Source organism: Bacillus sp. PK6-16 (genome assembly GCF_056530295.1).
In genome coordinates, this window is sequence record NZ_CP096511.1 from 5,220,001 (window position 1) to 5,270,000 (window position 50,000).

The window sequence follows — 50,000 nt, forward strand, 5'->3', positions numbered from 1 at the left end:
TCTAGATTAATTTCATAATCACCATACTGGATTGTTGTTGTACCCAGTACTTTTTTCGCGATATGAGCAACCATATCTTCTGTTAACTTCATAATATCTTTATAATCAGCGTATGCTTCATATAATTCAATCATCGTAAACTCAGGGTTATGACGAGTTGATACACCCTCATTACGGAATACACGGCCGATCTCATATACTTTTTCCAAACCACCCACAATAAGACGCTTTAAATGTAGCTCAATTGCGATACGCATATATAATTCCATATCTAACGCATTATGATGTGTAGTGAAAGGACGCGCAGAAGCTCCACCTGCAATTGCATGCATCATAGGTGTTTCCACTTCAAGATAACCGTTGTCATCTAGGTATCTTCTCATCTCACGAATGATTTTACTACGAGTAACGAACGTTTCACGACTTTCCATACTTGTAATTAAGTCTAAGTAACGTTGACGGTAGCGTTGTTCAACATCTTTTAATCCATGGTATTTATCTGGTAATGGACGAAGAGATTTTGTTAATAGCGTAAAGCCTGTTGCTTTTACTGAAAGTTCTCCAACGTTTGTTTTGAACACTTTACCTTCAATACCTACTAAATCACCTAAATCTGCTGTTTTAAATAATTCGTACTCGTCATCTCCAACAGCATCTTTACGAACATAAATTTGAACTTGTCCATGTAAATCTTGAACGTGTGCAAATCCAGCTTTCCCTTTTCCGCGTTTTGTCATAATACGACCAGCGATAGAAACAGCGATTTCCTTCTCCTCTAATTCTTCCTTAGAGAACTCTCCATATAGACTCACTAAATCAGTTGTTGAATTTGTGCGTTCAAATCTTTTACCGAACGGGTCAATTCCTTGTTCACGTAAATTATGTAGCTTTTCACGACGAACAATCAATTGGTCGTTTAATTCTTCGTGGTTCATGTTATCCATGATATTGATATCACTCCAGCTCTATTTAATTTTACAATATATACAGTATAGCATTTTCTACTCAACTAGAAAAACTGCCAGCAACTAACTGGCAGCTCTTCTTTCTTTCACGTAATTATAGGAAGTGTATAGAAGAATGTCAATCTCCTATGTCCATTATTAACCAACGTAAATTGTTTGTTGTTTCGCTTCCACTTCTTCTACAAATGTACCTAACACATTCGCAAGGTCTTCCCGTGTGTTACAAGCATTAATACCATTACGCACACTCGCATTACCACGAACACCTTTTAAATACCAAGCTGCATGTTTTCTCATCTCTCTTACAGCGACACTTTCGTTCTTTAAGTCAATAAGACGATCTAGATGTAACATACATACATCAATTTTCTCGCGCACTGTTGGTTCCGGCATTAATTCACCCGTCTCCAAATACTTTACCGTACGATAAATCATCCACGGATCTCCAAGAGCCGCACGACCAATCATAACACCATCTACACCAATTTCATCAAGCATACGCTTTGCATCTTGCGGCGTTGCGACATCACCATTTCCGATAACCGGGATATTTACAGATTGTTTTACTTGTTTAATAATATCCCAATCCGCTTTTCCTTCATACATTTGCACTCGTGTACGTCCGTGAACCGCCACAGCTTGGCCACCAGCACGCTCAACAGCCCTAGCATTTTCTATTGCGAAAATATGTTCTTCATCCCAACCGATACGCATTTTAACTGTAACCGGCTTTTCAACAGCATCTACAACCGCTGCTACCATTTCATATATTTTATTCGGATCTAAAAGCCACCTTGCCCCCGCATCACATTTAACGATTTTCGGCACTGGACAACCCATATTAATATCAATTATGTCTGCTGTCGTATATTTATCTACATATTTCGCAGCATCTACAAGAGTTTCTTTCTCTCCACCAAAAATTTGTAAACTTAATGGCTTTTCTCTCTCGTCGATATATAACATATCTAATGTTCTTTTATTATTAAGTAATATTGCCTTATCACTTACCATTTCAGCACAAACTAAGCCGGCACCAAATTCTTTTACTGTTAAACGGAATGCAGAGTTACACACTCCCGCCATCGGTGCTAGTACAACCGGATTTTTCATCTCGATATTTGCAATCTTTAACAATCAACCTACTCCTTCCTGTACAATCACTTTGGCATTAATTCCTCTATCGAAACATTTAATGCCTTAGCAACTTCTACTACAAAATCTTGAGAAGGCGATCTATTCCCTCTCTCAACCTCACCTAAAACAGATACAGATACCCCTAGTTCTTTAGCAAAACCTTCTTGTGTATAGCCTTTTAGCTTTCGAAAAGCACGAATGCGTCTTCCCCATTTTTCTGCTTCCATACCGTTACTCCCTCTCGCCTTTTCATTTCTTCTACTTGTGAACGTGAAATGTTTTGTTTTATGTCTTGATTAATCTCTAACAACGGAACGATAACAAAAGCTCTTTCAAACATCCGCGGATGCGGAACAATAAGATTCTCTGCTTCAATATTCTCTTGATTATAAAGTAAAATGTCAAGGTCGATAGTCCTCGGCCCCCACCTAATTTCCCTTTTTCTTCCTAGGTCATTTTCTACTTTTTGTGTTACTTTCAATAACTCTTGTGGTGATAAATTGGTAGAAATTTTTATAACTAAATTTAAAAAGCAACTTTGGTCGGTATAGCCAACTGGCTCAGTTTCATATACAGATGAAATATCATCAACCTGAATATAAGGATTTTTATTTAAAAACTGAATCGCTTCAGTAAGATACGTATAACGCTCTCCAATATTTGACCCTAATGCAATGTAAGCTATATTGTTCATGGACGTTCTCTCGTAATTTCTACTGCTACAGCACGATAATGACCCGGTATCGGTGGATCCGGCTTAATTACCTTAATTGTACAGCGTGAAATACTTTCATATTGTTTTAATATATCTGCAGCAATATTTTCAGCGATACTCTCCACAAGCCTATACTTTCTATCCTCAACAACTTTTCTACATAATTCGAAAAGCTCTCCATAATTGACCGAATGCTCTAAGTCATCACTTTCCCCTGCACGCTTTAAATCCAACTCCACCGTTAAGTCAACTTTAAATCTCTGACCTAATTTATTCTCCTCTGGGAACACACCATGATAACCATAAAACTCCATATCATGGATATAAATTTTATCCAATTACCTTACCCCCTTACCAATCATCGCATCCATCATTTTAGCCATACGCGCCATTTCTTTCACATCATGGACACGAACAAACTCACAGCCCTTTTCAATACCAAGACAAACGGTAGCTCCTGTTCCCTCAAGACGTTCCTCCACTGGCAAATCTAATACGTGCCCAATAAAGGACTTTCTCGAAGTACCTAAGAGAACCGGATAACCTAGCACATTTAACTGTTCTAAATTACGCATCGCCTCTAAGTTCTGCTCAGGTGTTTTAGCAAAACCGATACCTGGATCTAAAATAATATTCTCATCTGGCACACCAGCATTTTTAGCAATTTTAATACTGTCATACAAATCAGCAATCATATCCGCCATTAAATTACGATAATTCATATTATCGCGGTTATGCATTAAAATGATGGGTACATCATAATGAGCTGCGACTTCAGCAATTTTTGGCTCCGCCTTCGCTCCCCAAATATCATTAATAATATGAGCACCAGCCTCAATTGCTTGCTTTGCAACTTCAGCTTTATATGTATCGATAGATATAGGCAATTTTACTTCTTTTGAAACTGCTTGAATCATCGGGACAACTCGCTTTATTTCTTCTTCTACTGATACTTTAGCAAAACCTGGGCGAGTAGATTCGCCACCAATATCAATAATATGAGCACCTTGACCTTGCATTTCTTTTGCGTGACGTACCGCAGCATCTACCCCGTTGTAACTCCCACCATCAGAAAACGAATCTGGTGTTACATTTAAAATCCCCATAATTAATGTTTTTTCATTTAAATTCAATGTATATTCGCCGCAGCGCAAATCATAATCCCACTTCAAACTACACATCTCCTCTTCGTAATTCATTTCTGCTCCATAATTTCTCTCTTTGCATTCCATAAAGGTACATTAAACTTTTTGTAACCACTCCTACTTTACCCGGGAAATCCTGCGCTTCTATACGATAAAGCGGAACAATTTCTTGAATGGAGTTTGTTACGAAGACTTCATCCGCTGAAAGTAGCTCATCTTTTGTAAAGAAACCTTCCTTTACTTCTATATTTAATTCTTCAGCACTCTTTATAATAAACGCACGAGTGATACCATTTAAAATCCCTGTCTCTAACGAAGGTGTATATAAAACATCACCTTTCACAAAAAATAGATTCGAAACAATACCCTCTGCAACATAACCTGCTTCAGTGAGGAAAATACCTTCCTTACTCACAACATTTCCAATTTCACGCTTCCCTAAAATATTATTTAAATAGTGATGAGACTTCAGGCGAAATGTCCCTTCCGGTGTATTTCGCACTTGTTTTAGAATAACACCTTCTTTTTCCACTACATCCCCTGGAGCTGTTAAAGGTTTTATAAAAACAATAACAGAAGGCTCTTCATACATTTCCGTTTGTAATCCTATTTCATCTATACCCGCCGATACATTAAAACGTACATATGCATGCTTCAATTCATTCTTAGCGAGTAAATCTTTCAAAATAAGCATCACATCATTTTTTGTCATTGTCCATTTAATTTGCAATGTATCCAGCGCCTCTATTAAACGGTTATAATGATCATCCAATAAGAAAGGATGACCATTATAAATACGAAACGTTTCAAAAACTCCAAGACCATATAAATAACCATGATCATAAGGAGAAATTCTCGCTTCACTTGCTTCTACATACTGACCATTTACGTAAATTAACATAATGTCGCACTTGGACTGTATTTACGAATGAAATTCTGCAACAGCTCTTTCCCATGAGAAGTCATAATAGATTCTGGATGGAATTGCACACCCTCTATCGGCAATGTCTTATGACGAAGTGCCATAATTTCCCCTTCCTCTGTCCAAGACGTTACCTCTAAGCAATCGGGTAACGTCTCTTTCTTAACAATAAGGGAATGATAGCGCGTCGCAGTAAACGGATTAGGAATATCCGAAAAAATCGTCTTTCCATCATGATGCATAAGCGACGTTTTTCCATGCATTAATCGCTCTGCACGGACAACCTCTCCCCCAAACACTTGTGCAATGGATTGATGCCCTAGACAAACACCAAAAATCGGAGTCTTTCCAGCAAAGTATTTAATAGCTTCCATACTAATCCCAGCTTCATTAGGACTACATGGGCCTGGAGAAATCATTAGAAAATCTGGTTTCATATTCTCAATATCTGAAATGGTCACTTCATCGTTACGTTTAACAACGAGCTCTTGTCCAAGTTCTCCAAGAAACTGCACTAAATTAAATGTAAAAGAATCATAATTATCAATCATTAATATCATTTCTCTCACCTAACCGTTTCTTCGCTACGTTCTTTTGCACGCCATAAAGCAATCGCCTTTTTTAACGACTCTTTATATTCATTTTCCGGATTTGAATCAATTACAATTCCCGCCCCTGCTTGTACATGAGCTTTTCCATCTTTAGCAAGAAGTGTTCTAATTACAATATTCAATTCTGTATCTCCAGAATAACCAATCCAACCGATTGAACCTGTATAAATCCCTCTTCGAACAGGTTCTAATTCCTCAATAATTTCCATCGTACGTATTTTTGGGGCACCAGTAATTGTTCCCCCAGGGAATACAGCCTTCACTAAATCAAAAGCATCTTTATCTTCTTCCACCTCACCACGCACATTAGAAACAATATGCATAACATGTGAGTATTTCTCAATTACCATAAATTCATCTACTTCTACAGTGCCATATTTACAAACACGTCCTAAATCATTTCTTTCTAAATCCACAAGCATTACATGCTCTGCTCTTTCTTTTTCGTTCTCAATTAATTCTCTTGCTAATTCTTCATCCTCTTGCTCATCCGCGCCTCTAGATCTCGTTCCAGCAATCGGTCTTGTACTTACTTCAGTTCCTTGTTTCTTAATTAACAACTCTGGCGATCCACTAACAATTTGAAAATCCCCAAGCTCCAGGTAACCCATATATGGAGATGGATTAATCTCACGAAGACTTGTATAAATTTCTAGTGGGTGTGTCTGTAACGTTCTTTCTTGTCTCGTCGACAAGTTTACTTGGAACACATCACCCGCCCCAATATATTCTTGAATACATTCAACTGCCTTCATAAAGCTGGCTTCAGTAAAAGCAACTGCTTCACTTTTCTTTTCAGGACTTTCAAAGGGCACGGTCACTTCAGGCGCTTCTGTCATCCAAAGACTCTTCCACTCATTTAGCCGTTCTTTCGCCTCTTCATATTTATCTACATAATGCGTAATAACCCATAACACTTGTTCTTTTTGATCATAGACAAATACGTCATCAAATAATAAAAAGAAGATGTCAGGTATATTAATATCATCTTCCGCAAGAGAAGGCAGCTTTTCAATATAACGGATACAGTCATAACTGAAATAGCCAATTGCACCACCTTGAAAAGGCGGATACTCTGGGTTATAGTCCGTCTTCCATTGTTCCATATATTCTTGCATTAAATCTAACGGATTCCCTCGTTTTATTGTTTCCTTACCACTTTCACTTATATGTAACGTTTCATCCTTCCCTCGAATTACCGCTACTGGGTTCAGCCCTACAATGTTATAACGACCGCCACGGCCGCTTTCTAACAAAATATGTTGCGATTTACCCTGAGAAAGAAATTTATATTGCTTAAAGAAATCTAACTGATATGGAATAGAAAGCGCTAAAGATTTTCTTCGTTGCATATCAACACCCCGTCTTCTTTTATCCCACCCTCTTAGATAAACCAGCTCAAACTACATAAGTTATTTATATAGAGATTGATTATACTCGAAGGCTAGTGAAAATAATTTAATTATACTACCTCTTATTTTACATGAAGTTTTCTAGTCATTCACTCTTTTCCTATTTCCAATCCCAAAAGAAAAAGCACCCTTTTTCAAGGATGCTTTTTCAATCGCGTTTAATTAGGATTCAAATTGATAAAGTGGTGTACTTAAATAACGTTCACCGTTACTCGGGATAATAACAAGTACCTTTTTCCCTTTACCTAACTTTTTCGCAACTTCTGTTGCTGCATAAATAACTGCACCTGAAGAGATACCAACTAAAATACCTTCCTCTTTAGCCACTCTTCTCGCATATTCAAATGCTTGCTCTGTTTTCACTTGAATAATTTCATCATATACTTCTACATCCAACGTCTCCGGAACAAATCCCGCCCCAATTCCTTGGATTTTATGTGGACCTGGCTTCCCACCAGATAATACTGGTGAATCTGCAGGTTCTACTGCATAAATTTTAATATCTTTATACGCTTCCTTCAGTACTTCACCAGCACCAGTAATCGTTCCACCTGTACCAATACCTGCAATAAACGCATCTAATTGGTCGCCCATTTGTTCAATAATTTCTGGACCTGTTGTTAAACGGTGAATTTCTGGATTCGATTGGTTTTTGAACTGTTGTGGTATAAAGTAGCCATGTTCTTTTGCTAATTCAGTCGCTTTACGAATTGCTCCACCCATTCCTTCAGGCCCTGGAGTCAATACTAATTCCGCACCGTAAGCACGTAATAAATTACGACGCTCAATACTCATTGTTTCTGGCATTACTAAGATTGCATTATATCCTTTAGCAGCCGCTACCATCGCTAAACCAATTCCTGTGTTACCACTTGTCGGTTCAATGATTGTATCGCCCTCTTTTAATAATCCCTTTTTTTCAGCATCTTCAATCATAGCTAATGCGATACGATCTTTAACACTACTCCCCGGATTCATAAATTCTAATTTTAAGTATATATCTGCGCTGTCTGATTCTACGATGCGGTTCAACTTAACGATCGGCGTTTTCCCGATTAATTCTGAAACTGATTGTGCCACTCGCATTCCTGTCACTCCTAACACCGAGTATTTTTATTGGTTTTATCTATATTTAGATTTTGTCAGAAAATTCCCTGTTTGTCAATTCATTTGGAGGATTGCTCCTCTTAATTCCCTTATTACAAATTCTCGATTAAATTTGTAATATCTTCTTTAGAGAACTTGTATCGTTCATTACAGAAATGACAGTGAACTTCTGTCTCTTCCTCTTCTTCACGAACTTGCTCTAACTCTGTTTTACCTAAACTAATTAATACACTCTCAATACGCTCGCGTGAGCATGTGCAATTAAATTGAACATCCATTGTTTCTAATACTTTTACTTTATCTTCTCCAAGAACTGCATATAGTAGCTCTTCCGGAGAAAGACCTTGTTCAATCAACGTTGATACAGGTGGAATCTTTTGTAAACGGTCTTCAATAAATGAAATCGTTTCATCTTGCGCACCCGGCATAATTTGAAGGATGAATCCACCTGCCGCTAATATGCTATCATCTCCATTTACAAGAACACCAACACCTACAGAAGAAGGCGTTTGTTCAGAAACTGCAAAATAATACGTAAAGTCTTCTCCTAATTCTCCTGAAACGATTGGAGATTGACCAATAAACGGCTCACGCATTCCAATATCTTTAATTACAGTTACAAACCCCTCTGTACCTACCGCTTGATATACACGTAACTTCCCTTGTTCTGTTCCTTCAAAATCAACATGCGGATTCGTTACATAACCACGTACATCTCCATTTGCATGAGCATCTACTAAGATAGGGCCAATTGGACCGTTACCTTCTACCTTAATCGTTAACTTTTGCTCGCCCTTTAACATTGCGCCCATCATTGTACCCGCAGTCAAAGAACGCCCTAGTGCCGCTGAAGCTGTTCTCCATGTATCATGACGTCTTTGTGCCTCACTTACTGTATTTGTTGTACGCACACTATACGCACGCACTTCTCCATCAAATGCTAACGCTTTTACTAAATAATCTTTCATACGTATTTATTCACCTTTCTCATGCTGTAAATTTGCATTACGTTCATATAACATATACAAACCTTTTAACGTTAAAAACGGATCTACAATATCAATTACATTCGATTCTTCGGAAATTAATTTTGCCAATCCACCTGTTGCAATAACTTTAGGTTCTTGTCTAGCTTCTTCTTTCATACGCTTAACAATACCTTCCACTTGTCCAACATAACCATAAAGAATACCAGATTGCATCGCACTTACTGTATTTTTCCCAACAACACTGCTTGGTTTTGTAATTTCGATACGAGGAAGTTTTGCTGCTCTGCTATATAAAGCCTCTGCTGAAATCATAATTCCTGGCGTAATAACTCCACCCATATAATGTTTTTCTTCGTTAATATAACAATATGTAGTAGCCGTACCAAAATCAACAATAATGAGCGGGCTTCCATATAAGTGGATTCCTGCTACTGCATTTACAATTCGGTCTGCGCCTACTTCACGCGGATTTTCATATTTAATATTTAGTCCTGTTTTTATCCCAGGCCCTACTACAAGCGGTTTAATTTTAAAATATTTTTCACACATGCGCTCTAAAGCAAACATAATTGGTGGTACGACTGAAGACACAATAATACCTTTCACATCTTCAAACGAAAGACCCTCATGCTCAAGCAATTGCTTTACAAGCATTCCATATTCATCTTCTGTCTTATGACGATCTGTTTCCATGCGCCAATGCTGACGAAGTTCCCCCTCTTCAAACACACCTAGTACAGCATTTGTGTTCCCTACATCCAATACAAAAATCATATTCTCACCACTTATCTTATTTAATCTATATTTGTGCAGTATGTATAAAACTTATAAAAACATCATATCACACATACTTATATAATCAGCTTTCCTACCCTCATCATTTTACAAAAAGATTGCTCTCTATTTCAATTTTTAATACTAGTTTTACTTAAATTACTTTATCCACTAAGTTCTCAATAGTAATTAACAAAGATTTTAACAAACAAAAAAGGAGTGACGATAGTCACTCCTTCACTTCTTACTTATCTTCTTTATCTTCATCGTCTTTCTTCATGTTGATGTTTACTTTCACATCATCTGAAGATGTTGGACGTTCTGGCAATCTGCCGTAATCACATAAATGATTGATTTGCTCTGCATCTAACGTTTCTACTTCAAGTAATGTTTGTGCGATAATATCTAGTTTATCACGGTTTTCAGTAAGAATTTGTTTTGCACGAGCATAACATTCTTTCATAATTGATTGCATTTCCATATCGATTTCATGTGCAATCGCATCACTATAGTTTTGTTCTGAGTGGAAGTCTCTTCCTAAGAACACTTGACCACCTTGCGAGCTACCAAATTGCATCGGTCCAAGTTTGTCACTCATACCAAATTCCGTAACCATACGTCTTGCAATACCAGTCGCACGTTGGAAGTCATTATGAGCACCTGTACTCACTTCACCAAATACAATCTCCTCAGCTACTCGGCCACCAAGTAAACCAGTGATTTTATCAAGTAACTCTGGTTTCGTCATGAAGTAACGATCTTCTTTCGGAAGCATTACCGCATATCCACCAGCCTGACCACGAGGGACAATTGTTACTTTATGAACGACATCTGCTTCATCGAGAACAACACCAATTACAGTATGACCTGCTTCATGGAAAGCAACGATATTACGTTCTTTTTCAGAGATAACACGACTTTTCTTAGCTGGACCTGCAATAACACGATCCGTCGCTTCATCGATATCACTCATATCAATTTTCTTCTTATCTTGACGTGCAGCTACTAAAGCAGCTTCGTTTAATAAGTTTTCAAGATCCGCACCAGAGAATCCTGGTGTACGAGTCGCAATCGCTCTTAAATTAATATGCTCATCAAGTGGTTTATTACGCGCATGTACTTTCAGTACAGCTTCACGGCCATTTACATCTGGACGATCTACTGTAATTTGACGGTCAAAACGACCTGGACGTAATAACGCTGGGTCAAGAATGTCTGGACGGTTTGTCGCAGCAACGATAATAATACCTTCGTTTGCACCGAATCCATCCATTTCAACAAGTAATTGGTTCAATGTTTGCTCACGCTCATCATGACCACCACCAAGACCTGCGCCACGTTGACGACCTACTGCATCAATTTCATCAATGAAAATGATACAAGGAGCATTTTTCTTTGCATTTTCAAATAAATCACGTACACGTGATGCACCGACACCGACAAACATCTCTACGAAGTCAGAACCACTGATAGAGAAGAATGGAACGCCAGCCTCACCTGCAACAGCACGTGCTAATAAAGTTTTACCTGTACCTGGAGGTCCAACTAATAGGACACCCTTTGGAATACGAGCACCAACTTCAGAGAACTTACGAGGGTCTTTCAAGAATTCAACTACCTCAACAAGTTCTTGTTTCTCTTCATCCGCACCAGCAACATCTCTGAAACGAACTTTTTTCTTTTCATCATTATATAACTTCGCCTTACTTTTCCCGAAGTTCATAACACGGCTACCGCCGCCTTGAGCTTGGTTTAATAAGAAGAAGAATAAAATGAAGATGATGACAAATGGAATGATTGAAGTAAAGAATGTTACCCAAGCACTTGTTTCTTCTGCTGGTTGATACTTAACTTCGGCACCTTTCGCTTTATCATTAATTTTCTTTTGTAATTCCTCAGTATTTGGTGCATAAGTAACAAATTGTTCTCCTTGGCTAGAGTTATTAAATTGTCCTTTTACCTCAAATACACCATTTTTCGGTTGAAGTTGCACATTACGCACTTCACCGCTTTCTAGTTTAGTAATGAATTTGTCGTAGCTAACTGATGTCGTTTTTTGTGTCGAACCATTAAAATAGCTCACGATTCCAATTACTACTAAGAATATCAGTAAATAAAAGATGGTATTACGGAAGATACGATTCATTCCTAACCTCCTCTCACGGCATAAACACTATAGTAAATCGTAACATAGAAAAACTTTCCTATACAATTGTGAAGCCTATATTTAATTAATTTGAGTAAACGCTTGGTTTTAATACGCCTACATAAGGAAGATTACGGTATTGCTCTTTATAATCTAATCCATATCCTACTACAAATTCATGTGGAACAGTAAATCCAACATAATCCGCTTTCAGATCAACCTTACGGCCTGTTGGCTTATCTAATAATGTAACAATTTTTACAGACTTCGCTTTACGATATTTGAATAAGTCTACTAAGTAGCTTAGTGTAAGACCACTATCAATAATATCTTCGACGATTAAAATATCGCGACCTTCTACAGAAGTATCAAGATCTTTTAAAATTTTCACTTCGCCTGTTGAAACTGTAGAGTGACCGTAACTAGATACAGCCATAAAATCCATTTCAAGATATGTATCTGTTCTCTTTAATAAATCTGCCATGAATGGCATTGCGCCTTTTAATACACCAATTGCAAGAGGTACTGTGTTTTTATAATCCTCTGCAATAATTGCACCTAGTTCGCGCACCTTTTCTTGTATTTGCTCTTCAGAAATTAATACTTTTTCGATATCTTGATTCATCATTTCATTATCCTCCCGGAAGACTCCTTGCTTTTGTAGTGAATAATCATATATTTATCCTTCTTTGCCATCTCTTTCGAAATTGCAAATGCAGATCGTTTCAACAAGGGTACCCAAATAATAGTCCCACTTGCATCACAAACGACCGGCCATTCTTCTCTTTTTTCTTTCGGTACTTTCGCTTCGATAAAAATAGCTTTTATCTTTTTCGTACCATTCATACCTTGTATTGACATGCGATCTCCATTTTCTCTAGAACGAATACGAAGTGGATATGATATATCATTATACTTAGCAACAAATACTGTTTCATTCATGTTACTTGGTATATCTTCGCTCACCTCTGTTACAAATTCATCCCCGTTCAATAGCGTAATGGTCCCGGGTACTAATAAATCTTGTGAAAAAGGAGAGACAATTTCTTGTTTAAATCTAAAGCTACACTCCTCGTATGAACGAACAATTTTCAAATCACCCGGAAAATCAAGTGAACCTGAAGGTTGTGTCCGCTTAAAAAACTCAATCAACTTGTCAATATGTATAGAAGAAAGAGAAGATGGAATCTTATATTCATAAAGATAGTTTAATATTAGTTGAATCCCTCTTCTTTGTAAAGGCATAGACATGGATTCAAAGGCAGGAATTGATAAGCTAATTTGTTTATCACTTTTTTTTGTAATTACTTTATTCATTTTCTCAAAAGCTAATTCCTGCAAATAAGCCTCATCCTCTTGCATCTGCACGCTAAATTTTTGGAATTTCTCATGCATTTGTGGATTTTCTTCTTTCAAATGAGGAAGGACATATTTACGTAATCGATTCCTTGTATATACTTCCTTTTTATTACTCGGATCTATACGTGGCATTAAATTTAGCTTATTACAGTAATCAACAATTTCTTCCTTCGTTACGCCAAGTAACGGCCTAATTAAATATCCATTATGAAAAGGACGCTTCACTGCAATTCCTGCATATCCTTTCGGAGTACTCCCTCTTACAAGACGCATTAAAATTGTCTCGACTTGATCATCTCCATGATGTCCAAGAGCAACATATCTCGCATCATATTTCTTCATTATTCTTTCCAAAAATGCATATCTGCATTCTCTCGCAGCAACCTGTGCATTCATTCCGTATTGCTGTTGATATTGTGATACATTAATCCTTATCGTTTCACAAATAATTCCCAGTTCTTCACAAAGGCCCTGCACAAACTGTAAATCCTCATAAGATTCATCACCTCTAAACATATGATCCACATGAGCAACTACAATTTCCAACTGTTTTTCCGCTCTTTTTTCTAATAAATAATATAAAAGCGCTAACGAGTCAGGACCACCAGAAACTCCCACAACAATTGTTGAATCATTCTTTAATACATCATGCTGCTTTACAAAGTCATCTACTTTTTCAACAAATGTATCTTTCAACTTCGCAATCACCTTTCATTAAACAAGAACAGCAACCTTAGTCACCTTGTCTACAATGGTACAACTTTTACAAACATTGTGCAAAAAAAAGATATACAAAAATTACATTTTTATCTTACATCCTCCGTGTATATTCACAAAATTAATAACATTACCTTTTCCCACAAAAAAACCTAGGTATTCACCTAGGTTTTTAAAATCAAATTATAGATAAACATTCCACTTACATTTTACTGCGCCTGCATTCCTACAATCGGAATCGTAGCCCACTTCGGCATATTTTTCTTCACTTTTGCCACTACAATAGTCATATCATCATTTATATAACCATCACAAGAGCGAATCACTTCTTCCATAATGATATCAGCAATTTCTTGCGGGTCTTCGGTTTGCAATTCTTTAATTTTTCGTTTCATCCACAATTCATGATTCTCCACATGCTGTGCTCCTTCAAAAATCCCATCGCTCATCATAATAAGAATATCGCCCGTTTTTAATTGTTCACCCACCACATCAACTTCAACATCTTCGATGATTCCCATCGGCAAATTACTTGCTTCAATTTTCAAAATATTATTTGCGCGTTTAACAAAACTCGGCGTCGATCCAATCTTTAAAAACCTTGCACTCGCATCCCGCAAATCTACCATAGCTAAATCTAATGTCGTAAACATTTCTTCTGTCGTTCTCAAAGAAAGAATTGAATTGATAGACTTAATTGCTATTTCTTCATCAATGCCTGATTGGAGTATTTTTTGTAATAATTTCACCGTTTCCTTACTTTCCATATGAGCTCTTTGCCCATTACCCATACCATCACTAATCGCAAGTGCATATTTACCAACACTTAAATCCATCATCGCATAAGAGTCACCCGAAACAAATCCACCGCCTTTTGCAGCTGTAGCCAATCCTGTATCAAGAGAATACGTCTTCGCCGAACCAAATGATATTAAACTATGGCCATTTGGATAAGACGACTTTTCTTCATGTTTAACGACAATATTTTCTTTAAGGATATCTGAAAGCATCGGTGCAACTAACTTTTCACACTCACCATGTTCATTAGATGCAACTGGAATTAACATTTCAATATCAATACTTCCTCTATCTAAACAATAAATATCAACATGCTCTACTTCGACACCAAAATCTCGGAACGCTTGCATAATCTGTTCTTCCTGCACTTGATGATTTTCACGCTCTCGTTGTATCTCCTTAGCAAAATCCTCCATAACCTTTGATACACCTAATAGTTGCTCCGCTACTATTCTACGATTTTCCTTCATTTGTTTTCGTAATTTTTGTCCCTCATAGAAGTGATCTAATTCACCGGCTACTAAATCCGTCACTTTTTTCCCTCTCACACAATGCTTGTCCCACTCACGAACTAATTTACGATTATGTTGCAGGGTTCCTTCTTCCGTTTCATTCATTATTTGTTTCATATAATCGTACGTTTTATCAAAATTCACTACCCAGCATTGATCCTTTTTAAAGCATGTTTGACATGTTTTCGCAGTAATTGTACTCAAAAACAAATCTGCTTCTGTCTCTTTATCTTCTTCCTCTACATACCCATATACAGAAAAGCTATTAGATAAAGCAGCAAATACATTTGCAAATTGGTTGATTTTATTTGCTGTAACATCACGCATCCTTCTTAAATATTGTTGTTGATCTTGCGAATGCTCTTGTGTACCTGGCATAAATTTAGCAATACGATCCAAAACAAGCTTCGGTGTTAATAAGAAGATAACAATCGCTACACCTGACTCAATTAAAGTTGTTACAATATTTGTCTGTTTGTCTACATATAATGTAATTAAGCTTGTCCCAATTAATAAACCTAAACTAACACCTAAACGCTTTCCTTCTTTTAACAATCCACCAAGCAATCCAGAAAAAGCAAGAAGGCTAAGCTGAGACAAGCTAGACACATTTGCTAAACTTAATATTAGTCCTGTTACAACCCCCACTGTAGACCCTGTGGCAGCACCCGCAATAAATGCAAATACTAGCACTAAATACCTTGTAAAAATATGTTGAATAGAAGCATCATATACAAACCAATCTGTTGTACCCGTTAAAACAGATGCTAGTAATATAATCAAACAAACAATTTCTTCCGTCTCTAATGCCTGTTGTTTTCCTTTCCTTTCCACTAAAAGCGGGACACTTTGTAAAAATATCATAGTTAATACAAAACTAAGTCCAGCCTCAATGGTACTAACGAGTAAATCGTACATGGTGACAGTTTGTTGCGCAAAATATACAACAACTAAGTGTGCGGTTAATGCGGAGATAAATACTTGAAATGGAACAAGTCCAACAGTTTTACGTGTAAATCGACTAAAGAAGATATTATAAATGAAGAAGGTAAAGATAGATGCAAAGGTAAAAAACAAATTATCTATCGATACTGAAAGAGCTCCTCCCATTAGAGCTAAAAATGCTAGCGGCATCTTATCCCGCTTCATAACATAAACAGCAGCAAAAAATGGCAGTGCAAACGGTAAAATATTTGTTAATATATATGCTCGTCCCAAAAGAAAACCAATAACAACAATAATAAATCCCCATCTAAAGAAAACTTGCTCAAATTTCATTCGCAACTTACTCGTCCACTTTATTCCACCAAGCTGACTCTCATTCATTGCCAATGCACTTGTATTCATAGTATTCCTTCCTGCTTTAGGCATATTTTTAACACCACCTGCATAGTTTAATTACTGTCATTATAAAAGATGATTGTTGGTTTTTTTGTCAAAACAACAGTTTTCACTTTTATAATCGTTCGACTTTTTATTCGAAATAACTCTACAGATATACAGGGTATGTAAGTTATTTTCGAGATTTTAATTAAATATTCAGAAAATATAGGGTGATTTTGTAGAAGTGTTGTATATCTTAATTTATTTAACAAAAAAAGATCATGCAAATTTGCATGATCTTTTTAGATGACCCGTACGGGATTCGAACCCGTGTTACCGCCGTGAAAGGGCGGTGTCTTAACCACTTGACCAACGGGCCGTTAAATTAAATATAGCGGCGGAGGGGATCGAACCCCCGACCTCACGGGTATGAACCGTACGCTCTAGCCAGCTGAGCTACACCGCCATGTCGTCTTATTTAACGGACAATTAGTATCTTACATCAGATACTGATTAAAGTCAACACATCTCAAAAACTTTTTTGAAAATATTTTTTACATATAAAAAAGCACCCTGAGCCATCACTCTGGGTACCTCTCTATATGTTAAAAACTAAACGTCCTTATTATCCGCGACGCGCGCCACGGCCACCACGTTTAGACTCTGTGTTACGCTTTAAAGAAGTTAAACGATCTTCGCTATCTTTTAAGAAGCGTGCCATCTTTTGCTCAAATGTTTCTTTCGGAGCTCGGTCGTTACCGCCACCGCGATTATCTCTGTTGAAAGAGCGATTATTACGTTGTGGACGTCCAGAACGTTGTTGATCACCACCGCGTTGGTATTCACCACGTGGACGATCTCCTTCTGTTTTTTCACGTTCTTTCGCTTTTTTGATAGATAAACCAATCTTTCCATCTTTTTCAACATTAATAACTTTTACTTCTACTTGGTCGCCCACTTTTAAGTGATCGTTAATATCTTTTACATAGTTATCAGCAACTTCACTAATATGAACAAGACCCGTTAAGCCCTCTGGCAGCTCCACAAAAGCCCCAAAATTTGTAATACCTGTTACTTTACCCTGTAACTTGCTGCCTACCTCGATTGACATAAAAAAAATGCTCCTCCTTAGTGGTTAAAAAGTCAAATTTTACTTTATTATATATAATCCTAAAATATAGTGTCAATAAGACATACTCTACTTAGAAACAGGAAAAATTATCTCCCCTTTACCAGAGAAGAAATAATCCCTTCTAGCAATCTTTAATACGTACTCTTCATCATTTAACTTTTGAACTTCGTCTTTTAGACTTTTTTCTTTATTCGTTAATGAATCCAGTTCTTTTTTCATGTCCTTAACTTTTGCTTCTTTTGCTTTAATGGAACTGTTTTGTTGATAAAACGTTACACTAATACTCGCAATAATTGTAAAAGTAAAGACAAGAAAAACCGCTAAACGGCGATAAAGTCGCTTCCTGTTCTCATCCGTTTGTATTATATGCTCTTTAACAGGATTTGGACTCTGTTTTTCGATTGTTCTTTGTCTCAGTTCCCTCATTTCCGAGGTCCCCCTAACTTCTTTTTTATATGCTCCCATAGTTGGAAGATATGTCCCTTCAATTTTGCTATATATTGCAGGAACCCTATATGTTTCACTATAAAAAGTTTAACACGATTAGGGAGAAGTTTCCATATGAGCGAAGCAATAAATCGAACAGGCCAGAAAAAAACTTTCCATATGAAAAGTAATATCCAAATCACCATTTTCCATAACACATGTCCAATTGAAAGCAGTATACGAAATAAGAATAATATAAATGCAATAAATAGCTGCGCTATAATAATAACAGGTTTTATCATGAGTAGCTGTATAATTCGAACAAAAAAATATGTTGTTTGCATAAAAATATAGATGAGAAAATTTAACAGCTTCATGTATAGTGCCTTCAATAAGCTTTGATATGCCGCAAAACCACATAATAATGCCAAAAACACATATATACGTAGCTCAGCTTCATTTACGAGAAGCAATACATAAAAGACGAATAATGCTTGGACAATCCAAAATAATATATCATGTATAAATACAAGCCAACGTTTACGTTCTTGGCGCTTTAAAAAACGTTGATATGTATCTAAAGACGCTCCAATCCAAGCACCCATTCCAATCATTGAAAGCATTGTATACAACTGAATTGTTAAGCTCATTTAAACAACTTACTAAAGAAACCTTTAGTTTTTTCCCCTTGATTTTCATCAATATACAGCATCTCATTAACTTTCCCTTTAATCGACACAATACCTTTTTCCACATCTAAATTTTTCATTTGTAAATTTTGACCACGAATCGTTAAAAAACCCATTACGGTCTCTAGTAAAAACTCTTCGCTATCAAAACTCTCTACCTGCTTCACACCGGTAATATCAATTATACGCCTGCCACGCATAATAATGTCATGCTCTACAGAAACATTTTGTTGATTAGAAGACGTAGGTGAGTAACCATTATTCACGTAAATCCCCCCATAGGTTTTTACTAGCTAATAGTAATGTATGAGGGGATAAATGATTTTAGAACAAGCCTTCTTCCGCTTTTACTTTTTCTTCACGAACTAAGCTATACATATTTGCTGCATCTTCTTTTTTAGTTGTTTCTTTTAATTCATTTATTTTCACAGTCACTATTTTTTGACCAAAACGAATTGTTAATTCATCAGCTACTTTCACATCAGAACTCGCTTTTGCCACTTGACCATTAATAGATATTCTTCCTTGATCAGCTACTTCTTTCGCTAATGTTCTTCTTTTAATTAAACGTGATACTTTTAAAAACTTATCTAGACGCATATCAAATCCCCCTATTAACGCTCTGTTTGTTTCGCTTCTTCCCATAAAACATCTAACTGTTCTAATGATAAATCTTTCATCTCTTTATTCATTTCAGCTACTTTTGCCTCCATGTATAAAAAACGACCAGTAAATTTCTCATTAGTTGAACGTAACGCCTCTTCTGGATCTATTTTGTAATGACGAGCTATATTAACAAATGCAAATAGTAAATCACCAAACTCACCCAGCATCTTTTCCTCATCCATATTTGTAACCTCTTGTTGGAACTCTTGCCATTCTTCCAAAGCTTTCTCTATCATCGGTTGCACATCAACCCAATCAAATCCAACCTTACCAGCTTTCTTCTGAATTTCATAGGCGCGTAGTAACTGCGGCAAACTTTTGGGAACGCCATTTAAAACAGATTCTTTCACGAATCCTTTTTCTTGTTTTTTAATTTCTTCCCAATTTGCAATCACTTCATCAGCGCTGTTTACATCCGTATTTCCAAACACATGCGGATGGCGACGAACCATTTTCTCAGATAGAGTTCGAATGATATCATCTATAGAGAACCAACCTTCATCTTCTCCGATTTGAGCATGAAGCATAACTTGTAATAATATATCACCTAATTCTTCTACTAAGTGATCATCATCCTCTTCATCGATTGCTTCCAACACTTCATAAGCTTCCTCAATTAAATATTTCTTTAATGATTGATGTGTTTGCTTTTTATCCCACGGACAACCATTTGGACCACGAAGTTCCGCAATAATTTCTCTAAGAACATCAAACTGTTGATACAAGGACGCACGCTCCTGAACTGGCGGCACGTACACACTCGTTAAATTATTCAATTCCGTTTCATGATCTAACATGTACAACGGTACCTTCTTTACTTGTTCAAATGAAGTTCCTGCAGCTGTTACGATATACACTTCATAATCATCTGGTAACATCTCCATTAATGTTAATTTCACATCAGATGCAACGAATGCATCATATACTTGGCAAAAGATTAAATGTTGACGCAGTTCTAATTGCCCTCTTTCAAATGATGTAGCATCAAGTAATTGGAATCCTTCAATCGGATCAATCTTTAGACTTGCAAACATAGGATCAAGGAAACTTTGTCCACCCTCAATTCGCACTTCAACATTTGAAACTTCTCCTTTTTCTAACAGCAGCTGAACTGTTCTTTCTGCTACAAGTGGATGCCCGGGAACAGCATAGATAATTTCTGTACCTTCAGCTTGTTCTAGCAATTTATTCGCAATTGTTTCATATACAATTTCAAACGTATCATGTGCTTCATATACAGCATCAAAAGACGTATATTGTACGCCTTCTTTCTCCAATTCTTCTATAACTGGATGTTCTTTCGTTCTAACAAACAGATGGTCTGCTTCTTTTATTTTTCGATATACACCCATCGTTAGCTGATCTAATTCACCAGCTCCTAAACCTAAAATAGTAATGATTCCACTCACAAACAGTCACCTCTATCCACTCTTCTTCAATGAACCTTCTTTTTTCTCTTGTTTCATAACGGTTCCTAATTCTTTTTTTGTAAATACACGTAATTTCAAAATAAAAAACATATATGTCAATCCGCCGATGGCTACACCTAACAACGCTTCAAGCGTCGCGCTTCCTCTATGTTCCGTATTAATTACTAATCCAGACATCTGTAACACACGTGTGAACACCATTAATACAAATCCCATACAAATACCACTAATTACTATCCCTAACATATTTCGCTTATTGATAAGTGACCCTGATACAGCTCTCGTAAGCAACAAACTATTTAATCCAGAGATTATAATTAACGCACATAAAGTCGCAAAAGCTGCACCTTTCACACCAAAATAAGGCATGAATATATAATTTAACGCTAACTTTAAGCAACCTCCAAATACAACAAATAATGCTGGCTTAAACGTTTGCCCTAATCCTTGTAAAATAGAAGCTGTCGTAATTGACAATGAACTAAATAAAATAGATAACGATAAAATAGATAAAACATCTGATCCATCACTGTTTTCAAACAACATAATATTGGTAGGTTGAATAATACAAGTTAGTCCAATAGCTGCTGCAAGTCCAATAACAAATGTTATTTTCATTGCTAACTTTACCTTTTCTTGAATAAAGGAAAGATCTCCTCTTTCCTTCGCCGCTGTAATAATCGGAATAAGTGACAACGAGAAAGAAGTCGTCACAACAGTACCTAATTGCATTAGCGGAATACTTCTATCATAAACACCCTTTAATACCTTTGCATTTTCAGCCTGTTCTCCCGCACCAATAAGTAAGCTGTAAAAGGACACTGAATCAGCCATCTGTATAAAAATAAGCACTAAATTACTAACACAAATCGCTAACCCCTGCCAAAAAAGGATTTTAACTATCTTCCTTTTACCCTTAATTCTCGCTGCACTTTTGAAGAATATAGAACGAAAATCTTGACGCATATACAATATAAGTACAATAATCCCAATAAGTCCACCCGCAATTGAGCCTAACATAGCCCCTGCACCAACTGTATATAAATCAAATCCGTGAGCAATTAGGAATAGCGATAAAAACACAATAATAGAAACTCGAATTGTTTGTTCTATTACTTGCGAAACAGCCGTTGGCATCATATTATTAAATCCTTGAAAATACCCTCTTGCTACAGACAAAAATGGCATCAATAAGAATGAAAATGAAATAACACGTAGTAACTTATCTAAGTGTATATCGCCCATAGCTGCCGCAATTGTTTCGGCCCCAAAAAACAATGTAAAGAAGCCTATAAAACCAATTCCTAATAAGAACCAAAAAGATACACAAATAATTTCTTCTGCTTCTTTTTGTTTTCCCCGCTCTAGTCGTTCTGCAACCATTTTCGAAATGATAACAGGAAATCCATAAGTAGCTAAAATTAAACAAAATCCATAAAACGGGTAAATTTGTTGGTAAATATAAAACCCAATATCCCCCGCTATATTTTGATATGGAATACGGTAAAAAGCGCTTAATACTTTTGTAACAAAACTTGCAATCGTTAATATAATAGCCCCACGCCAAAAGGCTTGATACTTCTTCGCTTCCATACAAGAAAACTCCTTTTTCTATTCTCACCTCTCGTATTATATCATAAAGAAAAGAACAAACTCCCTTACCAACACGGGTAATAATGAGTTCCTACATGTTAAAAATATTCAACGAAAAAAGGTAGCAAAGTGCTACCTTCATTCAATATACATATATCTCCAAATAATTGATTTCTCGAAAAGAAAGATCATAATTAGGAAAGATTGCTACTTCTAAAATCAATATACCCTTACTGTTCCATTTGTTTCGCTAAGAAACTGGCAGCAGTATTAACCGCTTTATGCTCGATCTCGCTTATAATGGCTTCTTTTGAGAAAATAATGACGGCTCCAATCGGATCTCCGTTTGCAACAATCGGTCCAACTGTATAAGAATGAACCTTTTCTGTTACACCATCAATAATGGAAATATCACTTTCATCCGTCATAATAACAGACTTTCGTTCTTCCATCGTTTTTTCAATTAGATCGCCAACACTTTTATTTAAGTATTCTTTTTTCGATACGCCTGATACTGCGATGATAGAATCTCGATCACACACAAGCACATTATGTCCTAAGCTGTCATATAAAGCATCAGCATATTCTTTTGCAAAATCACCTAGCTCACTAATTGGAGAATACTTCTTTAAAATTACCTCTCCATCGCGATCAACAAATATTTCTAGTGGGTCTCCTTCTCGAATACGTAAGGTTCTACGAATTTCCTTCGGGATTACTACCCTGCCTAAATCATCAATTCGACGTACGATTCCAGTTGCTTTCATTCTAATGCTGCCTCACTTTCTACTGATGATCAAAGTGGTGAATTTACCTGTTCATGTAAAAATCACCAACTGTTAGACATAGTATTTTACACATTAGTTCTTCTATGCACGTCGAATTGTATTTTTTTATCTTATTTTAGGCATTTATTACTTCTTTTTTTACATCTGGTAAGCCTTTTAATAAATTTTCAGCAATTGTTAACCACTTCGATGTCTCTAAGCCATTTGTTTTCATAACAATTTTCAATTGTGATCCTTCCATTCCTAAACCGATCATACGTCCAAAACTATTTCCGAGCATGAATAATTTTCCACCATCAATATTTTGGCTTGCTTGTTCAGAAAACAGGAATGTTACTTCAAATTTATTCTGCTTAATTAATTCAATTTGTTCTTTCATTGCCAACACTTTAATATTTGCAATTTGTAATAAATAACCAACTTCTTGTGGATAATCGCCAAATCTATCGATCATTTCTTCCTGCAATTCTTCAATATCCTCAATTGCAGAAACACCTCTAAATTGTTTATACATCATAATTTTTTGCTTACTATCTGAAATATAAGCATCTGGTAGATATGCATCTACCTCTAAGTCAATTTCAACATTAACTATATTTTCAGCCCCATCTGTTCCTCTACGCTGTTCAATTGCATCTTTTAACATTTGAGAATATAAATCAAATCCGACAGAATCAATAAATCCATGCTGTTCCGCCCCTAACAAATTACCTGCTCCACGAATAGATAAATCTCTCATCGCAATTTTGAAACCAGATCCAAGTTCCGTGAACTCTTTAATTGCTTGTAGACGCTTCTCTGCAACCTCTGACAGCACTTTGTCACGTTTATATGCAAAGTATGCATATGCAACACGATTAGAACGTCCAACACGCCCACGAAGCTGATACAACTGTGATAATCCCATACGATCTGCATCAAATACAATTAACGTATTTACATTCGGAATATCTACACCCGTCTCAATAATTGTTGTACTTACAAGAACATCATGCTGTCCTTCTAAAAATGATAGCATAACAGACTCTAATTCGCTTTCGTTCATTTTCCCATGTGCGTACGTTACGCGGGCATCTGGAACTAACATCGAAATTTCATCCGCTTTTCTTTCAATATCCTCTACACGGTTATATAGGAAGTAAACTTGACCACCTCTTGCAAGCTCTCGCTCTATCGCCTCTCGTATTAATGCTGGATTATACTCTACTACATACGTTTGGACTGGGAAACGATTTTCTGGTGGTGTCTCAATAACAGATAAGTCGCGCACACCAAGCATAGACATATGAAGCGTCCGCGGAATCGGAGTTGCCGTTAATGTTAATACGTCAACATTCGCCTTCAATTGTTTAATTTTTTCTTTATGTGTTACACCAAATCTTTGTTCTTCATCAATAATAAGAAGCCCTAAATCTTTATACGTAACATCTTTAGATAAAATACGATGTGTTCCGATTACAATATCTACTGTTCCATCCTTTAAGCCCTTAATTGTTTCATTTTGTTGTTTTCTCGTACGGAATCTACTTAATAAGCCTATATTGATCGGATAATCTTGAAAACGCTCTCGAATTGTTTCATAGTGTTGCTGCGCAAGAATCGTTGTCGGTACTAAAATTGCAACTTGTTTTTCATCCATAATTGCTTTAAATGCCGCACGAATAGCCACTTCAGTCTTTCCATATCCTACGTCACCACAAAGGAGCCTATCCATTGGGCGTCCGCGTTCCATATCTTTTTTAATCTCGTCAATAGAACGTAACTGATCCTCTGTCTCTTGATACGGGAAAGATGATTCGAACTCTTGTTGTTCTGCCGTATCTGGCGTATATGCATAGCCTTTTGAAGCTTCGCGCTCAGCATATAGTTTAATTAGGTCATCCGCAATGTCTTGTACAGATTTTTCAACTTTCGTTTTAACCTTTTTCCAATCATTACCACCTAATTTATAAACTTTCGGATCCTTACCTTCAGATCCTACATATTTTTGAACTTGATCAATTTGTTCAATTGGAACGTATAGCTTATCATTACCTTGATATTTAATATTTAAATAATCTTTATGAACACCATTAATCTCTAATGTCTCAATACCTAAAAATTTACCTATACCATGATTTACATGAACTACATAATCTCCAACTTTTAATTCCGAATAACTTTTAATACGTTCAGCATTCGATAACTTTTGTTTACGTTGTGATTTTTTAACTTTCTTATGGAAAAGCTCCTTTTCAGTAATGACAACAAGCTTTTGCATCGGCATTTCAAAACCTGCATGTAAATCACCTACAGCAATTTGTAACCTTCCAGGCAATAAGATATCTGTACCTTCTACAATATCTGCCTCAATATCATAATCACTTAAAATATGTTGTAATTTTTTCACACGTTCATCATCTGTTCCAAGTACAACAGTCGTAAAATGCCCTTCATTCCATCTATCAATTTCTGTTTTTAACAAATTCATCTGTCCATGGAAATCTTGCATTGTTTTACATGTTACATTAACAATATTTTGCGGATGTGTGTGTGCGATATGACGCAAGAATAACGTTAAATATACAAAACTTCTTTTTTTATGATGAAGAAACCCCTCGAATGGGTGAGAGAAAGATAAATCTTGAATAATTGTTCCTTCACCAAGAAGTGATATATACCATTCCGCCTCTTCTGTTTCAAGATGCGATGCTGTTTCTTGAATACGGGAAATCTCGTCTAAAATTACAACACCGTCTTCTGGTAAATAATCTATCAGACTAGCAGGTTCTTTATAGAAAATAGATAAGTATTTAAACATCTGTTCTATACTTTGCCCGTTTTTCAACATCTCAATTTCATGACTTACCGTCTCAAGCACTGTAGTCTTTAGTTTATCATCAGAAAGTTTTTGCATCGTCTTAGTCAAACCTTCTTCAAGATGCTGAATTCCTGATTTTAATTCTTCCTGTGAAAATAAAAACTCTGTTGCTGGACCAAACCTAACGCTTTCTTTTTTACCTTGAGAACGCTGTTCATCCACATCAAATAATCGAATAGAATCGACTTCTGTATCAAAGAATTCAATACGAAATGGTAGTTCTTCAGTTAAAGGATAAATATCTAATATTCCCCCACGCAAACTGAACTCCCCTGGAGCTTCTACCATCGACTTACGTTCATAGCCAATATGATGTAAAGTATGCAAGAGCGCATCTAAATCAATCTCTTGCCCTAGATTGATTTCAACTTGCTTTTGCTTCCACAATTCTTTTATTGGTAAAAATCTACGCAATCCTGCCACTGGCGCTACAATGATTCCATTCTCTCCCGCAGCCAAGCGATTTAACACTTCTATACGTTGCGCCTTCAATTCTGGACTTGCAACTCCAATTTCCGATGCTATCAGTTCATTCACTGGATATAACCACACATCTTTTTCACCAAGTAACGCCACTAAATCTTCATGTACTTTTTGTGCTTGGTATAAGTTATGCGTCACGATTAATTGTGATTTTTTTGTTTTTTTATATAAAGCCGCCATTAATAATGAACGAGAAGACGTTGCCATCCCTGATATAAGTTGTTCTTTTAACCCATCTTCTAATCCATTAATAACCGATTGTATCTCTTCATTTTTATAAAATTGCTCTAATAAACCTATCATTTTTAAAACTCCTCTCAACATAAAGAGCAAGTCATTCTATTTTATGCAAATATTTTGGAAAAGGAAAACAGAAAAATGCTTTGGACATGCCAAAGCGACAACATTTTATTGCAGAAATTTTTCATACTCATAATACTCAGGATAAGATGCGAGCGTTTCTTGACACGATTCACAAATCGTTTTTATATATATATTTCCATTCTCATGAAAATGAATCATTTCTACTACTTCTTGCTCTGTTAGTTGAAATAAAACGTCGCTATATACTTTTTCTGCGTTAATGGAGCCTACATTACCTCCGCAGTGTCTGCAATAATAATACCCTTCCATACTAGCCTCCTAAAAATTCAATTACTACTAGTATGGGTAAAACAAAAGAGAAATATTCCCAATCTCATTTTTAACTATTGAAAGTATTCATGATTTGGAGAAAAGGCTTATTTAGCCACTCTTCACATGCATCCGCTGCTTTTTCAATAGAATGGTTAACATCCGGAATCTCTTCAGATGTAAAGCGTCCTAATACATAATCGACTACCTTCATTCCATTTTTCGGGCGATCGATTCCCATACGGATACGTTGAAATTCTTGTGTTCCTAGGTGCGAAATCGTTGACTTTACACCATTATGTCCACCAGCACTACCTTTCATGCGAAGACGCAATTTACCTACAGGAATGTCCAAATCGTCGTACATAACAACGAAGTCCTCAACATCAATTTTATAATAATCCATGAGTGGACGAATACTTTCCCCAGATAAGTTCATGTATGTTAGCGGCTTTAATAAGATTACCTTTTCTCCATTAACAAACCCTGCACCAAATACACCTTTAAATTTTTGTTCATTCAAAGAAATATTCCAACGCTTCGCAAGTTCATCAATGGCCATAAATCCAATATTATGCCTTGTTAATTCATATTCTCTACCTGGGTTCCCAAGTCCTACTATCAATTTCATTCTTGTACCACTACTTTCTTTTTTCGATACGAAAAGACGTAACCAATTTTGGTTACGTCTCATTCTATCCAATTAATTGAATAATACACTCACAGATTCTTCTTCGTATACACGAATGATTGCTTCTCCGATTAATGGAGCAACTGAAAGTTCATGTACTTTGTCGATTTTCTTCTCTTCTGGTAATACGATAGAGTTCGTTACAACTAACTCTTTAATATTTGAATTTTGAATACGCTCAATTGCTGGACCAGATAATACTGGGTGTGTACAGCAAGCATATACTTCAGAAGCACCGTTCTCAACAAGAGCGTTTGCTGCTAATGTAATTGTACCAGCTGTATCAATGATGTCATCAATTAAAATCGCTGTTTTACCTTCAATATTACCGATAATGTTCATTACCTCTGATACATTCGGGCGAGGACGACGCTTATCAATAATAGCGATTGGCGCTTTTAGACGATCTGCCATTTTTCTTGCACGAGTTACACCACCATGGTCAGGAGACACGATTACGATATCTTTAAGACCTTTTGTTTCAAAGTAATCTGAAAGAATCGGTACACCCATTAAGTGGTCGATTGGGATATCAAAGAACCCTTGAATTTGTGGAGCATGTAAATCTAGAGTGATTACACGAGTTGCACCTGCTGTTTCAAGCAAGTTTGCTACAAGTTTCGATGTAATTGGTTCACGAGAACGCGCTTTACGGTCTTGACGCGCATAACCATAGTAAGGAATAACAATATTAATTGTTTTCGCAGATGCACGTTTTAATGCATCAATCATAATAAGTAATTCCATGATATGTTCGTTTACTGGGAAGCTTGTAGATTGAATAATGAATACATCGCAACCACGGATACTTTCTTCAATGTTAATTTGAACTTCTCCATCACTAAAACGATCAACAGAACATTTTCCTAGCCCTACTCCAATATGCTTTGCAATCTGCTCAGCAAGTTCCTTATTAGAGTTTAAAGAGAATACTTTCAAATTAGAATTTAGATATTGAGTCGACATCTAGATTAACCCTCCACATTATGATTTTTTCTTATTCAGCAATTGATCAACATAGTCTTCTTTGTTAACTTGACGTGCACGTGCTACCGATAATGCTTTTGATGGAACATTCTCTGTAATTGTAGAGCCTGCTGCCACATAAGCACCATCTTCAACTGTTACTGGAGCAACAAGGTTTGAATTACATCCAATAAATACCCCATTACCAATCACAGTTTTGAATTTATTCTTACCGTCATAGTTCACCGTAATTGAACCACAACCAAGATTCACGTCTTCTCCAACTTGTGCATCCCCGATATAACTCAAGTGTGAAGCTTTACTTCTATTACCAAAGACAGTTTTTTTGATTTCCACGAAGTTTCCAACGCGTACTTCGTCTCCAATAACTGAATCTGGGCGAATATGTGCAAATGGACCAACCGATACTTCTGTACCAAGCTTACTATCATGTACAGTAGATTGTCGAATTGTCGTACGATCTCCAATTTCACTATCGCGAATTACTGTATGCGGTCCAATTTCACAATCAGAGCCAATTACAGTGTTCCCCTCAATAATTGTTCCTGGATGAAGAACTGTATCACTACCGATAACTGCATCAGCAGAAATATAAGTGTTACTTGGATCAATAATTGTAACACCGTTTACCATGTTCTTTCGGTTGATACGGTTTTTCATAATAATTTCCGCTTGCGATAGAGCGACTCTGTCGTTAACACCTAACGTTTCGTCGAACTGCTCTGTTTGATAAGCTGATACGATATGACCTTCATTTTTTAAAATCTCAATAACATCTGGAAGGTAATATTCACCTTGCACGTTATCATTTGAAACTTTAGAAAGTGAAGCAAATAAAGCCTTATTATCAAAACAATACGTACCTGTATTGATTTCTTTAATAGCTAATTCTTTCTCATTTGCATCTTTATGCTCAACAATCTTTTCAACATGACCATTCTCATTACGAACAATACGGCCATATCCAGCAGGCTCTTCTATGTATGCTGTTAGCACCGTCGCCATTGCTCCTGCTTCTTTATGTTGCTGAAGTAATGCTTCCATTGTTTCAGCAGTTATTAGAGGCGTATCACCACAAATAACTAAAGTTGTTCCTTCTTCATTTGCAAGTACACTTGCAGCTTGATCTACAGCATGTGCTGTACCAAGTTGTTCTGCTTGTAATGCAAACTCACTTACGTTCCCTAGCTGTTCTTGTACCATTTCAGCACCATGTCCAACAACCGTTACAAGTTTCTGCAATCCTAATTGAGATACTTGATCGACTACGTGTTGTACCATAGGTTTTCCACATACAGGATGCAGCACTTTGTATAGCTTAGACTTCATACGTGTGCCTTTACCTGCAGCTAGAATCACTGCAAATCTGTTTGACATATAGACCCTCCATCGCAACCTATTTATCCATTAAAGATATTATCCTAAATCATCATATATTTCAAGAAACACATTTTAACTATTAAATTTTACCATAATTCTTATAAGATGTTTTACTCTTTAGTATCTTTTTTAAGAAATAAGCTATACTATTTAAAATGATTTTGAAAAAATTAGTAGTTTCTTCTTTTTATGTTAATAAATTATGCAGTTTCCAAATATAAAGCAAAAAAAACAAACCCCTGTAAATGCTTACAGGAGTTTGCTACAAAATTATAAGGCTTTTTGTCAAAAGCCCTTTTCATTCGAATTTTACGAAGCACCTGCTTCTTCAAACTCAACCTCTTCTAACTCGCCTAAACGATGATACTCTGTTAAAACCGCATCTTGAATTTTAGAGCGTGTACCAGAATTAATTGGATGTGCAATGTCACGGAACTCTCCATCTGGAGTACGTTTACTTGGCATTGCTACAAATAATCCATTATTACCATCAATTACACGAATATCATGAACAACAAATTCATGGTCTAGAGTAATAGAGGCAATTGCTCTCATGCGGCCTTCTGTGTTTACGCGGCGTAATCTTACGTCAGTCACTTCCATCTTGTGTTCACCACCCTTTTCTAAATAAGCGATATATTTGTATAAATTCCACAAATTTTCTATTTTCCCTTTAATTTTTTAAAAATTTTTAAGATAAAAATTTTTAATGTAGTTGAATATAGAGATTAGCGGAGGTTATCGCTTACAAAAGGTTACTTAACTAGGGCAATTACCTCAATTTCAACGGAAACATCTTTCGGTAATTTTGCTACTTGCACACAAGATCGAGCTGGTTTATGAGTAGAGAAATAAGAGCTATACACTTCATTCACAGCATTAAAATCATCCATGTCCTTTAAAAATACTGTTGTTTTTACGACTGTATCAAATGAAGCACCTGCTTCCTCTAATACCGCTTGTAAATTTTGAAATACTTGTTCTGTTTGTACTGTTACATCTCCTGTTACAAGCTCCCCATTTGCCGTCAATGGAATTTGTCCTGAGCTATAGAACATGTTATTTACAATAATCCCCTGTGAATAAGGTCCAATTGCTTGTGGTGCCTTGCTTGTTTGAACAACTTTCATACTTTTCACCCTTTTATTATTTATTTTACTCTTTAAAAATAGTGTACGAAAGGCAGTTTGTCCACCTATTTTATAATCTATAAATAAAATAAAAAAAGATAGAGCTATCTGCTCTATCTTTTATTCCGCCTCTACAAGCCCTTCATCAAATGGCGCAAGAGAATAATTCCCTTTTTCCACTTGAATCGTTTTTTCTTTCACATCAACTTCCGATAGACGAATTAATGATACAAAATTATTAATTAGTCGTTCTTCAATATCTGTGGATTCTACTAATACACCAATACCAACAACATTAGCCTTGAACTCTTCTAACATACTCATCATACCTTGAATTGTTCCGCCAGCTTTCATGAAGTCATCAATAATTAAAACATTCGACCCTTCTGGAAGACTGCGTTTTGCTAACGTCATTGTTTGAATTCGTTTAGAAGAACCCGACACATAGTTAATACTAACAGTCGGACCTTCTGTTACCTTATTATCTTTCCTTGCAATTACAACTGGTACATCTAAGTAATTTGCCACTGCATAAGCAAGTGGAATCCCCTTCGTTGCCACCGTCATAACTGCATCAATTGGTTGCCTAGCAAAAACAGAAGCAAACAAACGACCTGCGCCATTAATATGGCGAGGATTACTCAATAAATCTGTCATGTATAAGTAACCGCCAGGCAAAATACGATCTGGGTTTTCAAATAAGCCACAAAGCTCATCAATAATTAGATCTGCCTCTTCTTCACTTATATACGGTATATATTTCACTCCTCCTGCTGCTCCTGGTATCGTTTGCAATGTGCCGACCCCTTGTTGTTCAAACGTTTGCTTAATAATAACTAAATCTTCACTAATGGAAGACTTAGCCGATTGATACCTTTCAGCAAAAAAAGTGAGAGATACTAGCTGACGAGGGTTTTGTAGCAAGTAATAAGTCATATCGACTAATCTTGTACTTCTTCTAATTTTCATACTCTCACCTCAAATCACGAATATTCTAAACAAATCATAACGTATTATACGTCTTTATTCAAGCGTTTCTCGCTCTCCTAATAAACGTACCGCATAGACTTGTTCACAAAATCCTTTTAATCCGTTATAAATGCGATGCATTCGTGAATCATGGTGTACAAGTCCAAATACAGTTGGACCACTTCCACTCATTAATACAGCATCCGCTCCAAATCGCTTCATCTGTGATTTAATACGGGCAACTTCAGGATGCATTCCAAATGTTACATCTTCTAAAACGTTACCAACAGTATCACAAATTCCTTTATAATCACCAGAATTTATGACATCAACCATTTTATCTACATTCGGATGTGTAACTCGATTTAACTTTAAATTTCCATACACATCAGCAGTAGATACACCTATATGTGGTTTCGCTAAAATAACCCAACAAGAAGGCGGAGTCTTTATATGCTCAATTTTCTCTCCTCTTCCAGTGGCAATTGCTGTGCCTCCGTATACACAGAACGATACATCTGATCCAATTTCTGCGCCAAGCTCTGCTAACTCATCAATTGTAAGCCCTAAATTCCATAATTTATTAAGACCACGTAATGTCGCTGCTGCATCACTACTTCCACCTGCTAATCCAGCTGCTACTGGAATCGTTTTTTCAATAGTAATAGATACACCTTTTTTTACATTAAACTTCTCTTTTAATAATTTCGCTGCCTGATAAGCTAAATTTCGTTGGTCGTCTGGGACATACCGATTATGGGATAAAATTTCAATACGGTCTTCTGCTAATTCCGTTAGTTCTAGACGATCTGCTAAATCAATGGTTGTCATAATCATTTTCACTTCATGATATCCGTCTTGTCTTTTTCCCAGTACATCTAACGACAGATTAATCTTTGCTGGTGCTTTCACTAGTAGCTTCAATCTATTCACCCACTCTATGTACTCAATCTTTTATCGTTTATTTTACCATAAATTTATAGTAAGACGATGACACTTCCCTAATTATAACGAAAAGCATTCAGAATGAAACTACTTATGTAAAATGATGGCACCTTTTAGAGTACAAAAAGCCGAGGAATGTCTCCTCGGCTACCGTAGCATAGAAAGTATCTTACAACTACTGGTTTCGTTTCATTAATTGCTGTTCTGCAATTTCTATAGCACGTTTCACCATGTTACCAGCATCTTTCGCACGAATTCCGCCCCATCCTTCTTTCTGAACAACATCATAAAAGCCCAGCTCTTTTGCTAGCTCTTCTTTAAATTGGTTTGACATGACACCTCTTCGTCTACTCAATGCAGAGTCCCTCCTTATTTTGCTACGGTATAGTTAGTATGCAAAATAATATAGCTTTTCATTTATGGGAATATATGTAATGATATACGGATTATAAAATGACCTCATTATGAGGGTCTCCATAAAATGTTAACTCTACTGTCTCTGTTAAAACATCTGCATAACTATAAGATACACGTTGCAACGCATCTTCTTGTTGATCCAATTGTACAACAAAAACGGAACGGTATGTTTCTGCTAGTACACCTGATTGCTCCACAGTTTTTCTTCTTCCACTATTTGCTTTTAACATAAGTCGTTGTCCAAGATGGTGATCTAATTCGCTTTTAATTTCATCTAAACGTTTTGACATATACTTCGCTACACCTCGCTGTAATTTAGATTGAACACTTAAAGCACGATATATCTATCCTAATTATTAACCGCGATTCACAGCTAATATCATCCTGCGTTTGAATAGATAGAAGAAATACTATATTGTAAAAGTATCATTACGTAGTCTGTACGTTCTTACCTCTTTTTATCCAAATTCATTTAAATCCTTCCATACAAAAAAGCAAGATACATATGTATCCTGCTTACTCTTCGTAATGTTGAAAAGGTAATCCCGTTCGTAAAATCCCTCTCGTTTCAATTCCACCTAGTCCCTTTTCACCAGTAATTGTATTACGTACGACATCCCATACATTGACTCTCTCCATAAATGAAGTAAAACTAATTTTACCAACTACATATACAGGATCTAGTGCATGAATATTAATTCTAGATGGTGAACTAGCGAAATTGGCCCCTGCACGAATTAGTGCCTCAAAATGTGATTGACATGCCCCAGCAAAAATAACAAGTTGATCCAGTGATGGATATTTTTTTCGCACTTCACGAACAGCCTGTACAAAATGCCTTGAATGCCTATATGCCGCTAAATCTCCCTTCACTCCTTTTGATTTTGTATATGCATCATGCCCTGTAATAACGAGAATGTCTGGGCGAAAGTGATCTATTAAGTCTACTACTTTTTCATGCATCTCCGTTTCTTTACAATGAATACCTTGAACAGGAACGCCAATTTTATTATATAAGTCTAAGCACTTGCGCAAATATAAAGGGTCTCCATCTATATGCAATACACGTCCCGGCATTTGAAAATAATTCACCTCACTTGTGTATCCACCAGTTGAAGTATGTTCATGCCTTTGTTTCATCAGTACATAATCTTGTTGAAACAAACGATACGTGCGCTCCATTGTTTCTTTCTCACGCTTCACCCTTTTTTTATGTTCTCTTTGATCTATACTAATTAAATCTTCAAGTGGCGCATCCGCCACCAGTCTAATTTCCTCTCCAAACAATATAGCTATCTCACCTTTTATTTCTATAATACGAAAAAGAATATCCCTCTTATGAGAATATCGTTCCACTAATTCTCCAACATGTAAAACCATTCTCCTACCTCCAAACTCATTAGGCCATCTTACCTGTTTTTAAAGTATGAATTTAGAGAGAGAAAGGTGACAAAAGGGACAGTTCAAGTTGAACTGTCCCTTTCATATTCTTATGATAATTTATGAAGAACTAATGCATTACTTAATGTTGCAAACTCTTCAATAGATAGCGTTTCGCCTCTTCGCTTTGGATCAATTCCTACTTCTGTTAAAATTCGATCCAATAACTCCTTATCTTTCGGGAAACCATTTAAATTATTTGATAAATTATTCATTAAAGTTTTACGGCGCTGTGCGAAACTTGCTCGTACTACTTCAAAGAAGAACGTTTCATCTGTCACCTCTACAACCGGTTTAGGACGCTTTAGAAGGCGGATAATTGCAGAATCAACGTTTGGCTGTGGTACAAACACTGTACGCGGTACAGTCATAACTGTTTCAACCTCTGTATAATACTGAATGGCAATCGATAAAGAACCATACTCTTTCGTTCCAGGTTTAGCAGCTAAACGATCTCCAACTTCTTTTTGCATCATAACAACAAATCCACGAACTGGTAACTTTTCTTCAAGCAATTTAAATAAAATTGGCGTTGTAATATAGTATGGTAAGTTAGCTACTACCATTACATCTTGCCCTTCTTCAAATTGCTCATTAAATACTTCATGTACATCTGCTTTTAGTACGTCTTTATTAATAACTGTAACGTTACCATATGGCGCTAACGTCTCATCTAAAATTGGTAATAGTCTTTGATCAATTTCAAAAGCCACTACTTTTTTAGCACGCTTTGCTAATTGCTCTGTTAATGCACCAATACCTGGTCCAATTTCAATTGCACCACTTTCTGAACCAATTTCTGCATGATCGACAATACGATTTAATACATTTGTATCAATTAAAAAGTTTTGTCCTAAACTTTTTTTGAATGAAAATCCATACTTTTCAACAATGTCTTTTGTACGATTTGGCGTTGCGATATCCTTCATTTTTTTTCCTCCTGTATTACTTGCTTATAAGCTTCTGCAAATGATTCCTTTGAAACTTGAAACATCTGTAATCGTTTATGTAACTGTTTTGCATTTGTATAACCAATCTTTAATAGCTTACCCATTCTTTCTCTGCGGCTCTTTGCCATTTCTCCGCCCACTAAGCCTGCATCGACTAAATCACTCCAACTAATTTCACTTGTGTAAGCTTCCATTTCTTCATGTATATTCTCTAGAGCGCGGCGAATCGACTCATTAGAAGCGTGTTCGATTCCAACACCCTTTTTCCTTTTAGCAAGCGCTTCTTCCTTCGGTAAAAAGGCATGCTTACAGCCAGGAACCTTGTCGGAAATAATTTTTCGAATACGCTCTCCAGGATAATCCGGATCTGTGAAAATAATAACGCCCCTTTTTTGCTGCGCTAATTTAACTTGCTCAATAACATGATCACCGATTGCTGAACCGTTCGTTTCAATTGTATCCGCATCAACAGCACGCTTAATCGCAACTGTATCATCTTTACCTTCTACAACGATAATCTCTTTTATTTTCATGCTTGCCTCCACACTCATTTCGTCTCTACTTAGTAAAACAAAAAAATGACGACTTTTCCATTATTATTTTCCCCATTCTTATATTTTAAAAAATAGAATAGAAAAATCTTTGTTCTCTGTCCTTATTGTAACACTTCATCATTCACATTTATTTTCTTCATCACTTCTACTAGTTCTTCTCAAAATAAAAAAGAACAGGTTTCCCCATTCTTTTTTATTCAACACCAAATAAAACTTTTGCATTTTTAGTTGTCATTTCTGCTACTTCCTCATAAGAAATTCCTTTTAAATTCGCAATTTCTTCTGCTACGAGTTTTACATAACTCGGTTCATTTCGTTTCCCTCGAAATGGATGCGGTGTTAAATACGGACAATCCGTCTCTATTAACAATTTCTCTAATGGAATCTCCGTAGCAACCTCTTTGGGCTTCTTAGCGTTTTTAAATGTAACTGGTCCACCTAACGAAATTAAAAAGTTCATATCAACACATCGCTCTGCTACCTCTACGCTGCCGCTAAAGCAATGCATAATGCCTCCTACTTCAGCTGCATTCTCTTCTTCTAGAATATCAACAATATCTTGAGTTGCATCGCGGTTATGTATAATAATCGGCAATTTTACTTTTTTCGCTAATGCAATTTGTTTACGGAATACTTCTTTCTGTATTTCTTTTGGAGACTTATCCCAGTGATAATCTAAGCCCATTTCTCCAAGTGCAACGACTTTAGGATGAGAAGCAAGTTCTTCTAACCAAACTAAATGTTCTTCTGTCATGTCGATTGCATCAACTGGGTGCCACCCAACCGCAGCGTAAATAAAATCATAGGCCTCAGCTAATTCCATCGCCTTTTTTATCGTTACTTCATCAAAACCAACAACAACTGTATAAGTAACTCCCGCTTCTTTCATTCGGGCAATAACCTCTTGCAAATCTCCTTCGAATTGCTCTGCATTCAAATGTGAATGTGTATCAAACAACATAATACATAACTCCTTTTATATTGAAATCAAGTTTATTCTACAAAAATAAGTTCTTTAATAACTTAACGATAACAATACTACAATCTTAATGCAAAAATAGAGAGTGTAAAAAGAAAAAAGACGCTTCACACATGTTACACGTGAAACATCTCTTTTCTTGTCTTAATTACTTGATTTTTGTACCATTTGGTAGATTTTGGTCAATTGATGCTAATGACAATACGCCATTCTCTTCGCCCGCTAAAATCATACCTTGCGATAATTCACCGCGTAATTTTACAGGTTTTAAGTTTGTTACACAAATAACCTTTTTACCTTTTAGGTCTTCCGGCGAATAGAATTTTGCAATTCCAGAAACAACTTGACGCTTTTCTGTGCCTAAGTCTAGTTGAATTTTTAACAACTTGTCTGCTTTTTTCACAGGTTCAGCAGATAGTACTTCAGCTACGCGTAATTCTACTTTAAAGAAATCATCAATTGTAATTTCTTCTACCTTTGGTTCTTCTTCTTTTTTCTCTTCTACTTTAGGAGCAGAGCTTTTCATTTGTTCTTTAATGTACTCTACTTCCACTTCCATTTCTAAACGAGGGAAAATTGGGTTTCCTTTTTCTACTTTTGTTCCAGCTGGAATGCAGCCAATTGTAGATAGACTTTCCCAAGATTTATGAGCTTCATCAGTAAGGCCAAGCTGAGCAAACATCTTGCTTGGTGCTACTGTTAAGAATGGCATAAGCATAATACCTGTTTGACGAAGTACTTCTGCTAAATGAGCCATTACAGAGGCTAACTTTTCACGATCATTCTCATCTTTTGCTAATACCCATGGTTGTGTTTCATCAATATATTTATTCGTACGACTAACTAGTTGCCAAATAGATCCTAACGCTACAGAGAACTCCATATTCTCCATTGCTTCTTCTACTTTTTTCAAAGTATCTTGTGCAAACGCTACTAACGTTTCATCAAATTCCGTCACATTTGCTTTAAATGCAGGGATTTCTCCGTTAAAGTACTTATCAATCATAGCTACTGTACGATTTAATAAATTACCTAAGTCATTTGCTAAGTCGAAATTAATACGCTCCACAAATCCTTCTGGTGTAAATACGCCATCAGATCCAAATGGAACTTCACGAAGTAAGTAATAACGTAATGCATCTAATCCGTAACGATCGATTAATGTAACTGGATCTACTACGTTTCCTTTTGACTTACTCATCTTTCCATCCTTCATTAAAATCCAGCCATGAGCAAAGACTTTCTTCGGAAGAGGTAAATCTAATGCCATTAAAATTATCGGCCAATAAATTGTATGGAAACGAACAATTTCTTTCCCAACTAAATGCACATCTGCAGGCCAGAATTTTTTATATTTCTCTTCATTTGCTGTTCCATAACCTAACGCCGTAATATAGTTAGATAATGCGTCAACCCATACGTAAATAACGTGTTTTGGGTTACCAGGAACACGAACTCCCCAGTCAAATGAAGTACGAGAAACTGCTAAATCTTCTAATCCTGGTTTAATAAAATTATTAATCATTTCATTTTTACGAGACTCCGGCTGAATGAAATGTGGATTATCTTCATAGAACTTTAATAGTCTGTCGACATATTTACCCATTCTAAAGAAATAAGATTCTTCACGAACAAGTTCTACATCATGACCACTATCTGGGCTTTTTCCTCCAACTACTTTGTCGCCTTCCATAATTGGATCTACTAATTGATGCTCTGTATAGAACGTCTCATCTTGTACAGAATACCAACCTTCATATTCATCAAGATAAATGTCACCTTGATCTACTAATTGCTTAAAGATTTTTTCGACAACATCTTTATGACGATCTTCAGTTGTACGAATAAAATCATCATAAGAAATATCCATCTTCTCCCAAAGCTCTTTAATTCCTGCAACAATGTTATCAACATATGCCTGTGGCGTAATATTTAACTCTTCTGCTTTCTTTTGGATCTTCTGTCCATGCTCATCAGTTCCTGTTAAATAATGCACATTATAACCTTGCATACGCTTATATCGTGCCATCGCATCTCCTGCTACTGTCGTATAAGCATGTCCAATGTGTAATTTTCCACTTGGATAATAAATTGGGGTAGTAATATAAAAGGACTTATTTTCCTCTGTCATTGTTTTGGACCTCCCGAATAACCTCATATGTATTTATAAACAGTATATCAAAAACTCATATATAAAGTGAAACTTTAATCAGTAGGGTTTTTGTTCCTCCCCACTAATTATTAGCCCACGTTAATTTGGCTTTTACGAGCAGCCCAAATCTAACTTTTCTTCTTTACGCCAACCTAATTTTCAATTTAGGTCTTAATACTCGATATCTTTATCATCTATTGCTCATATTTCAAAAAAATATACAATATCTACTTTAAATTTATTATTTTTTCAGAAAATAACGTAAATAATTGTGGAATTTCCTCTCAATCTATTATATATAAGAAATAAGAAATCTATAAATCTTTTTAAAAAATATAGAATTTAAGAATTGACGGAAATGTAAATGATTGGTATCATATGTCCATAGGGTATTTTGTCGAAAAATGACGAATCTAAAAATAGACTCGAAACTTATAAACTATTTATTTAGGAGGAAAAAAATTATGAAATCTACTGGTATTGTTCGTAAAGTTGATGAATTAGGTCGTGTAGTAATTCCAATCGAATTACGCCGTACTTTAGGTATTGCAGAAAAGGACGCTCTTGAAATCTATGTTGATGACGAAAAAATCATCTTAAAGAAATATAAACCAAACATGACTTGCCAAGTAACTGGTGAAGTATCTGACGGTAACCTTTCTTTAGCTGAAGGTAAAATCATCTTAAGCAAAGAAGGCGCTGAGCAAATCTTAAACGAACTTCAAGATTATATCGAAACAGCAAAATAAGCTTCTCAATTATGAGAAGCTTATTTTTTATCGACATGATAGATTTGATATACATCTCTTTTCGACAAATCTCGATCTTTAGCGACTGTTTTAATCGCTTCTTTTGAATTCATACTTTTTTCATTTATATAATATTCAATATGATCATATACCGAAAGAGATTCCCACCATTGTTCTTCTGGAGCAGGTTCTTCTGTTGAACCAGCTACTAAAATACAAAACTCACCACGTACTTCATTTTGCTTCGTCCACTCAATTGCTTCTTCGATTGTTCCTCGAATAAATTCCTCAAATTTTTTCGTTAACTCTCGACATAATACAATCTCTCTATTTCCCAACACTTCCTGCATCGAAATTAAAGTATCATCTAAACGATGAGGTGCTTCATAAAACATCATTGTAGTTTGTACATAACGAAGCTTTTCTAACTCCATCTTCCGTTCCTTTTTGTTTCTCTGCAAGAAACCATAGAAATAAAACTGCTTTGTTTCAAGACCGGATGCAATTAATGCTGTAAGGGCTGCATTTGCTCCAGGAAGCGGAATTACATGATATTGCTCAGCTACTGCCTCAACGACAATATCGTAACCTGGATCAGAAATACACGGCATACCAGCGTCACTAACAAGTGCTACATTCTTTCCATCCTCTAATTTCTCTAATAGTTTCTTCCCACTTACTTCTTTATTGTGCTCATGATAACTCGTGACAGGTGTTTCAATTTCAAAATAATTACAAAGTTTTTTCGTTTGTCTCGTATCTTCAGCAGCAATTAAATCAACTTCTTTTAAAATTCGGATTGCACGAAATGTCATATCTTCTAGATTTCCAATAGGAGTTGGTACTAAATATAAAACTCCCTTTTCATTTTGTTGAAAGCTTTTTTGTTGCCACATAGCGTTCTCCTTTTTGCATATATGCCTCTTTTTGTTTTCTCGTTAATTGCTTAAAGTAATACTCCGCTTGCATAGCTGTACGCTTATCATCGTGGGTCTCTACATATTTTAAAACGACAGGAAGCCTGACGCGTGTATACTTAGCCCCTTTGCCGCTATTATGAGTCTGAATTCTCTTTTCTATATGGTTTGTATATCCAGCATAATAACTTCCATCAGAGCACTCTACCACATAAAAAAAGTGCTTATTCTTCTCCATATAAAATTGAACGCAGCTCCTTTGTATATTCGTTATTGTTCTCATATACAACGAGAGGCGGTAAAATTTTCAAATCTGCATTTCCATCCTTAATTCCTTCAATTAACAATGTATTTGCTTCTTTTCCAACCTTAGGATAAACAAATTGCACACGCTTTGGTTCAATTTTATATTTACGCATTAATGTGACAATGTCTAGTAATCGCCCTGGACGATGAACAAACGCTACTTTCCCACCTTGTTTTACTAACTGACTACTTGCAGATACAACATCTTCTAATGTACACATAATTTCATGACGAGCTATCGCTAAATGTTCATTCATATTTTTCTCTGAAGTTTGAGGTGTTTGAAAATATGGTGGATTACATGTAACAACATCATATTGATGACGCCCAAGTTTCTCTGGCATATCTTTCAAATCTCCATGTATGAGGTGAATTCTTTCTTCCAACCCATTGTATTGAACACTTCTTACTCCCATATCATATAAGCGTTCTTGAATTTCCACACCAGTAATATTTCCTTTTGTTCTTGTACTTAATAGAAGGGGAACAACCGCGTTACCTGTACACAAATCAAGTAAATTCCCCTTTTGAATTGGTACCCATGCAAAATCTGCAAGTAAAACGGCATCTAAAGAAAAATTAAATACTGATGGGCTTTGTATAATCTTCATGTCTTGTGCTAATAAGTAATCTAAACGTTCATCTTCATATAAATTCATATACTGCTCCTTTTCTTACCCTTAACCTACCCTATTTCATGTATAAAAAATTACCTTTCCAATTATAATTGGAAAGGTAATTTCACTTTTTATTTAAGAATGAAAGACAGAACAAACAATCTCCCTCTTTACGTACACTTCCATAATGTAGATTGCAAATATGAAAACCTTCTTGATATAGTCTCGCTAAATTGTCATAGCCTTCACCAATATCTGTTTTCGGCTTCACTTCTTTACGTTTTTGAGTTTTTTGTTTTTCTTTATTCTGCACTTCTTCAAAACGGTGTCGCAAATTGTTATTTTCCATTTTTATATGCTGGTTTTCTTCCAACAACTCTGCAAGATGCTGTTTTAACTCTCCCAACTGTTTATATAAATGTCCAATTTGCTCTTCCATACTAGAAACCGATTCAAAAATATCTTTTTTCTCCACAAGCACCCACCTCATTAATCTGTGGTTTGACTCGAAACGACCCCTTTATTCACTAACTCATCTAACGTATATTCTACTATCCGTTCCTTGTCTACTAGTTCCACTTGAATTAATCTTTCTAAAATATTTAATCCGATAACACGGCCAGTACCATGCGGGGTTTGTATACGTTGATCTAAATCAGGAAGTTGTTCCTTTGCTGCCTCATATTCATCATTCTCATATTTTAAGCAACACATTAAGCGACCACATAAACCAGAGATTTTTGCAGGATTTAATGATAAATTTTGATCCTTTGCCATTTTAATGGATACAGGTTCAAAATCCCCTAAAAAAGTAGAACAACAAAGCATACGACCACATGGACCAATACCACCTAGCATCTTCGCTTCATCACGAACACCAATTTGTCTTAGTTCAATTCTTGTTCTAAAAATTGCGGCTAAGTCCTTCACTAGTTCGCGGAAATCGATCCGACCATCCGCAGTAAAATAGAAAATAATCTTATTACGATCGAATGTATACTCTACATCTACAAGTTTCATATCAAGATTATGCTCTACTACCTTTTGTTGACAGACTTGATATGCTTCTTTGGCAGCATGTTTGTTCTCTTCAACAATGGTACGATCATTTTCATTTGCAATACGAATAACCTTTTTTAGCGGTAATACAACGTCGTTTTCATCAACTTGTTTTTTGGTAATAACTACTTTTCCGTATTCAATACCTCTTACCGTTTCTACAATGACAAACTCATTTTCAGAGATATCGAACTGGTTTGGATCAAAGTAATATACCTTTCCGGCCTTCTTAAAGCGAACACCTACTACATCATACAAAACGGTCATCCCTCCTGCAACCGCAACACTAACTGTTCGAACACAAGCTGCGCATTTACATTAGCGTTGATTCTATTTTTTGCCTCTAATATATTAAAGAGAGCTGATACAATGCGCTTCTGAGCATAGGAAAACGATTCAAACATCTCTTTCTGCTCATGAAAAACAAGACGATCTTCTTCTCCAAGTTGAACATATAATAAATCCTTATAAATAAGGAGTAACATATCTAAACCTTGCTGTAATTGTTCTTTCTCTCCAAAGTGTTTTCCCCATTTTTCTTGTACAAAAAAAATAGAGGTTTTATCTTTTTCGAGCGCTTCACATAATTTTATCACTAAAGCTCGTGCTTGTGCAAACCATTCATCACTACATAAAGCTAAAGCTTCATCAAAACTATTTGTAAGTTGAGCAGCAAGTGTCGATAAAGATGCTGTAATCCCTTCATCCTGTAATCTTCTAATTAAAGATTCCGTAGGTAACGGTCTAAACGTAACAACTTGGCAGCGAGATAAAATCGTATTTAAAATTTGATGACTTTGTTCAGTAAGTAAAATAGCAGTTGTATCACTACTTGGTTCTTCTAAAAATTTCAAAAGTGTATTTGCCGCATTTGCTGTCATACGATCTGCGTGCTCAATAATATATATTTTTTTATTTGCCTCTAATCCTGTTTTGGAAAACTCTTCTTGTAAATCATGAATTTGCTGCTTCTTAATAGATAATCCGTCTGGTTTTACAATATGTAAGTTAGGGTGGTTACCTGAATCAATTCGCTTACAGTTTGTACATACATGGCAGGGCTCTACTCCATTCCGCTCAGAACAGAGGAAACTCTTTGCCATTTGAATTGCTGTCGCAAACTTTCCTGTCCCTTTCCCTCCCTCTAACAAGTAAGCGTGGGATATACGCTCTTTTGCAATGCTATTCATCAACATTTTTACACCGATGGGTTGTATAGCAGAAAGCTGCTCCCACGTCTTCGTCATAATGCATACCTCACTTATTTCATTCTTTCCTTCTATTATAACAATTTATCTTCTATAATCTGAACAACTTCTTCTATAAGTTTTTCCATCGGTTGATCAGCATTTACCAATACAATACGATCCGAGAAACGTTCTACAACTTGTAAATACCCTTCGCGCACACGTTTATGGAAAGAGATATCTTCCATATCTAGTCGATTTACTTCACGTCCTGCATCTTTTTCAATCCGAGCCAAACCAACCTCAGGCTCAATGTCTAGATAAATTGTTAAACTAGGCATACAGTCCTCTGTTGCGAAACGATTTATTTCAAATACCTTATCCATACCCAATCCTCTTGCATAGCCTTGGTATGCTAAAGAGCTATCTATAAAACGATCACATAACACGAGGTATTTCTCATTAAGTGCTGGCATAACTTTTTCTACTAAATGTTGTCTGCGCGCAGCAGCATAAAGAAGCGCTTCTGTACGTGCTTCCATCATCGTATATTCTTGTTTATGTAAAATCGTCCTAATGTCCTCAGAAATTGCAATACCGCCTGGTTCCCTTGTCGCCATTACCTTTTGTGCTTTTTGTTCAAAATATGGCAATAAACTTTTAATTAACGTTGTTTTACCTGAACCTTCTGGGCCCTCAATTGTTACAAATAATCCCTTCATCCTAAAACCTACTTTCTATATCATACACTTTCATATATTTCGTATTACCTTGAAAACGAGCTCCTGCTCTTTCTAAATACATAATTTGCTCTTTATGCTCTGAAGTAATTCTCTCTCCATACATAATTAATGGAATTCCAGGTGGATACGGAATCACCATTTCCGCCGCTATCATTCCAACAGCATCTTCTATAGATACTATCTTTGTTTCATATCCGTCTAGTTGTTTATACGTATACGGTAAAAGAGAGAATTCACCATTATAAGTATAACGAATAGATTCCCTCTTGTCTTTCACCTCATAATGTTGCAATGCTACTCGGATCATCTCTATAACCTTCATATATCCCTCATTTACTTGTAACGGTAAAATAAATAGGACATTGTACGGATCAGCCATCTCTGTATATATACCGACCTTTTCAAATACAGACTGTAATTCGTACCCTGATAACTGACAACGAGTTTGTACGGTGACCTTTAACTCATCTTGCAACGGATATTCTAAAATGGCGATTTGGGGAATAGAACGTAATTGTTCCTTAAATCTTCGTAAAAACTCAACAATTTCACTGTGACCTTCTTCTTTTATACGCGCCATTGTAAAGCGTGCTATATCCAAGGAAGCCATAATTGGATACGATGGACTACTAGATTGTAGCATACTTAAATAAGTAGTAACCTTATCTTCGTCTACTAAATGACTATTTATATGTAAATAGGAACCCATTGTCATTGCGGGTAATGTTTTATGTGCAGAATGAACTACAATATCTGCACCATATGTTAATGCTGACTTCGGGAATGGTTCTCCCAAACATAGATGTGCCCCATGTGCCTCATCTACCAAAACAGGGATTTTATGTGCATGTGCAAAAGCGATGCTTGCCTCTAAATCCATCCCCGTACCATAATAATTAGGATGCGTTAAAATAAGTGCTTTCGCATTTGGATACTTTCCAATTGCGTTCTTAATAATTTCATTACGAACTCCCACTGGTACGTTATAAGCTTCATCAATCCATGGATCTAAAAAAATGGGATTTGCTCCCGCAAGTTTTAAACCATTAATAATTGATTTATGACAATTTCTTTGTACAAGAACAATATCATGTTCCCCGCAACAAGACAAAATCATTGCTAAGTTCCCGACTGTTGAACCATTAATTAAAAAATAACTTCTCTTTGTATTATAAACTTCAGCCAATAATTGTTGTGCCTCATCTATACATTCAAACGGACTATGCAAATCATCTAGTCCTGCTAATTCAGTTACATCAATAGATAGAATACCTTTAAACTCTCTTATTGCCTCCTGAGGGAAGTTTAAACCATTCTTATGACCAGGAACATGAAAGGATAACGGCCCTCTTTCTTTAAACTCTATTAACGCCTCATATAAAGGCATACGATTTTGATTCATCTACATCTCTTCCTTATTATTCATTCTCTATCTATTATACAGAACAAAAAAAATAATAGGCATATGCCTATTTAAAAATATGATACTTCTAATTTTCGAAGCTGCTTTAAATAATATATATATTTCGGATCATCTGTCTCTGTATTCACCATATCCTTTTCACATTCATGGCATATTAAATTATTATAAACATATATACCTTCTTTTCTTTTTGTCTCACAAACAATACAAACTTCACTTTGTAATTTCATAATCTTCCCTCCCTATTTAAGTGAACCTATTTTATACTTCTAATCCTTAACAATTTACAGAAAAATATACACCCAGCTTTTATATAATATGATTAACTCTTGGGCAACGTGTTTGTATTTCCATTACTTCTTTCCCATTCTTTTTAACAATACAAAAAAACACAAGTCAAATGACTTGTGTTTTTAGTTGCTTGGCGACGTCCTACTCTCACAGGGACAAGGTCCCAACTACCATCGGCGCTAGAGAGCTTAACTTCCGTGTTCGGTATGGGAACGGGTGTGACCTCTCTGCCATCATCACCAAACTATGAAGGCATATTCCTTCAAAACTAGATAACATTTGCTACATATTATATGGTTAAGTCCTCGATCTATTAGTATTCGTCAGCTCCACATGTCACCATGCTTCCACCTCGAACCTATCAACCTGATCATCTTTCAGGGATCTTACTAGCTTACGCTATGGGAAATCTCATCTTGAGGGGGGCTTCATGCTTAGATGCTTTCAGCACTTATCCCTTCCGCACATAGCTACCCAGCTATGCCCTTGGCAGAACAACTGGTACACCAGCGGTGCGTCCATCCCGGTCCTCTCGTACTAAGGACAGCTCCTCTCAAATTTCCTACGCCCACGACGGATAGGGACCGAACTGTCTCACGACGTTCTGAACCCAGCTCGCGTACCGCTTTAATGGGCGAACAGCCCAACCCTTGGGACCGACTACAGCCCCAGGATGCGATGAGCCGACATCGAGGTGCCAAACCTCCCCGTCGATGTGGACTCTTGGGGGAGATAAGCCTGTTATCCCCGGGGTAGCTTTTATCCGTTGAGCGATGGCCCTTCCATGCGGAACCACCGGATCACTAAGCCCGACTTTCGTCCCTGCTCGACTTGTAGGTCTCGCAGTCAAGCTCCCTTATGCCTTTGCACTCTACGAATGATTTCCAACCATTCTGAGGGAACCTTTGGGCGCCTCCGTTACACTTTAGGAGGCGACCGCCCCAGTCAAACTGCCCACCTGACACTGTCTCCCGGGTCGATAAGACCCGTAGGTTAGAATTTCAATACAGTCAGGGCGGTATCCCACCAGCGCCTCCACCGAAGCTAGCGCTCCGGTTTCAATGGCTCCCGCCTATCCTGTACAAACTGTACCAAAATTCAATATCAGGCTACAGTAAAGCTCCACGGGGTCTTTCCGTCCTGTCGCGGGTAACCTGCATCTTCACAGGTACTATAATTTCACCGAGTCTCTGGTTGAGACAGTGCCCAAATCGTTACACCTTTCGTGCGGGTCGGAACTTACCCGACAAGGAATTTCGCTACCTTAGGACCGTTATAGTTACGGCCGCCGTTTACTGGGGCTTCAGTTCAGAGCTTCGCTTACGCTAACCCCTCTCCTTAACCTTCCAGCACCGGGCAGGTGTCACCCCCTATACTTCGCCTTACGGCTTCGCAGAGAGCTGTGTTTTTGCTAAACAGTCGCTTGGGCCTATTCACTGCGGCTTTCCGTTAAGAAAGCACCCCTTCTCCCGAAGTTACGGGGTCATTTTGCCGAGTTCCTTAACCAGAGTTCTCTCGCACACCTTAGGATTCTCTCCTCGCCTACCTGTGTCGGTTTGCGGTACAGGCACCTTTTATCTCGCTAGAAGCTTTTCTTGGCAGCGGGGAATCAAAGACTTCGCTCCATAAGGAGCTTCCCCATCACAGCTCAGCCTTCATGATAAGCGGATTTGCCTACTTATCAGCCTAACTGCTTGGACGTGCACAACCAATCGCACGCTTCTTCTATCCTTCTGCGTCCCTCCATTGCTCAAACGATAAAGAGGTGGTACAGGAATATCAACCTGTTGTCCATCGCCTACGCCTGTCGGCCTCGGCTTAGGTCCTGACTAACCCTGAGCGGACGAGCCTTCCTCAGGAAACCTTAGGCATTCGGTGGACGGGATTCTCACCCGTCTTTCGCTACTCATACCGGCATTCTCACTTCTAAGCACTCCACCAGTCCTTCCGGTCTGACTTCACTGTCCTTAGAACGCTCCCCTACCACTGATACCATTGGTATCAATCCGCAGCTTCGGTGGTGTATTTAGCCCCGGTACATTTTCGGCGCAGAGTCACTCGACTAGTGAGCTATTACGCACTCTTTAAATGGTGGCTGCTTCTAAGCCAACATCCTAGTTGTCTAAGCAACTCCACATCCTTTTCCACTTAATACACACTTTGGGACCTTAGCTGGCGGTCTGGGCTGTTTCCCTTTTGACTACGGATCTTATCACTCGCAGTCTGACTCCTAAGGATAAGTCATTGGCATTCGGAGTTTGACTGAATTCGGTAATCCGATGAGGACCCCTAGTCCAATCAGTGCTCTACCTCCAAGACTCTTACACTTAAGGCTAGCCCTAAAGCTATTTCGGGGAGAACCAGCTATCTCCAGGTTCGATTGGAATTTCTCCGCTACCCACACCTCATCCCCGCACTTTTCAACGTGCGTGGGTTCGGGCCTCCATTCAGTGTTACCTGAACTTCACCCTGGACATGGGTAGATCACCTGGTTTCGGGTCTACGACCACGTACTAAACGCCCTATTCAGACTCGCTTTCGCTGCGGCTCCGCCTCTTCAGCTTAACCTCGCACGGGATCGTAACTCGCCGGTTCATTCTACAAAAGGCACGCCATCACCCGTTAACGGGCTCTGACTATTTGTAGGCACACGGTTTCAGGATCTCTTTCACTCCCCTTCCGGGGTGCTTTTCACCTTTCCCTCACGGTACTGGTTCACTATCGATCACTAGGGAGTATTTAGCCTTGGGAGATGGTCCTCCCAGATTCCGACGGAATTTCA

At 36.9% G+C, this 50,000-nt stretch carries 50 protein-coding genes, 2 tRNA genes and 2 rRNA genes (2 of these 54 only partly in view); 1 reads left to right on the forward strand and 53 read right to left on the reverse strand.

What is annotated here, in order from left to right; genetic code table 11:
• The 42 genes from lysS to metG all read right to left on the reverse strand — a co-directional run.
• A protein-coding gene (gene lysS, locus M1D66_RS26855) for a lysine--tRNA ligase (protein ID WP_000369668.1) crosses the window boundary here: on the reverse strand, positions 1-944 show its 5' portion. It extends 556 nt beyond the left edge of the window; the window shows 944 of its 1,500 coding nt (coding positions 1-944); the start codon lies at positions 942-944; the stop codon falls past the left edge of the window.
• Positions 945-1,103: 159 nt separating this feature from the next.
• A complete protein-coding gene (gene dusB, locus M1D66_RS26860) occupies positions 1,104-2,102 on the reverse strand; it encodes a tRNA dihydrouridine synthase DusB (protein ID WP_000912251.1) in 999 nt (332 codons plus the stop codon).
• 23 nt (positions 2,103-2,125) lie between these two features.
• Positions 2,126-2,329 carry a helix-turn-helix domain-containing protein gene (locus M1D66_RS26865; protein ID WP_000387031.1) on the reverse strand — a complete coding sequence of 68 codons (204 nt, stop codon included), beginning with the start codon at positions 2,327-2,329 and terminating at the stop codon, positions 2,126-2,128.
• Positions 2,281-2,796 (reverse strand): 2-amino-4-hydroxy-6-hydroxymethyldihydropteridine diphosphokinase, encoded by a 516-nt coding sequence (gene folK, locus M1D66_RS26870; protein ID WP_001059450.1) that lies wholly within the window; start codon positions 2,794-2,796, stop codon positions 2,281-2,283. Before folK ends, M1D66_RS26865 begins: the two co-directional genes overlap by 49 nt.
• Positions 2,793-3,155 (reverse strand): dihydroneopterin aldolase, encoded by a 363-nt coding sequence (gene folB / locus M1D66_RS26875; protein ID WP_242554907.1) that lies wholly within the window; start codon positions 3,153-3,155, stop codon positions 2,793-2,795. Before folB ends, folK begins: the two co-directional genes overlap by 4 nt.
• On the reverse strand, positions 3,156-4,016 hold the full coding sequence (gene folP, locus M1D66_RS26880; protein WP_041183965.1) for a dihydropteroate synthase: 861 nt from the start codon (positions 4,014-4,016) through the stop codon (positions 3,156-3,158).
• Positions 3,991-4,863, reverse strand: coding sequence for an aminodeoxychorismate lyase (gene pabC, locus M1D66_RS26885; RefSeq protein WP_000909884.1), 873 nt, complete (start codon positions 4,861-4,863; stop codon positions 3,991-3,993). The genes folP and pabC overlap by 26 nt, the downstream gene beginning before the upstream one ends.
• The gene (pabA, locus tag M1D66_RS26890) at positions 4,857-5,444 is read right to left on the reverse strand and encodes an aminodeoxychorismate/anthranilate synthase component II (protein WP_000602290.1); all 588 of its coding nucleotides are present in this window, start codon (positions 5,442-5,444) and stop codon (positions 4,857-4,859) included. Before pabA ends, pabC begins: the two co-directional genes overlap by 7 nt.
• Before the next feature lie 5 nt (positions 5,445-5,449).
• The gene (pabB, locus tag M1D66_RS26895) at positions 5,450-6,847 is read right to left on the reverse strand and encodes an aminodeoxychorismate synthase component I (protein ID WP_001189720.1); all 1,398 of its coding nucleotides are present in this window, start codon (positions 6,845-6,847) and stop codon (positions 5,450-5,452) included.
• Between the two features lie 222 nt (positions 6,848-7,069).
• On the reverse strand, positions 7,070-7,993 hold the full coding sequence (cysK, locus tag M1D66_RS26900; RefSeq protein ID WP_001261712.1) for a cysteine synthase A: 924 nt from the start codon (positions 7,991-7,993) through the stop codon (positions 7,070-7,072).
• Between the two features lie 113 nt (positions 7,994-8,106).
• Complete coding sequence (gene hslO / locus M1D66_RS26905) at positions 8,107-8,982, reverse strand: redox-regulated molecular chaperone HslO (RefSeq protein WP_000656372.1); 876 nt, start codon at positions 8,980-8,982, stop codon at positions 8,107-8,109.
• A gap of 6 nt (positions 8,983-8,988) precedes the next feature.
• The gene (locus M1D66_RS26910) at positions 8,989-9,777 is read right to left on the reverse strand and encodes a type III pantothenate kinase (protein ID WP_000578368.1); all 789 of its coding nucleotides are present in this window, start codon (positions 9,775-9,777) and stop codon (positions 8,989-8,991) included.
• A 244-nt stretch (positions 9,778-10,021) separates the two neighbouring features.
• The gene (ftsH, locus tag M1D66_RS26915) at positions 10,022-11,923 is read right to left on the reverse strand and encodes an ATP-dependent zinc metalloprotease FtsH (RefSeq protein ID WP_001079674.1); all 1,902 of its coding nucleotides are present in this window, start codon (positions 11,921-11,923) and stop codon (positions 10,022-10,024) included.
• 85 nt (positions 11,924-12,008) lie between these two features.
• Complete coding sequence (hpt, locus tag M1D66_RS26920; protein WP_000981842.1) at positions 12,009-12,551, reverse strand: hypoxanthine phosphoribosyltransferase; 543 nt, start codon at positions 12,549-12,551, stop codon at positions 12,009-12,011.
• Positions 12,548-13,978, reverse strand: coding sequence for a tRNA lysidine(34) synthetase TilS (gene tilS, locus M1D66_RS26925; protein WP_000655463.1), 1,431 nt, complete (start codon positions 13,976-13,978; stop codon positions 12,548-12,550). The genes hpt and tilS overlap by 4 nt, the downstream gene beginning before the upstream one ends.
• A gap of 230 nt (positions 13,979-14,208) precedes the next feature.
• Positions 14,209-16,680, reverse strand: a complete 2,472-nt coding sequence (gene spoIIE / locus M1D66_RS26930) for a stage II sporulation protein E (RefSeq protein WP_001123552.1) — start codon at positions 16,678-16,680, stop codon at positions 14,209-14,211.
• Between the two features lie 259 nt (positions 16,681-16,939).
• Positions 16,940-17,011: transfer RNA gene (locus M1D66_RS26935), tRNA-Glu, on the reverse strand.
• Positions 17,012-17,024: 13 nt separating this feature from the next.
• Positions 17,025-17,098 (reverse strand) — tRNA-Met (locus M1D66_RS26940).
• 159 nt (positions 17,099-17,257) lie between these two features.
• Positions 17,258-17,743: a S1 domain-containing RNA-binding protein gene (locus tag M1D66_RS26945; protein ID WP_000021451.1), complete on the reverse strand. Its 486-nt coding sequence runs from the start codon at positions 17,741-17,743 to the stop codon at positions 17,258-17,260.
• Positions 17,744-17,830: 87 nt separating this feature from the next.
• Positions 17,831-18,190, reverse strand: coding sequence for a cell division protein DivIC (gene divIC / locus M1D66_RS26950; protein WP_001208739.1), 360 nt, complete (start codon positions 18,188-18,190; stop codon positions 17,831-17,833).
• Complete coding sequence (gene yabQ, locus M1D66_RS26955; protein WP_000059772.1) at positions 18,187-18,840, reverse strand: spore cortex biosynthesis protein YabQ; 654 nt, start codon at positions 18,838-18,840, stop codon at positions 18,187-18,189. The genes divIC and yabQ overlap by 4 nt, the downstream gene beginning before the upstream one ends.
• Positions 18,837-19,145 carry a sporulation protein YabP gene (yabP, locus tag M1D66_RS26960; protein WP_001059104.1) on the reverse strand — a complete coding sequence of 103 codons (309 nt, stop codon included), beginning with the start codon at positions 19,143-19,145 and terminating at the stop codon, positions 18,837-18,839. The genes yabQ and yabP overlap by 4 nt, the downstream gene beginning before the upstream one ends.
• Positions 19,146-19,203: 58 nt before the next feature.
• Complete coding sequence (locus tag M1D66_RS26965; RefSeq protein ID WP_001234876.1) at positions 19,204-19,479, reverse strand: RNA-binding S4 domain-containing protein; 276 nt, start codon at positions 19,477-19,479, stop codon at positions 19,204-19,206.
• 14 nt (positions 19,480-19,493) lie between these two features.
• Positions 19,494-20,954, reverse strand: coding sequence for a bifunctional methyltransferase/pyrophosphohydrolase YabN (gene yabN / locus M1D66_RS26970; protein WP_000014239.1), 1,461 nt, complete (start codon positions 20,952-20,954; stop codon positions 19,494-19,496).
• Between the two features lie 12 nt (positions 20,955-20,966).
• Positions 20,967-22,568, reverse strand: coding sequence for a putative polysaccharide biosynthesis protein (locus tag M1D66_RS26975; RefSeq protein WP_000387579.1), 1,602 nt, complete (start codon positions 22,566-22,568; stop codon positions 20,967-20,969).
• A gap of 230 nt (positions 22,569-22,798) precedes the next feature.
• The gene (gene spoVT / locus M1D66_RS26980) at positions 22,799-23,335 is read right to left on the reverse strand and encodes a stage V sporulation protein T (protein ID WP_000648302.1); all 537 of its coding nucleotides are present in this window, start codon (positions 23,333-23,335) and stop codon (positions 22,799-22,801) included.
• Between the two features lie 136 nt (positions 23,336-23,471).
• Positions 23,472-27,002, reverse strand: a complete 3,531-nt coding sequence (gene mfd, locus M1D66_RS26985) for a transcription-repair coupling factor (protein ID WP_000579686.1) — start codon at positions 27,000-27,002, stop codon at positions 23,472-23,474.
• Positions 27,003-27,107: 105 nt separating this feature from the next.
• Positions 27,108-27,332: an anti-sigma-F factor Fin family protein gene (locus M1D66_RS26990; RefSeq protein WP_000399438.1), complete on the reverse strand. Its 225-nt coding sequence runs from the start codon at positions 27,330-27,332 to the stop codon at positions 27,108-27,110.
• Between the two features lie 70 nt (positions 27,333-27,402).
• The gene (gene pth / locus M1D66_RS26995; protein ID WP_000767702.1) at positions 27,403-27,963 is read right to left on the reverse strand and encodes an aminoacyl-tRNA hydrolase; all 561 of its coding nucleotides are present in this window, start codon (positions 27,961-27,963) and stop codon (positions 27,403-27,405) included.
• A 72-nt stretch (positions 27,964-28,035) separates the two neighbouring features.
• Entirely contained in the window at positions 28,036-28,989 is a 954-nt protein-coding gene (locus M1D66_RS27000) for a ribose-phosphate diphosphokinase (RefSeq protein ID WP_000107420.1), read from the reverse strand.
• An 18-nt stretch (positions 28,990-29,007) separates the two neighbouring features.
• Entirely contained in the window at positions 29,008-30,387 is a 1,380-nt protein-coding gene (gene glmU / locus M1D66_RS27005; RefSeq protein ID WP_000071041.1) for a bifunctional UDP-N-acetylglucosamine diphosphorylase/glucosamine-1-phosphate N-acetyltransferase GlmU, read from the reverse strand.
• A gap of 312 nt (positions 30,388-30,699) precedes the next feature.
• Positions 30,700-30,993 (reverse strand): septation regulator SpoVG, encoded by a 294-nt coding sequence (gene spoVG, locus M1D66_RS27010; protein WP_000454041.1) that lies wholly within the window; start codon positions 30,991-30,993, stop codon positions 30,700-30,702.
• Positions 30,994-31,145: 152 nt separating this feature from the next.
• Entirely contained in the window at positions 31,146-31,520 is a 375-nt protein-coding gene (locus tag M1D66_RS27015) for a RidA family protein (protein WP_000869815.1), read from the reverse strand.
• 120 nt (positions 31,521-31,640) lie between these two features.
• Positions 31,641-32,489 (reverse strand): pur operon repressor, encoded by an 849-nt coding sequence (gene purR / locus M1D66_RS27020; protein ID WP_000702466.1) that lies wholly within the window; start codon positions 32,487-32,489, stop codon positions 31,641-31,643.
• Positions 32,490-32,543: 54 nt separating this feature from the next.
• Positions 32,544-33,413, reverse strand: coding sequence for a 4-(cytidine 5'-diphospho)-2-C-methyl-D-erythritol kinase (gene ispE, locus M1D66_RS27025; protein ID WP_000772104.1), 870 nt, complete (start codon positions 33,411-33,413; stop codon positions 32,544-32,546).
• Positions 33,414-33,609: 196 nt separating this feature from the next.
• Positions 33,610-33,789: an acid-soluble spore protein SspF gene (sspF, locus tag M1D66_RS27030; RefSeq protein WP_002094215.1), complete on the reverse strand. Its 180-nt coding sequence runs from the start codon at positions 33,787-33,789 to the stop codon at positions 33,610-33,612.
• Between the two features lie 91 nt (positions 33,790-33,880).
• Positions 33,881-34,141, reverse strand: coding sequence for a biofilm formation stimulator Veg (gene veg, locus M1D66_RS27035; RefSeq protein ID WP_000044347.1), 261 nt, complete (start codon positions 34,139-34,141; stop codon positions 33,881-33,883).
• Between the two features lie 226 nt (positions 34,142-34,367).
• On the reverse strand, positions 34,368-35,231 hold the full coding sequence (gene yabG / locus M1D66_RS27040) for a sporulation peptidase YabG (protein WP_000242868.1): 864 nt from the start codon (positions 35,229-35,231) through the stop codon (positions 34,368-34,370).
• Positions 35,232-35,341: 110 nt separating this feature from the next.
• Positions 35,342-36,220 (reverse strand): 16S rRNA (adenine(1518)-N(6)/adenine(1519)-N(6))-dimethyltransferase RsmA, encoded by an 879-nt coding sequence (gene rsmA, locus M1D66_RS27045; RefSeq protein WP_000651548.1) that lies wholly within the window; start codon positions 36,218-36,220, stop codon positions 35,342-35,344.
• Entirely contained in the window at positions 36,217-36,774 is a 558-nt protein-coding gene (rnmV, locus tag M1D66_RS27050) for a ribonuclease M5 (RefSeq protein ID WP_000692835.1), read from the reverse strand. Before rnmV ends, rsmA begins: the two co-directional genes overlap by 4 nt.
• 214 nt (positions 36,775-36,988) lie before the next feature.
• Positions 36,989-37,756 carry a TatD family hydrolase gene (locus M1D66_RS27055; protein WP_000895852.1) on the reverse strand — a complete coding sequence of 256 codons (768 nt, stop codon included), beginning with the start codon at positions 37,754-37,756 and terminating at the stop codon, positions 36,989-36,991.
• 166 nt (positions 37,757-37,922) lie between these two features.
• Positions 37,923-39,905: a methionine--tRNA ligase gene (gene metG / locus M1D66_RS27060; RefSeq protein ID WP_000134133.1), complete on the reverse strand. Its 1,983-nt coding sequence runs from the start codon at positions 39,903-39,905 to the stop codon at positions 37,923-37,925.
• Positions 39,906-40,390: 485 nt separating this feature from the next.
• Between metG and M1D66_RS27065 the strand changes: the two genes are divergently transcribed.
• Positions 40,391-40,675 (forward strand): AbrB/MazE/SpoVT family DNA-binding domain-containing protein, encoded by a 285-nt coding sequence (locus M1D66_RS27065; RefSeq protein WP_000843036.1) that lies wholly within the window; start codon positions 40,391-40,393, stop codon positions 40,673-40,675.
• Positions 40,676-40,695: 20 nt separating this feature from the next.
• Here M1D66_RS27065 and rsmI read toward each other — a convergent pair whose 3' ends face one another.
• From rsmI to M1D66_RS27120, 11 genes are all read right to left on the reverse strand, one after another.
• Positions 40,696-41,571: a 16S rRNA (cytidine(1402)-2'-O)-methyltransferase gene (gene rsmI, locus M1D66_RS27070; RefSeq protein ID WP_000267821.1), complete on the reverse strand. Its 876-nt coding sequence runs from the start codon at positions 41,569-41,571 to the stop codon at positions 40,696-40,698.
• Positions 41,540-41,830, reverse strand: a complete 291-nt coding sequence (locus M1D66_RS27075; protein ID WP_000414350.1) for a GIY-YIG nuclease family protein — start codon at positions 41,828-41,830, stop codon at positions 41,540-41,542. Before M1D66_RS27075 ends, rsmI begins: the two co-directional genes overlap by 32 nt.
• Positions 41,817-42,557 (reverse strand): tRNA1(Val) (adenine(37)-N6)-methyltransferase, encoded by a 741-nt coding sequence (locus M1D66_RS27080; RefSeq protein WP_001055366.1) that lies wholly within the window; start codon positions 42,555-42,557, stop codon positions 41,817-41,819. Before M1D66_RS27080 ends, M1D66_RS27075 begins: the two co-directional genes overlap by 14 nt.
• Positions 42,558-42,639: 82 nt before the next feature.
• A complete protein-coding gene (gene yabA, locus M1D66_RS27085; protein WP_000412063.1) occupies positions 42,640-42,990 on the reverse strand; it encodes a DNA replication initiation control protein YabA in 351 nt (116 codons plus the stop codon).
• A 14-nt stretch (positions 42,991-43,004) separates the two neighbouring features.
• Complete coding sequence (locus M1D66_RS27090) at positions 43,005-43,832, reverse strand: PSP1 domain-containing protein (RefSeq protein ID WP_000272429.1); 828 nt, start codon at positions 43,830-43,832, stop codon at positions 43,005-43,007.
• A gap of 5 nt (positions 43,833-43,837) precedes the next feature.
• Entirely contained in the window at positions 43,838-44,821 is a 984-nt protein-coding gene (gene holB / locus M1D66_RS27095; protein WP_000169561.1) for a DNA polymerase III subunit delta', read from the reverse strand.
• Positions 44,822-44,856: 35 nt separating this feature from the next.
• Positions 44,857-45,483 carry a dTMP kinase gene (gene tmk / locus M1D66_RS27100; protein WP_000677217.1) on the reverse strand — a complete coding sequence of 209 codons (627 nt, stop codon included), beginning with the start codon at positions 45,481-45,483 and terminating at the stop codon, positions 44,857-44,859.
• Between the two features lies 1 nt (position 45,484).
• A complete protein-coding gene (locus tag M1D66_RS27105; RefSeq protein WP_242554908.1) occupies positions 45,485-46,906 on the reverse strand; it encodes an aminotransferase class I/II-fold pyridoxal phosphate-dependent enzyme in 1,422 nt (473 codons plus the stop codon).
• 71 nt (positions 46,907-46,977) lie between these two features.
• Positions 46,978-47,157, reverse strand: coding sequence for a sigma factor G inhibitor Gin (locus tag M1D66_RS27110; protein ID WP_000776278.1), 180 nt, complete (start codon positions 47,155-47,157; stop codon positions 46,978-46,980).
• Between the two features lie 189 nt (positions 47,158-47,346).
• A 5S ribosomal RNA gene (rrf, locus tag M1D66_RS27115) occupies positions 47,347-47,462 on the reverse strand.
• 49 nt (positions 47,463-47,511) lie between these two features.
• A 23S ribosomal RNA gene (locus M1D66_RS27120) occupies positions 47,512-50,000 on the reverse strand (it continues 433 nt past the right edge of the window).

Excerpts from the sequence above, each read along its gene's own strand:
- M1D66_RS26865 (WP_000387031.1), bottom strand. The coding sequence starts at position 2,329 with ATGGAAGCAGAAAAATGGGGAAGACGCATTCGTGCTTTTCGAAAGCTA.
- folK (WP_001059450.1), bottom strand. The coding sequence starts at position 2,796 with ATGAACAATATAGCTTACATTGCATTAGGGTCAAATATTGGAGAGCGT.
- folP (WP_041183965.1), bottom strand. The coding sequence starts at position 4,016 with ATGAATTACGAAGAGGAGATGTGTAGTTTGAAGTGGGATTATGATTTG.
- pabC (WP_000909884.1), bottom strand. The coding sequence starts at position 4,863 with ATGTTAATTTACGTAAATGGTCAGTATGTAGAAGCAAGTGAAGCGAGA.
- pabA (WP_000602290.1), bottom strand. The coding sequence starts at position 5,444 with ATGATATTAATGATTGATAATTATGATTCTTTTACATTTAATTTAGTG.
- pabB (WP_001189720.1), bottom strand. The coding sequence starts at position 6,847 with ATGCAACGAAGAAAATCTTTAGCGCTTTCTATTCCATATCAGTTAGAT.
- cysK (WP_001261712.1), bottom strand. The coding sequence starts at position 7,993 with ATGCGAGTGGCACAATCAGTTTCAGAATTAATCGGGAAAACGCCGATC.
- hslO (WP_000656372.1), bottom strand. The coding sequence starts at position 8,982 with ATGAAAGATTATTTAGTAAAAGCGTTAGCATTTGATGGAGAAGTGCGT.
- M1D66_RS26910 (WP_000578368.1), bottom strand. The coding sequence starts at position 9,777 with ATGATTTTTGTATTGGATGTAGGGAACACAAATGCTGTACTAGGTGTG.
- ftsH (WP_001079674.1), bottom strand. The coding sequence starts at position 11,923 with ATGAATCGTATCTTCCGTAATACCATCTTTTATTTACTGATATTCTTA.
- hpt (WP_000981842.1), bottom strand. The coding sequence starts at position 12,551 with ATGATGAATCAAGATATCGAAAAAGTATTAATTTCTGAAGAGCAAATA.
- spoIIE (WP_001123552.1), bottom strand. The coding sequence starts at position 16,680 with ATGCCTAAAGCAGGAAGGAATACTATGAATACAAGTGCATTGGCAATG.
- M1D66_RS26945 (WP_000021451.1), bottom strand. The coding sequence starts at position 17,743 with ATGTCAATCGAGGTAGGCAGCAAGTTACAGGGTAAAGTAACAGGTATT.
- divIC (WP_001208739.1), bottom strand. The coding sequence starts at position 18,190 with ATGAGGGAACTGAGACAAAGAACAATCGAAAAACAGAGTCCAAATCCT.
- yabQ (WP_000059772.1), bottom strand. The coding sequence starts at position 18,840 with ATGAGCTTAACAATTCAGTTGTATACAATGCTTTCAATGATTGGAATG.
- M1D66_RS26965 (WP_001234876.1), bottom strand. The coding sequence starts at position 19,479 with ATGCGTCTAGATAAGTTTTTAAAAGTATCACGTTTAATTAAAAGAAGA.
- M1D66_RS26975 (WP_000387579.1), bottom strand. The coding sequence starts at position 22,568 with ATGGAAGCGAAGAAGTATCAAGCCTTTTGGCGTGGGGCTATTATATTA.
- spoVT (WP_000648302.1), bottom strand. The coding sequence starts at position 23,335 with ATGAAAGCAACTGGAATCGTACGTCGAATTGATGATTTAGGCAGGGTA.
- mfd (WP_000579686.1), bottom strand. The coding sequence starts at position 27,002 with ATGATAGGTTTATTAGAGCAATTTTATAAAAATGAAGAGATACAATCG.
- M1D66_RS26990 (WP_000399438.1), bottom strand. The coding sequence starts at position 27,332 with ATGGAAGGGTATTATTATTGCAGACACTGCGGAGGTAATGTAGGCTCC.
- pth (WP_000767702.1), bottom strand. The coding sequence starts at position 27,963 with ATGAAATTGATAGTAGGACTTGGGAACCCAGGTAGAGAATATGAATTA.
- M1D66_RS27000 (WP_000107420.1), bottom strand. The coding sequence starts at position 28,989 with ATGTCGACTCAATATCTAAATTCTAATTTGAAAGTATTCTCTTTAAAC.
- glmU (WP_000071041.1), bottom strand. The coding sequence starts at position 30,387 with ATGTCAAACAGATTTGCAGTGATTCTAGCTGCAGGTAAAGGCACACGT.
- spoVG (WP_000454041.1), bottom strand. The coding sequence starts at position 30,993 with ATGGAAGTGACTGACGTAAGATTACGCCGCGTAAACACAGAAGGCCGC.
- M1D66_RS27015 (WP_000869815.1), bottom strand. The coding sequence starts at position 31,520 with ATGAAAGTTGTTCAAACAAGCAAGGCACCACAAGCAATTGGACCTTAT.
- purR (WP_000702466.1), bottom strand. The coding sequence starts at position 32,489 with ATGAAAATTAGAAGAAGTACAAGATTAGTCGATATGACTTATTACTTG.
- veg (WP_000044347.1), bottom strand. The coding sequence starts at position 34,141 with ATGTCAAAACGTTTAGATGAAATTAAAAGCGAATTAGATCACCATCTT.
- yabG (WP_000242868.1), bottom strand. The coding sequence starts at position 35,231 with ATGGTTTTACATGTTGGAGAATTAGTGGAACGATATTCTCATAAGAGG.
- rsmA (WP_000651548.1), bottom strand. The coding sequence starts at position 36,220 with ATGAAGGATATCGCAACGCCAAATCGTACAAAAGACATTGTTGAAAAG.
- rnmV (WP_000692835.1), bottom strand. The coding sequence starts at position 36,774 with ATGAAAATAAAAGAGATTATCGTTGTAGAAGGTAAAGATGATACAGTT.
- M1D66_RS27055 (WP_000895852.1), bottom strand. The coding sequence starts at position 37,756 with ATGTTGTTTGATACACATTCACATTTGAATGCAGAGCAATTCGAAGGA.
- metG (WP_000134133.1), bottom strand. The coding sequence starts at position 39,905 with ATGACAGAGGAAAATAAGTCCTTTTATATTACTACCCCAATTTATTAT.
- M1D66_RS27065 (WP_000843036.1), top strand. The coding sequence starts at position 40,391 with ATGAAATCTACTGGTATTGTTCGTAAAGTTGATGAATTAGGTCGTGTA.
- rsmI (WP_000267821.1), bottom strand. The coding sequence starts at position 41,571 with ATGTGGCAACAAAAAAGCTTTCAACAAAATGAAAAGGGAGTTTTATAT.
- M1D66_RS27075 (WP_000414350.1), bottom strand. The coding sequence starts at position 41,830 with ATGGAGAAGAATAAGCACTTTTTTTATGTGGTAGAGTGCTCTGATGGA.
- M1D66_RS27080 (WP_001055366.1), bottom strand. The coding sequence starts at position 42,557 with ATGAATTTATATGAAGATGAACGTTTAGATTACTTATTAGCACAAGAC.
- holB (WP_000169561.1), bottom strand. The coding sequence starts at position 44,821 with ATGACGAAGACGTGGGAGCAGCTTTCTGCTATACAACCCATCGGTGTA.
- tmk (WP_000677217.1), bottom strand. The coding sequence starts at position 45,483 with ATGAAGGGATTATTTGTAACAATTGAGGGCCCAGAAGGTTCAGGTAAA.
- M1D66_RS27105 (WP_242554908.1), bottom strand. The coding sequence starts at position 46,906 with ATGAATCAAAATCGTATGCCTTTATATGAGGCGTTAATAGAGTTTAAA.
- M1D66_RS27110 (WP_000776278.1), bottom strand. The coding sequence starts at position 47,157 with ATGAAATTACAAAGTGAAGTTTGTATTGTTTGTGAGACAAAAAGAAAA.